The following is a 57,671-nucleotide window of genomic DNA, read 5'->3' on the forward strand; positions in this document are numbered from 1 at the left end:
ACTTTAAAGAAGTAATAGAGATGCAGCGTAAATCGGCACAGTCTCAAATTGATTTTTGGGATATGTTAATGATGAATATGCTGTATTTTACTGAAAATGAGCAAGTTTGGGAAAACGAATTTCTGAAGATGCTTGAAAAGAAAGAGTGGTTAAAGGCCACTGTACTTGAGGAAGAGCTATTGATGCATCAAATGCGTATTCGTCAGCAGGTCGCGGAACAAATGGATGCCGCTAAAGAATTGTTTCATAAACAATATGTGACAGACAATGTGACAGAGGAAGATATTGTTTACGATTATGCTTATAGCTCTGCTGGACATTCAATGCGCATAGATTTATTAACGGTACTTGCCTCAACTCCAGAGCAATCAAAAGTGCTATTTAACGCAGATCCACAAGAAACGATTCGTATAGTTAACGGCTATATTGCTTATCATACTGATGGTCTTATTAATAAGACAAAGTTAATATAGTTTGGCTCATTCCAAAAGTTGAGATAATATTTGTTTTATGTCATGTATATAAGTCGATTGCAGTGCTTAGAGCGAGTTGAGAGAGAAATGAAGGCTAAAAGCATACGTTCTATAATAACGCTTTCGTTTATAAAAACATCGTGTTCCAAGTGTCGTATCGTACGCACCAAAAACTATTTATGATAACGAAGCAATCCTGTTTTTGTCTAGATATTTTTTGCAGTATAATAAGGTGACACTAAGTTCACCTGAAAGGAATTTTTTAATGAATACACCATTTACATTTAAACATACACAACCAACGAATATGGATCCAAATAGAAAATATCCAGCGATTTTTTTATTGCATGGAATGGGAAGCAATGAAGATGATTTACCACAGTTAGTGCAGGACTTTAAAGAGCAATGTCATATCTTTAGTTTACGTGGACCTATTACGCAAAAGCCTGGCTATGCTTTTTTCACAATCCAAGACATCGGTAAACCAGACCGTGAAATTTTCGATAAAGTATTAGTGGCTCTACAACGATTTGTGCTAGAGGCAATTGATGAATATCAAGTTGATCCACATAAAGTGTACATGCTTGGATTTAGTCAAGGAGCAGTTTTGGCACAGTCACTTGCTTTTGCAATGGGTAATTTAATTACAGGAATAGTAGCTTTAAGTGGCTACACACCGAAATTCGTGACAGAGGAATATGCAATTCGCCCAATCGATCACTTACATGCATTTATTTCTCATGGTGATTATGATTATGTCATCCCGTCGCAATGGGGTACTGAAAGTAAAGAAATATTTGAGCAATTTGGAGCGACTGTGACATTTAAGCAGTATCCAGACGGTCATGGTGTTACACTAGAAAACCTACGTGACTTAACTGCATTTTTAGCACAGGAATTACAGGATAATATTCAATGAAATGAAAACCGAGACATGAAAGATGTCTCGGTTTTATTTTTATTCTTTAGTAGATCAATCAAGCTCTATTTTGATAAGCTTCGATCTTTGTCGGTCACTGCAGTAACTGCATCGTGAATCGTTGTTTCAAAATGATTACTTTGTAATGAGGATACACCTTGAATAGTTGTCCCTCCCGGTGAGCATACCTGATCTACAAGGGCCCAAGGATGTTCCTGAGATTGTATAATCATTTTTGCACTGCCGAGTACTGCATTTGCTGCAATATCAAGAGCCATGTTTTTTGGCATCCCTTCACGTACAGCAGCACGTGCCAAAGCGTCAATATACATATAGGTGAAGGCTGGTGAAGCACCACCAATCGTTGTAAATATGGAAAATAGGTGTTCAGGGACCTCGATTATTGTGCCAACTGTTTCGAACAGTGAAATGACATGCTGTAGCTGCACATCTGATACTTCTTCACTCGCTATATAGCAGCTTGTAGAGGCACCGATAAGCGCATTAATATTTGGCATTACACGAATAATAGGGGTAATTTCAGATAGATAACCTTGAAAATATGAAATGTTTTTACCTGCCGCGATAGAAACAATGACATGGTTGTCTTGTAAATGCTTTTTCACCTCTGGTAAAACATCTGGTAACATTTGGGGTTTGACACCGAGGATAATGACGTCACAATTCGACATAATATCTTCAATAGAGCTTGCGGCTTGAATACCGTAAGAGGTTGTTAATTTTGTTGTTTTTGCTTTGGTACGATTATAGCCATAAATAAAAGTAGGATCAAAATCTCCGCTTTTACACATTCCTTTAATAATGGCCGTTGTCATATTTCCAAGGCCGATAAATCCGTATTTCACGTGGTAGACACTCCTTTATATAGTTAAAACATACACCTTAGTATAGAGTAGTTTGTTTTACTTGAATAGTAATATGCAAAGAATCAAGCCAATTAGGTTCAAATTCACGTCAGTCGGTGGTATCATAGAAGATGTTGTGAATGAACGTGTATCTCTATTTTCGTTAGGTAGAATATAAAGAGTAAGAAAATGATGTACTTTATGTGAACATTGAGACAGACTCTATCTAAAAGAGGTAGAATAATAATTTGATATGACTAATGCAAAATTTGTCGCTTTCTAATGGTAAAGCGTGTAGAAATTAAGAGAGAAAAGGAATTAAGATGAATGGAACAAAATCTAAAAACGGAGCACAAACTACAATCTTCCAAGAAGTCCTTGGAGAAGTCCTCACGCTCTTCTATTTTAGCGCAGACAGTAAAAACAGGAATCATTAAATCCAATTTAATTCCTATGTGGGCTGGTTTAACGCTAGGTATGTACAAAAATAAAATGACTTTTGTAGAGAATATACCTGAAATTATTTTCGCAACGATTGGCTCAGCACTTGTTATTGGTGCTGCTGGAGCATTTAATAATGTGTATGACCGCGACATTGACGCAATAATGCCTCGTACGCAAAGTCGACCAACTGTAACTGGTGAAATGTCAGCTAAAACAGCGTTAACTTTAGCTTTTGCCATGCTCATTATCGGGGCAGCTGTGTTGGCCCTTGCTTCTCCATTAGCTGCGGGCTTTGGTCTTTTAGGGGTATTTTTATATGTAGTACCTTATACAATGTGGACAAAACGACATACGATTTATAATACGGAAATTGGGAGTGTAGGTGGGGCGATTCCAGCTTATATTGGTTGGGCCGCTGTTTCTTCTGATATTACACATCCTGCGATACTTGGTCTATTTTTAGTTATGGTTATTTGGCAGATGCCCCATTTCTATGCCATTGCCATTCGTAAGCATGCTGATTACGAAGCGGCCGGCGTTCCAATGCTTCCAGTTGTAAAAGGGATGCGTCGTACTTATTATCAAACGAACTTTTATTTAATCTTATTAATATTATCAAGTTTTTTATTTGGCACTTTAAGTGTTGGCATTATGCTTGTTGCTCTATTGCTAAGCATTGCATGGCTTGTGATGAGTATTTACGGTTATCATAGTAATAAAGATCAAATAAAGTGGGCGACAAAAATGTTTGTTTTCTCACTTATCCATATGACAATTTTATTTACAACGGTTATTGTGTACTCTTTAGTAGGTGTTATTTTTAAATTGTATTAAAACTATTATCTTCATTCAGCACGAAAAGCCAACAGGTTATTCTACACTTGTTGGCTTTTCCTTTTCCACCGATATTATTTGATGACTTGGCCATTCTAAAGCATGTAACTGACCTCCAAAAACAGCTCCACCATCTATACCAATGATATTATTTTCGCCAAAATAGACACTGTAATCTGTTGGATTTTGGTGAAGTCTATAGGTAGGTGTATGGCCAAAGATTACAGTTTTCTCGCCTTGATAACCTGCATGAAATTCTTCGCGAATCCATAAAAATTGCAAGGGATCTGTTTCTGCTAAAGTTACACCAGGAACAACACCGCCATGTACAAAAATGGCATCCTCTAATTCGATGTAAGTATCAAAGGTTTCGATAAGCTGTAAATGTTCTTCGAGCTTTGGTAAGGACTGAATAAAGCTAGGTAATGTCTCATCTTCAATGACTTCCTTAAAATCGTCTAACTGATAACCATAGCTTGCAAGTGTTGCCTCGCCACCGCAAAGTTCCACCCAATGATTCCACGGCTTAGGATGACCAGAGCGGCAGGCTTTTAGCATAATGGCTTCATGATTTCCTAATAGAACACGTGCACCTTTTGCCTGCAATTCTCCGACTAAGTTTAAAACGCCACAAGATGCAGGCCCACGATCAATATAATCACCAAGTAAAAATAACTGATCTTGCACAGTATCATAATTAGCTTTTAATAATAATTCTTCAAAAAGTTCTAATTCCCCATGTATATCACTAATTGCTAGTATTCGATCCATAAAAGAGCATCCTTTCCAGTATTAGAGAAGCTATTATTTAGTATAGAGAATAATTTTACAAATTTCGACTAATGTAACTTTTAACCAAAAGTTTGGTTGTAATGTTATTACTCCATACTATCGGTTTCTAGTTACACTTTATCATATGACGAAGTGATTTCATTTCTGTATTCATTCGTCTATAGTGTTGGAATAGAGGAAGAGTGAATTTGCTACAGCTATTTTAACGGAATTATGGAAAACACATCATTTATAGGGTTTAAATGAAATTTAAGACTCGTGGTGTAAATGAAAAGAGCAAGGAGAGGTGAAGTGGTACAACAAAAACAGGAGACCCAAATTACAATTAGTCCATTACTGGCGGTATCGTACAGCTTTTATAAAGGTTCTTTCTACTTGTGTATAACGTAGAAGTATTTGGATGCAATGCTTCTACGTTATGTGCAAGTACAGTACTTTAACTTCTTTCAGCGAATGTTTTTTGTAGCGAAAGCGAAGCGACAGCTACAATTATGTCGAGGCATAATTGATTATTCTTGAAAGTTTTCCCATGCTTGCTTAACTATTGACTCGTCGAATGTTGATAGTAGTCGATAGTTGTTTGTATCTAAAATTCGAAAATGCTGACTAATGACGTTTTGTTGTAGACGATAACCTTTGTACTCGCTAAGATTTTTCCACCATATGTATCCACCCATCGTCTTTTCCTTAGGATGTAATGTTCCGTTGTTAGCGATTAAGTCGACAACCTCAAGTGGATCCCCGCCAAGCTCATGCTGTAAAATTGTGCTTTCTCGACATAATGCACAAACTGCAACCGTTGTAGTCCAGCCAGTATAAATACGACCTTTTTCAATTTGAACAAGTGTTTTTTTAGAGAGTCCTAGTAAATCACTCATCTGATCCTGTGTTAAATCTTTTTCGGTACGGATTAATTTCAGTTTTTCCGAAATAAGTGTGATTAATTGTTCACGATTCATCCAAAACACCCTTTCTTTCAGATAATTAAATACCATTATACATGAAAGTAGTATGAGATGTTTGTTGTTTCGCGGGTAACTGTGGTTAATTAACGGGTAAAGTATTGAATATTGAAACGAAAAAACAGACTATCCCGCAATCTATTGATTGGACAGCCTGTTAGATATTTAAATCTCATATTTTTTTGTGTCAGAAATAACGCGGAAATGGATACCTTTAATTTGAGCACTTACTTTATGACGTAGTGTATCAATATCTACTAGTTCCTCATTTTCATTGACACATTCTGCAATCTCTTGTAATAGCTTCGTAAATGCCTCTTTGAAGAGTGAACGCATATTATCAAAATCTAGGCTACGGAAGTTTCCGTCAATATCAAATGCCTCCACAGAATTTAATTGCTTTGAAGCACCAGCAAAACGATCATCGTATACTGTGTAGTTTTCATCTGTTACGACGATAATATATAATACTTCACCTGTAATTGTTTTTAATTCAATGTTAGTTTTGTGTTTTTTGACGTCAGTAATGATATGAATACCGTCCGAATGATATAGTTTAAACAATTTCATATGTATTGCCCCCTGAAAATAGAATCATATCCATATATTTATTATATATGGATATGCCTAATAATGGAATGAGACAAAAGTATTTGGAAAAACTAGAATAGGCCCATTTAAATGATAGTAATGGAGTTAAAACTGTTATAAACTATTAAGAAAACCGTATTAGTCAGATTATGCTTCTAATACAGCAGGCAAAATGTTGCGAAGGGGACGAACTTCGATGTAATGAATACGATGGCCTTGCTGCTCATAGATACTAAATATATAAGGGGCCAACTCAATATTTTTAGTTGCTTTAATGCCGTTATTTACAGTTAAAAACCAACCGCCCAATGTTTCGACTTCTTCTGCTTCAAGTGTTACATTTAATAGTTTTTCAACATCTTCAATGAGAATTTTTGCGTTTAAAATATAGTGATTGTCACTTACTTTTCGGATTTCTGCAATTTCATCATCATCGAACTCATCTCGAATCTCACCTACTATTTCTTCTAAAATATCCTCGACTGTTACAAGCCCTGATGTCCCGCCGTATTCATCCATTAAAATAGCCATATGAATTCGCTCTTTTTGCATACGCACAAGTAATGCTTGAATAGGAATCGTTTCAATTACTCGTATAACAGGATTAATGAAATCTTCAAGGATTAATGAATCGTCTGTAAGTTGTTCAAGCAAACTGTGTGTAAACAATTCCTTAACGTTGATAAAGCCTAAAATATTATCACGATCACCATCATAAACAGGATAGCGAGTATATTTTTCATCGGCGATAAATTGAATCATATTTGTAAAAGATTCATTTTTTTCAATTCCAACAATCTCTGTTCGAGGAACCATAATTTCACGAGCAATACGTTCATCAAATTCAAAGACATTATTCACAAACTTTAGCTCTGTTTTATTAATTTCACCACTTTCAAAGCTTTCAGATAGCAGTAATCGTAATTCTTCCTCTGTATGTGATAACTCATGCTCTGAAGCAGGCTTCATACCAAATAGGCCAATTAATACTCGAGCTGAGCCGTTCAGGAACCAGATAAATGGATACATCACTTTATAGAACAACATAATAGGTTTGGCAAAATGGAGTGTAATCGTTTCAGCCTTTTGGATCGCAGCAGTTTTTGGTGCCAACTCCCCGGCAACAACATGTAAAAATGTTGCAATGGCAAAAGCACTACCAATTGTAAAGATCGTCATATATTTATCTGAAATGCCAATCAAGTTAAAAAGAGGGTGTAGCATAAATTCAAAGGTTTTTTCACCGACCATCCCGATACCAAGCGCTGTTACAGTAATACCAAGCTGACAGGCAGATAAGTACTCGTCTAAATGATCGACAACATACTTTGCAGAAATGGCTTTCTTGTTGCCCTCTGCAATTAATTGGTCAAGTCTTGAGGAACGTACTTTTACAATAGCAAATTCCGTTGCTACGAAAAAGCCAGTTAAAGCTAATAAAATGGTGAAAATCGATAAGTTGAGTATGGTCTCCAAATAGTCGTTCTGTATGAACAGAACGTCACCTCCTAATTATGAATAAGTAAAAATAAAGATTGCATGAGCGCAATACTTTCGGGTGAAACATTTTTTTTAATCTTTTCGATATATTTATTGTCTTGTTTGTTTATTTGTTCAAGTAGAGAAGTTACATCCTGCATTTTTACACGTAGTAATTGCACATCGATTTCTTCATGCGAAGTGTTTAGTTCATGTTGTATTTCTATGAGTGAAAGACCTTGTTGTTTGCGTTGCTCAATAATATGAAGTCGTTCAATCATTGTAGGGGCATAGTAGCGATAATTGGATGCAGAACGTTCGGCTTCTAATAAGCCAATGTTTGTATAATAATCGATTGTCCTTTTGGTAATGCCTGTTTTTTCTGCAAGCTCGCCAATTTTTAATCTCTCTGTCCCAATGCAAACACCTCCAAACCATCACGTGATACTTTGATTATAACTTGCTAGTTTAGTCAGTTTCAATTAGAAGAGCCCGATATTTCAAAATTGTAAGATTTCTTTCGGGGAGGGGCTTATTTATGGATGAACATAAAAATAGCTTTCTTAACAACTAAATGTTAGAAAAGCTGTATATCCTTGAAAAAATAAATTAGTCAATAAAATGTCATGTTAAACAGTCACAGATGAGACCCTGAAGCAAGTAGGGAACGAAGGCTAAAACCATCACGTCCTGTGATAACGCCTTCGTGGCCAACATCCAGCCGCTGCCGCTACGTTAGCACTACGCTTTCGCGCAAAAAAACATCCAGCCGCTACGTTACACTACGCTTTCGCACAAAAAACATCCTGTTGCTGCCGCTACGTTACACTACGCTTTCGCACAAAAAACATCTGTTGCCCCAAGCGGCTCATCTGACGCCCCTAGGAAGCTTTGCTCTGTGCGAAAGCGAAGCGTCAGCATTTAAGGATGCTTTCTCAAAGATTGTTGTTTCTTCACTTAATAGTGCAGGTTAGGTGAAGAAAAGTTGGAACATCACACCATTCCGTTCGTCTTACTATAAAGCTGATTGGATTATTAAGATTAAAAGGAGTTCCACAGACTAAATAATAGCAACGATCTTTTAGAAAAGCCTTAAAACAATCTCATATATTGAAATTTGCTACCGATAATTTATATAATGTCAATCGTTACAGTGTATAAGGAGGTTATTATGAAGAAGATATTCAAGCATATCACTATATTGCTCGCGGCAGTACTTGTTTTTTTCCTTTGCCTACACTTACTTATCGTATCTCAAGGCAAAGATACTGCGAAAGAAAATGCAGATTACCTCATTATTTTAGGTACTCGTTTATCGGGGGATCAACCGTCTAGTCTGCTGTTCGAGCGCATCTCAACCGCAGCTGCATACTTAAAAGAAAATCAAAATACAATTGCAATAGCTTCTGGTGGCCAAGGGCAGGACGAAATTGTGTCTGAAGCTTCTGTAATTAAAGAATCATTAATTCAATTAGGTATTAATGAACAACGAATCATCACCGAATCCAAATCTACTCGAACTCTTGAAAACTTTCAGTATTCAATGGATTACATAGACAAAGATTCCACAGTTGTAGTTGTAACAAACCGATTCCATCTATATCGAGCCGAATCCATTGCTGAAGATTTAGGACTTAACGTAACCGGCTTACCGGCTGCAACACCATCTGAATTTCGTATTAAGTATTACTCCAGAGAATATTTAGCTATCGTGAAGTATTATTTAGAAAAAATACATATCCTCACCTAGCATCACAGAATAACAGCCTAGAAGAAGCTGCCAGACAATAACACTAACAATTAAACAAAAACAGGCGGTTCAGCCGATATAGTCATTTATATAGCCCAATCGTAAACGTTTGAACTATTGCTATACGGAAGAACCGTCTTAGGGAACGGTTCTAACTTGATCTTAAAGGAATGAGGTATCCGTGGGGTTGTATTATTCCTTACGTACCTCACAGCCATTAGTTGAGAAGAGAACACTATTACCGAGCAATCCGCGTAGCTATTATTGACGTATCAGAATTCGCATAGACAAACTCTTTAACGGGCTTGAATTCGCTTATGGTATCCCTAGTTCAGTTGGCGGTACCATTTTTATGAACGCAGGGGCTTACAGTGGGGAAGTAAAAGATATTAATCTTGCCTACTGTTTGCTAATAAAAAGTCTTATCGTATGAATTAATAAACTTAAACAAACAGGGAGCTTTAGTTAAATTCCCGATTATATCAGAAAAAAAGGCAGAATTTATTCTACACGTTTTGTAGATAAAATCTGCCTTTTTTTACAGTAACAATCTTTGAGAAAACAACCTTGTTTAAAAGCTACGGAGTTTATTTTTGTAAATATGTATCATATAGGTGATGAAGTGCATCCTCACCAGTCATTTCTAGAATCGTTTCGTCATTAAAAATAAGTGTTACATTTGTGAGGGCGCTATCAATTTTATTGTTGTTAATAGTGCATGTAACCTTTACTACGCCTGTTTCTGCTAGTTGTTTTTTCATCGTATCATCCCACGGTTGCTCAGAAAATAGTGGTGCTTGCCATGTGCCTCTCACATGAAGCTCACTTTTTTCGGCGTCATAATCCCAGCGTACGTCACGTAAAATAGTTTTAAATAGGTCATTAACCGTAAAAGATGTATCTTTGTAGTTAATGGCAATTGCTCGTACAGCATGTACATCACGACTAACTGCACTGGCTGCAGTTTCTGCTGCTGAGTTTATGTCTGAAACCGCGTCTTTAATTTCTGATAATCGATTACCACAGCCAGTTAGCAACGCGCAAAGACATGTTATACAAGCTACCTTTGTCATCCATCTCACAAGTAGTCCCTCCAGTATTGCAAGTTGATACTACTATAGTAACGAAAAGAAAACTATGAAAAAAGGGCATGAAGGCGGCAGATTGTGACGGTTTTGCAACGATGCGACCTCCACTAGAATGTCGAGAAATTGGAGTTTTAAAAATCTGAAAATTTAGTAAATTTTTCGAAGAAAGGGAGCGGTTTGTGATGAAGATTAATGATGAATTACTTGAGCGATTAGGAACTTATTTCGTGTACCATGCTGTTTATGAAAATTATGGCATTACCTTTGAGAATTTTGTGGAGCGTTGGTTACGAGGGATACTTGATGTATAAAAGAAGAAGAGTCGTGTTCAATACATGAACACGACTCCAATTGATTTATTTAAAATAATTTGTGATAAAATGGTTGGCCTCTTGCCAGTTATAAACACGTACGACATTGTCTGGAACAGCAAGGCGATTATACGGAGTGTCAAATAATACAACCGGTATTTTTAATTCCTCCGCAAGCATAACCGCATTATCATGCTTATCTTCAAAAAATGCATCAACACCATGGTTTTTTGCTACGGAAATTTTATCGTGACTACCGATGAGCTCGATATGATCATACGGAATAGATTGTGATTTAAACCAATTTACCGTAACATCTGATACATTCCCACCACGAGCAGAGATGTAATAAAGTTCGTAGTTTTTTTTCCACGTATTTAAAATATCTTTCGCATCTTTAGCTGCTTCAGATACTTCATACATATATGGCTCATTTTCTTTAAACCATGTATTAAATGCTACACGATCAACAGGGTGGGGAAATGCTGATAAAAAATCATATTCGCACACATCGTCGAGTGTAATATTTATATTGTATTGTTTATTGATATGTGGAATGAGAGTACTAGGACATGTCACTGTTCCATCGATATCAATACCAAAGCGAGGCTTTTTCATACTAGCACCTCCTTAGGCGTTCGCTTTTTCTGCTTCTTCAGCAGCACGTTTTTCTGCCATTTCAGCTGCTAATTTATCGATTTCTTTTTTCAACTCTTCTACCATTGTTTCTTCAGGCACTTTACGAACAGTTTTGCCCTTCATAAATAGTAAACCTTCACCACGAGCACCAGCAATACCAATATCGGCTTCACGTGCTTCACCAGGACCGTTTACCGCACAACCAAGAACAGCTACTTTTAATGGTACATTAAGTTTAGAAATATATTCTTCTACTTCATTGGCAATTGAAATTAGATCAATTTCGATACGACCACATGTTGGGCAAGAAATAAGTGTTGCCATATTAGAAGCAAGACCGAATGATTTTAATAGTTCACGTGCTACTTTAACCTCTTCAACAGGGTCTGCAGATAGTGAAATACGTAATGTATTACCGATACCTTTTGAAAGGATTGCGCCAAGGCCAGCCGCTGATTTTACTGTACCAGCAAATAATGTACCTGATTCAGTAATTCCTAGATGTAGAGGATAATCAAAGGCTTTAGACGCTTTTTCATAGGCCTCAATCGCTAAATTTACGTCTGATGCCTTCATGGATACGATAATATCGTGGAAGTCCAAGTCTTCCAAAATTTTAATATGGTGAAGAGCAGATTCTACCATACCGTCTGCAGTAGGGTAACCATATTTTTCTAAAATATGACGCTCTAATGAACCAGCGTTTACCCCGATACGGATTGGAATACCTTTAGCCTTAGCTGCATTAACAACAGCTTCAACTTTTTCCTTACGCCCGATATTACCTGGGTTAATACGAACTTTATCGATACCATTTTCAATTGCTTTTAATGCTAATTTATAGTCAAAGTGAATATCAGCTACTAATGGAATATTGATACGTTTTTTAATTTCCGCTATCGCATCAGCTGCACGTTCATCTGGTACTGCTACGCGAACGATTTGACAGCCTGCTTCCTCAAGACGAAGAATTTCTGCTACTGTTGCTTCGACATCATGTGTTTTTGTTGTACACATACTTTGAATGAATAATTCATTACTACCACCAATTGTTAAATTACCGACACGCACGGGACGTGTATTTGTACGGTGACAAATTTCACTCATTAACTTTCTCTCCTTTTCGGGCCATACTTTCGACCGTCACTGACATTTATTTTAGCAGTGTAAGAAAATAAGGACAAGGAAGAAACGTTAACTTTTCATTTTCCGCATTTGTTTTCAAATTCAAATGACAGCGGAAGCTTAATATTTTCACCAGGAACAAGAGCCTGTAATTGTAAGTGTGGATTTAATTCATAAAATAGTTGTAAGCGTTCAGGGAAGGTCATTGGTACTTTGGCGGGATGAAGTGCAAATAAACTGTGAATAGTATCGCCTTGAATAGTCTGTATAGTTATATAATTTGGCTCTCGCTGCTTCTCACAAAGGGCGTTTTCAGTTTCTTTCGGAAAAATGGCAGCAAGGTGTAATGAACCTTCTGTTAAATCTACTTTTACAACAAAAGCAAAAATAATAATGATAGCTGTTAACACAAAAGCACGCAAAAAATCCCCTCCTTTTCTACACTATATTTAGAAGAGAGGGGATTCATGCACATTATTTTTTGATTGGTTGTTTTGGATATTTTGTGATGGCTACGATTAGTAGAGTCACAGTTAAAAATAAAGAAAAAACAGAGATAATTGTACTGTTAATCGGTAGATAATCTGCTAGCATACTTATTAGAATTGCCCAAGTCATGGCAAATGTCGTAGTACGCCAAATGTGACGGTATTCACCGCGACGCTTCATGACTTTTAAAATCAGTAGACCTGCTACGGCATAGAGCGCAATTTGTGCAAAAATAAGCATCGTAGTAAAAACAAAAAGCATAATGAATGTCACGGGATACAATACCCATTTAACGTCTTCTATGTATTCAGTAATACCATTTAAACTATTCATATCAAATGCATCAACAGACATTCCAGCCGTAAAACGACCAAAAGAGAAAACTGTAACAACAGTAATTAGAAGAAAGGTATATTGAATGACCTTTCCGATCGGTAATAAACGATAGGCAGCAAGTTTTTTTGGATGAATTAAGCTATCGATAAATAGTTGTGAGTGTTTCATAAGCATATCTCCTCCAATCGCTATTCTACCATGTTCAACTTTGACAAGATATGAAATAAGAAATAATAACTGAGAATACGATAATGAAATGTTAATATTGTGTAAAGAAGTTAAAGGTTTTCTTTACTTTTTCTATACTATCATTTAAAGATTAGGAATAGAGAAGTAGAGATGTAGGAATTGGAGCGAATACAATTGACAATAGATTGGCAAAGCATACTGTTTCAATTTTTAGGCGGTTTAGGAGTCTTTTTATTTTCCATTAAATTTATGGGGGATGGGCTTCAAAAATCAGCAGATGATCGACTGCGTGAATGGTTGAATCGTTTTACAACAAATCCTTTAATGGGCGTGTTAGTGGGCATAATTGTGACGGTTTGTATCCAGTCGAGCTCTGCAACGACGGTGATTACGGTTGGGCTAGTGAGTGCAGGTTTTTTAACATTACGTCAAGCAATCGGTGTCATTATGGGGGCGAATATTGGAACGACCATAACCGCTTTTATTATTGGTATTAATATTGGCATATATTTTTATCCGTTATTGGCAATAGGTGCAGGGTTGTTATTTTTCTTTAAGAAAGCGACGTATCAGTATATCGGGCAAATATTGTTTGGCTTCGGGGGTTTATTTTTAGGTTTAGAGTTAATGAGTGCAAGCATGCAGTCACTTCATCAATTAGCGGACTTTGCATCATTAACCCTTCTTCTAAAGGATCTGCCCGTTGTAGGGATTTTTCTAGGGGCAGTTTTTACATTGCTTGTCCAAAGCTCAACAGCAACTGTCGGTGTGCTACAGGGCTTATATGCTGAGCATTTGATTGGCTTAGATAGTGCTTTACCTATTTTATTTGGTGAAAATATAGGAACGACCATTACAGCAGTATTAGCTTCACTGGGTGCTTCTATATATGCTAAACGTGCAGCGGCGGCACATGTGCTATTTAATATTATAGGAACGATCATTTTCATGGTGTTCTTTACACCCTTTATGCATTACGTACAGTGGATTAGTGGGCTATTCCATTTAGAAGCGAAAATGCAAATAGCGATTGCGCATGGCTCTTTTAACATAATTAATATGATGATTCAGCTGCCATTTATCGGAGGGTTGGCTGCACTTGTCACAAAGCTAGTTCCTGGGCATGATGGAAATATTGATGTGACAACGAAGCATTTAGATCCATCATTCATTGATTCCTCTCCGGCGATTGCACTCGGGCAAGCGAAGGAGGAAGTGTTACGTATGGGGGAACATGCACTTCATGGTTTAGAAGAAACATTTTTATATATGAAAACAGGTGAAGCTGCTCATATTCCTACAGTTTTACAATTAGAAGTAGCGCTCAATCATTTAGACAAGGAAATCACGAATTATTTAGTGATGGTGTCTAAGCAGCCACTTTCTCGAGCAGACTCAGTAAGACACCATACACTTCTAACAAATGTACGAGACATAGAACGTATTGGTGATCATTTTGAAAATATTTTAGAGCTTTTACAATATAAAGATCATCATGAGGTAAGTTTAAGTAAGTCAGCGCGACAAGATTTAATAGGCATGTTTAGCTTGGCGATTGAAGCTGTACGAAAGAGCATAGCGGCTCTGGATACAGCAAGTTTGAGCTTAGCGCAGGAAGTAACTGAGCTCGAAAGCTTGATAGATGATATGGAAGATAAGCTAAGACAAAAGCATATTGCGCGCTTAAATACGTACGAATGTAATGGAGCGGCGGGAATCGTCTATACGGATATCATTAGCAATTTAGAGCGTATAGGAGACCATGCTGTAAATATAGCTGACTCTATTTTAGGAATTAGACATTAGATCAATTGCGCCTTGGGTAATTGTAGCTACTTTGCTTTCGCTACAGAAAACATTTGTTGCTGACGCTTCGCTTTCGCACAGAAAACAATTGTTGCTGACGTTTCTCTTTCGCGCAGAAGACATGTGTAACTGAAGTTGCACTTACGATACAAATACATCTGCTGAATGAAAATAAATGAAACCTACAGCTTTGTAAATCCGTATGAAAGGCAATGCACGATAAAAGGAGAGAATTTTCATGGAAGTTGTTGGCTGGATCTTAGTGATTGCCTGCTTTATCATTTCATTTATTGGATTGGTATACCCGATAATTCCAGGTGTAATTTTTTTAATCGGTGGTTTTTTAGTATATGGATTATTTTTTTCATTTGCGGAGCTAAGCTGGTTGTTCTGGGCGAGTGAAATTATATTTGTTGTCATTTTATTTGTTGCTGATTCTGTGGCCAATGCCTTTGGTATTAAAAAATTTGGTGGTTCAAATGCTGGTATGTGGGGTAGTACCATTGGTTTATTAATTGGTCCGTTCGTCATTCCGGTTGTAGGTATATTAGTTGGTCCATTTTTAGGAGCTGTGATTGGAGAATTAATCGTAGAGCGTCGTACATTTGGAGAGGCTGTAAAAAGCGGAGTTGGCTCACTTGTTGGCTTCTTAACATCAACACTGGCAAAAGCAGTTATTCAAATCGTTATGATTGTCGTGTTCTTTATAGCGATATAATTTCCTCCTGTAGTTTAGCCATTTGGAAAACAGGGTAGTATAGTAATCGTATTGGCTTTTCAGTCAAAAGGCTGAAAATCTTCAATTTGAAGTATTTTTCGTTGAATGGTTTGACCAATTTTGATAATCTAAGGATGTATTAATTATTTCTTTACTTTAGGGAGGAACTTAACAATGGCTTACGAATTACCACAATTAACTTACGCTTATGACGCATTAGAACCACATATCGATGCAAAAACAATGGAAATTCACCATTCTAAACACCACAATACTTATGTAACAAACTTAAACGCAGCAGTAGAAGGCACTGAATTTGCTGAAAAAGACATTAACGATCTTATCGCAAACATTGATGCTCTTCCAGCTGACAAACAAACTGCTGTACGTAACAACGGTGGCGGACATGCTAACCACTCATTATTCTGGGAATTAATCGCTCCAGGCGGTTCAAAAACTCCAGTTGGCGAAGTTGCAAAAGCAATCGATGCTAAATTCGGTTCTTTCGATGCATTCAAAGAAGAATTTGCAAAAGCTGCTACAACTCGCTTCGGTTCAGGTTGGGCTTGGTTAATCGTTGATGGTGACTCAGTTGCTGTTACATCTACTCCAAACCAAGACTCTCCAGTTATGGAAGGTAAAACTCCAGTCCTAGGCTTAGACGTTTGGGAGCATGCTTACTACTTAAACTACCAAAACCGTCGTCCAGATTACATCGGTGCATTCTGGAACGTAGTAAACTGGGATGTAGTAGAAGCTAAATTCCAAGCTGCAAAATAATTAATGTTTAATAGAAGGCTATGTCAAAGGTGATTACTCACCGAGGCATAGCCTTTTTTGCTGGTTCTATAATCTTTGAGGTATTCAATACAATGAAAGGTAGAGTGAATGCTCCAAACGCCAACTGAAAAAATTGGCAGTCGGTTGGGTTGAAAGGGATGCGGTCGCCGGAAGGTTTGGAGTGCTTCGAATGGCCGTCATCCCCCTCAATCTTTAATATAAAAACTATTTTTCTAGCAATCGATAAAAAACAGCAACTTTTCATCTTAAAGTGCCGTCAAATAAATGATGTTTTCAAAACATAAATTCGCAAGTGCATGCTTTCCTGTCGTACCTTCAAATGGTATACTAAATATCGTGTGTATTTAAATTGTAATTAGATGAGGAGGGGAATACATATGCGCAAAGCACCGGGAAAAAATCGCGCGACAAGTGTTAAAGCAAAACATCACTCTAATTTAACATTTCGTATGAATGTCCTTTTCTTTGCTATATTTCTCGTATTTTCAATGCTAATTTTTAGACTTGGCTATATGCAAATCGTAAAAGGGGAAGATTATGTACGTGATTTAGAGCGTAAAGAGGAGGTAGCTGTCAATACAAGTGTGCCAAGGGGACGTATGTATGATCGATACGGTCGTATTTTAGTGGATAACCAACCAGAAAATGCCATTACGTATACAAAAATGTCGACGACAACAACAAAGGATATGCTAGGCATAGCCGAAAAGCTGGCACAATTAATTGAGCAGCCAACGAACCGTGTTACATTACGTGACAAACAAGATTTTTGGATTATAAAAAATCATGACGCTGCCTATGCAAAAGTAACAGATAAAGAAAAAAAGAAAATTAGGGCACAAGAAGATGTAACGGAAAGTCAAATCAATGCACAGATAGATAAACTTGTTCGTGAACGAATCACAAACGAAGAATTATTGCAATTGACAGAAAAAGACTTAGAAGTACTAGCAATCTATCGAGAGATGGTATCAGGATACAATTTATCACCGCAAATTATTAAGAGTGAAAATGTATCTGCCGATGAATTTGCGCGTGTCTCTGAACGTTTAACTCAATTACCAGGCGTTAACACAACAACTGACTGGAAGCGTTTGAAATTATCATCACTCGCTATTTTAGGACGCACAACAGTACCAGCAAAAGGGATTCCGAAAGAAAAGCTGAATTATTATTTAGCTCGTGATTATTCACGAAATGACCGTGTTGGTGAAAGTTATATTGAAGCGCAATATGAAGATTTACTGCAAGGGCAAAAATCAGTTGTTAAAAATATTACGAATAAAAAAGGGCAAGTAGTCGATACCATTACGACCTATGAAGGTGAGCCTGGTAAAGATTTAAAACTGACACTTGATAGTGAGCTCCAATTAGAAACTGAAAAAATTGTTGAGCGTGAATTACTTAAGCTAAAATCACAAGGGGGTTCCCGTTTACTTGATCGTGCCTTTTTAGTAATGATGGACCCAAATACAGGCGATATTTTATCAATGGTTGGTAAGAAGATTGAGAAAAATCCTGAAACAGGGAAAAATGAAGTGGTCGATTATTCATATGGTACCTTTACAACAGCTTATGAGGCAGGGTCGGCAATTAAGGCAGCAACTCTCCTTACTGGTTATAATCAAGGGGTTGTTTCAATGGGTACTACAATGGGAGATGAACCTATTGTATTAGCTAGTACAAAAGCGAAAACTTCAATTTTTAACCGAAGTGGTTATATTCAAATGAATGACTTAATGGCTCTAGAGCGTTCGTCAAATGTTTATATGTTTAAAATTGCTATGCTTATTAATGGAACACCATATAGCTATGGGATGCCACTTCGTTTAAAAGAAGATACATTCCCTAAAATGCGTAATAATTATGCACAATTTGGCTTAGGTGTAAAAACAGGTATTGACTTGCCGAATGAATTTAGTGGTGTAGAGGGTCCATCTGGTCCAACGATGGGTGGTAAAACACTCGATTTAGCGATTGGACAATATGATACGTATACGCCATTACAATTAGCACAGTATATTTCAACTGTGGCAAATGGCGGCTATCGTATTCAGCCACATGTTGTGAAAGAGGTACGTGAGCCATCAAATGATGGGCAACAGTTAGGTCAATTAGTGACTGAAATAGGGCCAACAATTTTAAATCGTATCGATAATCCTATAGAAGAAATAAATTATGTAAAAAAAGGATTACGTCTAGTTTATACAGGTTCGAATGGTACTGCACGAGCTCAATTTGCAAATGCACCTTATACAGCGGCAGGGAAGACAGGAACAGCTGAGGTAGTGTATTTCGGACCGTTAAAAGAGTATTATGGTACGCAAACACTTACTTTTACACATGTTGGTTTTGCTCCTTATGAAAATCCTGAAATTGCTTATGCTGTTGTCATTCCATGGGCGACGACTAACACAGGTGCACATTTAACTAATAATAATGTTATTGCTCGAGAAGCTGTTGATAAATATTTTGAGTTAAAAGCAAAATATCAAGCTGAAAAAGTGACTGAAAGTAATGTAAAACAACCAATTTTACCGGCTATTACAAATGACAAAATTGGTGAAGATGAGCAAGAATAAGAGAAACCGCTAGTGCATTTACATGCCTAGCGGTTTTTTTCAGTTTTAGAGTATTATTGAATACCCGCGAAAAAACACGGTATGAAAGATCACCATTTTCATACCGTGTTTTATTTATTTTTATATAAAAGACCTATTATACAGATAATTGTTGAATAGCTATTTCAAATTGTTGTTTCGGTTTTAATCCATAAAGCTCTATATTATTACAGAAATAAGACTCTACCATAAAATCAACAGCTTCCTGTAGAGTATATTCACGATGTTCCATAATAAGTGTTAAATACGTTTTAAAGTAATCGGCATTTTGTACTTTTGCATGCTTTATCACAAAGTCAAACTCCTCATAGATTATTTCCTGACACAATTGCTTATTATAGCATCTTTCCAAAAGGAAGCAAGTTTTATCTTCATTCAGAAAAGGATTCGTACCTCTGAATGAGGAAGATGAATGTGATGTGGTCCAATTTCAATGGGTGTCCAAACACCTACTGAAATAGAGGAACTCAGGCATCTGTGCGAAAGCAAAGCGACAGCTACATTGTTTTTCTACTCGCAAGCGAAGCGGCAGCAACAAGTACGCCAAGACGAAATTGGTATTTGTAAATTCATCTTTACAATCATTTACAAAGCATTACATTCCTTTACATCTCTTTTACGAACTGTTTATACGACTTCAACATTCAATCATTATAGTAAAGATTGTAAGACAAATAACTATAAAAAATGTTAGTGACGGAGGCAAATGAGATGAAAAAGTGGAAGTACTTAACGATGACAGCGGTAATGGGGTCAGCATTAATGCTTGGGGCATGTGGTAGCGACTCTGCACAAAAAGGTAACAATGCAGAAACAAACGCACCATCTAGCACAGGACAAAACGCTGCTGACGAAAAACTGCAAGGGACTGTAACGGGAGATGGTTCGTCAACAGTTGCACCAATTATTGAAGCAGTTGTAGAAAAGTATGCTGGGACTCAACCAGATGTCAAAGTATCGGTAGGTATTTCTGGTACAGGTGGTGGTTTTGAAAAATTCATCGCAGGTGAGACAGATTTTTCGGACGCATCTCGTAGTATAAAAGATGAAGAGAAAGCGAAACTTGAAAAAGCAGGAATTGCTTATACAGAGCTTCCTTTAGCATATGACGGTATATCAGTAGTTGTGAATCCTGAAAATGATTGGGCGAAGGATTTAACAGTTGAGCAATTAAAGAAAATTTGGATGGAAGATGGTAAAGAAAAAAAATGGTCTGACATTGATCCATCATGGCCAAACGAAAAAATCGTGTATTACGCAAAACCTACAGTATCAGGGACGTTTGATTACTTTGATGAAGTTATTTTAGAGGGCGCTGATCTAGCAAAGTCAGCAACATTATCAGAGGATGATAATATCCTTGTGCAAGGTGTAGCAGCTGATAAAAATGCAATTGGTTTCTTTGGTTACGCTTATTATCTAGAAAATAAAGATAAATTAGGGGTTGTAAAAGTAGATGGCGTTGAGCCAAATAATAAAACAATTGAATCTGGTGAATACAAACCACTTTCCCGACCATTATTCGTATATGTAAAAAATAGTGTTATAAAAGAGAGCGAAGCGGCATATGATTTCATGAAATTTACACTTGAAAACGCAGGAGAAATGGCAGACGCAGTAGGTTATGTCAGTCTGCCTGAAGAAAAGTATAAAGAAGCTTTAAAAACTTTAGAAGGCTTAAAATAAGTAGACATGCATAGAGGGAAAGAGATGTATGCTCTTTCCCTCTCTTATTTGAAAGGAGTTCCCAATGGTTTCTCAAAAAGAAAACAAGACATCATCTGTGCAGCAATTAATTGCAAAATCGCGCAATCATAAAACTAAGAAAATAGTGGAAAAAGCCATGCCAGCTCTATTATTTTCTGCAGCTCTTATCTCCATATTGACGACATTTGGCATTGTTTTCACCCTTATTTTTGAAACGTTTGAATTCTTTAAACGTGTTTCGATTACGGATTTCCTATTTGGTACACAGTGGCTACCGTTTTCAGGAAAGGAACCGTTATTTGGGATTTTACCACTAATCGCTGGAACGATGAAAATCACGCTAATTGCTGCGGTAGTAGCGGTACCATTTGGAATTGGTTCAGCAATTTATTTAAGTGAGTATGCAAGTGAAAAAACAAGACGTATTGTTAAACCTGTTTTAGAGGTGTTAGCAGGGATACCAACTATCGTATATGGATTCTTCGCATTAACATTTGTGACACCATTATTACAGCAAATTATTCCAGGATTGAAACTTTTCAATGCGTTAAGTCCAGGGATTGTTGTTGGGATTATGATTTTACCGATGATTACGTCACTTTCAGAGGATGCGATGTCATCTGTTCCGAATAGTATGCGTGAAGGGGCTTTAGCTCTTGGGGCAACGAAGTTTGAAGTATCTATTAAAGTAGTTTTACCAGCTGCATTATCAGGTATTGTCGCTTCGGTTGTTCTCGCTATTTCCCGGGCAATTGGAGAAACAATGATTGTATCACTTGCTGGTGGATCTACACCTAAATTTGATTTCAATGTGTTAGACTCTGTTCAAACGATGACTGCCTATATTGTACAAGTTTCAACAGGTGATGCTGGTTATGGTACGACGATCTATTACTCTCTTTATGCAGTTGGATTCACATTATTTATCTTTACATTAGTGATGAATTTAGTCGCTCACTATATTTCGAAACGCTTCAGGGAGGTTTACTAACATGCGCTATATTGATGACACGGTCGTCATGAAACGAATGACAAAGCGTATTGCATTCAACAAAATCTGGAAAATTTTATTTTTCCTAGCAACTGCCTTTGCATTAGTGACATTAGCTATTTTGCTTTACCGTATTTTGACACAAGGCGTCGGCTCTTTATCGATGGATTTCTTAACAAATTTTGCTTCACGTTTTGCAGATAAAGCGGGTATAAAGACAGCATTAGTAGGCTCTCTTTGGCTGATGGCAGTTGTTGCTCCTGTGTCCATTATTTTAGGTGTAGGGACTGCAATTTATTTAGAGGAATATGCAAAGAAAAATAGATTAAATGACTTTATTCGTATGAATATCTCTAACCTATCAGGTGTACCTTCTATTGTTTTTGGTTTACTCGGGTTAACCATTTTCGTTCGAATGATGGGACTAGGGAAAAGTGTTTTAGCAGCCGGCTTAACAATGAGTTTGTTAATTTTACCAGTTATTATTGTTGCGGCACAGGAGGCGATTCGTGCAGTACCAAATGAGCAACGAGAAGCTTCATATGGTATGGGCGCAACGAAGTGGCAAACGATTATGCATGTTGTACTACCAGCAGCCATCCCTGGGATTGTAACAGGAAGCATATTAGCATTGTCTCGTGCTATTGGGGAAACAGCACCACTTGTTGTTATTGGGGTCCCTGTTATTTTACAGTTTTTACCGAATGGTTTATTGAGTCAATTCACCGCTTTACCAATGCAAATTTATGATTGGGCAAAGCGTCCGCAAGAGGCATTTCAAAGTGTAGCTGCGGCTGGTATTTTAGTGCTTATGATAGTACTTTTACTGATGAATTCTATTGCCATCTTTATTCGAAATAAATTCCAAAAACGTTATTAATGAGGTGACCTTATGGTACTGGGTATTAAAGAGGAAAAATCAATTGTCAAACCAATTCATACGGATACAAAGCTATCTCCTGATGTTGCCAAAAAAGTAGTATATGATACACGTAATTTAAATTTGTGGTACGGTGATCATCATGGATTAAAAGACATCAATTTAAGCATCTATGAAAATGAAGTGACAGCTATAATTGGCCCTTCAGGTTGTGGGAAATCTACTTATTTAAAAACTTTAAATAGAATGGTAGAGCTTGTGCCAGGTGTTCGAACATCAGGGGAAATAGTATATCGTGAGCGTAATATTTTAGATAAAAGCTATACTGTCGAGGAATTACGTACTCGAGTAGGGATGGTATTCCAGAAGCCAAACCCATTCCCAAAGTCTATTTACGATAATATTGCATATGGTCCACGTATCCATGGCATCAAAAATAAGAAGATTCTTGATGAGATTGTCGAAAAATCTTTACGCGGTGCGGCCATTTGGGATGAAGTAAAAGATCGCTTAAATCAAAATGCATATGGTTTATCAGGTGGTCAGCAACAACGAATCTGTATGGCGCGTTGTTTAGCGATTGAACCAGATGTTATTTTAATGGATGAACCAACATCTGCACTTGATCCGATTTCTACATTAAAAGTCGAGGAGCTTGTACAAGAGCTGAAAAAAGATTATTCAATTATTATCGTGACACATAATATGCAACAAGCAGCACGAATTTCAGATCGTACAGCATTTTTCCTAAGTGGAGAGGTTGTTGAATACGATAAAACAGACGTTATCTTCCAAACACCAGCAGATCAACGTACTGAAGATTATATTTCAGGCCGTTTCGGTTAAGGAGGAGCAGTAGATGGTAGTACGTGAACGTTTTGAACAGGAATTAAAAGAAGTCCAAGAACAATTTATCGAGATAGCCAATAGTAGTATCAACGCTCTTAAAATAGCTTTTGAAGCATTATTAAATCAGGATTTAGAGACATCCTTGAAGATTCTTGAGGACGATTTAATCATCAATCGTCTTGAAGAAGAAATCAATGATCGTGTTATTTTAATGATTGCTAAGCAGCAGCCTGTAGCTACTGATTTACGTCGTCTCATGGTGCTTGTCAAAGCAGCATCTGATATGGAGAGAGTTGGGGACTATGCAGTGAATATTGCCAAAGAGACAATTCGAATTGGCAAAGAACCACTTGTATTTCCTACAACAAATTTGCAAACGATGTGTAACAAGACTGTAGAAATGCTAGAGAGTATTATCAAAGCTTTTACAGAGGAAGATACTGTTCATGCCAAGGAAATTGCTGAACTAGATGATTACGTCGATGATTTATATGGAGCGACAATTACGCTATTGATGCGCGCAGGAGCTGAAAATCCAGCACATATTTCTCAAATTACACACTTAACCTTTGTTTGCCGATTTTTAGAGCGCTCAGCTGACCATGCAACAAATATTGCTGAACACTTATTTTACTTAGTCAAAGGTAAACATTATGAATTAAATAATTAGTAAGAGAAGAGCCGATTATAGGCTCTTTTTTATATTGTTAAAAACAAATGGTCAAAGAAATCTTTGTAAATGTGGTGGTACTTTAAATGAGGGTGTTTCCTTGCTACTCGATTTCCTGCAGGTGACGCCGAGCCGTTTCCCCCACTTATACTATTGCTGGGCCTCAACGTTTTCGCACAAAAAACATCTTGCTGAAGTTGTGTTTTATCACTATAAATTAGAATGACTGACATGCCAAAAGATACATACTATGCAGAGTGTTTGATTGGAGTGGAGGCTGGGCGACTCCTTCGTGACCAACATCGTGTTGGCCTGAGACCCTGGAGCGAGCGACGCGAGTGAAGCGGCTCATCGGACGCCCCTAGGAAGCTCTGCTCTGTGCGAAAGCGAAGTGTCAGCGGCAAATGTTTTATCTGTGCGAAAGCGAAGCGTCAGCAACAAAGCGCCCAGCCGGAACGGAAATCAAACACTCGTTTTACTTAAGTGCCATATTTTATTTAATAGGATACCTTAATTTCATAGGCATAATAGTTTTCAAGACATGATTAATTAACAGCAACATTATTAATAAAAATAGCGTCAAAATACTGCATACGTTATTGTATTGTCAAAAAATTATTTTGGTTATACTATAGACATTATCCGAAAAAATGTGCTGAGGAGGTGCTGCTTCGTGAAAGACACTGTAGAATCACTCTTAGAGAAATTTAATCTGGAATTTACGTCAGAACAATGTGACTTTTTACGTTTTCTTTATGAAAACTTACATCTTGAGGAATTAAGTAACAAGGAACAACATTTTTTTATAGATTTTTTTTACAAGAGTGAAACCTTACGAAATATGGCAGCATTTGCACTTGAATTGGCAGATATCATGCATGAAATTTATGAAAATATACCAGCTGTTGAGCAAGCTGAACGATTGGCTAATGGAAAAGAGCAGCGCTTGTATTATGAGCGAAAGCGACAGGTAGCTAGGCGTCGAAAGCTTAATCGTCAAACAATAAAAAAAGGAAATATCCTATATGTTCCGTTTGATGAATATAAAAAAGAAACAGGTCCAATTATAATCTGCCTTGAGCAAACAACTGGTATGGCGGCATATTCTGAGCTTTGTAAAAGCATAATTTTACCGTTATTTATGAGCGCGCACCGTGAACGTCGAGATTTATATATCGTTCCATATGACTGTCAAGTTCATGTACATTTTCGATTTGAAGACGGGCATTTAAATTTATCTGATTTTAAGGATTTTATTGATTATAAGGCAAAGGGAGAAGCTGCGGTCCTGCCTGTGCTCCATTTTGTAAAGGGCTTGCTTCAAGAAAATCAACATTGTACAGAAGCGGATATTATTATTTTTACTGAAGGCACTCCAATTGATGGACAGCATCTCGTTGGAAAGCAAGCGAAGGCTGTACTTGAGGAAATGAAGCGTAAGTACCATGCTGAATTTTCGGTGATCGCTATGCATGAACATAATTTTAATGAGCAGCAATTTTGGTTTGCTAATAAGGCTTTTTTTGCGGATGATGCAATTCAATAAAAACGGAGCTGATCGTCATTGTTGATCGGCTCCTTTTCTGTGAATATACATAGTAGTTAGAGGAGAATGAAATTTGAATTCATTGAAATGGATATTACCTAATATTTCAACCCCAACGTGGATGGAAATTATTATTGCCGTTGCACTTTGTGTAATTGGTTGGCTTTTTCAGCAGTTTGTTATAAAGAAAGTTATTAATCGTACTGTTACATTTCTGAAAAATCGTCAGCGTAACTTTCAGGCAACAGTACTCGCACAATTTAATAAAGCGATTCGCTATGCATTTATGTCTGCAGTGATTGTACTCAGCTTATCAATATTATTAGAAATCTTTTTATTTACACATGTAGCAACTAAAAATTTTGTATTGTCTATTATGGTCTTTTTTGCCTTCAAAGGCGTATACGATGTTTTAAATTATTATACAAAGCAGCCACTACCGTTGAATAACGATGAGGAACCAAATGTCCTGTTACCTTTTTTTCTTCGTATAGGAAAAGTGCTCATTATGATATTGGCGATGTTTACGATTGCTTCTTTCTGGGATTTTAATTTGAATGGCTTTTTAACCGGGATTGGCTTAACTGGTGTCGCGATTGCTTTTGGTATTCGAGATACACTAGCACATGTTTTTGGTGGGATGTCAGTCGCATTAGATAACCCATTTCAAATTGGCGATTGGATAGCAACGGAGGACCAAAAAATTGAAGGAACCATCGAAGATATTAATCTTCGAAGTACTTTAATTCAAACGGGGGATAAAGGACTTGTTTATGTACCTAACGCCTATTTGGTAAATCGACCGATCTATAATTTATCGAGACGAGAAAAACGAAAATGTGAGCAATTTTTATTTGTAGCTGCTGAAAATGAAGAGGAAAAACTACGAAGTGCTTTAAGTACCATTCAAAAAGAAATTTATTTGCATGCTCAAACAGAAAAAGAAATGATTCATGTATTTATAGATGAGTTTTATCCAACCTCTTATCGCGTCCTTGTGCGTTTCTATGTGACAACAAATGATACGGCAGAGATGCTAAATGTGCGACAAGATATTTTATTTGCTATCCGTCAAATTTTTCAAGAACTAAATATTATACTAGCAAATCCAGCTGAAGATGAATGGCTTCGTAATAAAAAATAAATTGAATTGTTAGTTTCTTTACTTTACAATGAATACATGTTATCAGCTTTGATGAAGAGTAGTAGCTATTATTATTTGTTATAGAGAGCTAGTGGTTGGTGGAAACTAGTACAGATAAATAGTGAATGGACTTCGGAGCTCTAATCCTGAATAAAGTAATAAAGTATGGATTAGCGTGCGCCTACGTTATAAGGTATAGAGAGGGTCTTTTAACTTTTTCAGTGGGTATCCAAACATCAGCTGAATGTAATTATGCCGGGGCATAATTGATGAAGACCAATGAAGGTGGCACCACGGCTTTTCCGTCCTTTTGTGATGGGAAGGCCTTTTTATATGCTTTGGCGAATGTTCAAAACCCGGACGCGATGTTTATGTAAGTGAAATGCTCACGAAGCGGTAGCGTCCATTAAGCCAATGCATAATTGATTAATTTTGGTGTAGAAGAGCAGAGCATAGAAAAGGAGAGAAAGAGTATGACAGTTGAGCTTAGAAAGTTTGCCATGAAGGCATTACAGGGTGATATGATGACGCCAATTTCCGTTTATCAATCACTTGAAGGGGAGCATAAGATGCTTTTCGAATCGTCTGCGAAGCATGAAGAAAGTGGGCGTTACTCGTTTATTGCCGTCAACCCAATTGCAGAACTTATTGGAGATAGGAATGGTTATTCTTTTTCCAAAGGTGGAGAAACAGAAAAATCGAGCACCAATGTATTAGTAAAATTACAGCAAGTAATGCCATTGCATAAGGCACAGTATCCGTTCGCCTTTTTTGGAGGAGCAATTGGATTCTTTGGTTATGAAACAGCATTTTATACAGAAAAAATAGGTGAATACTTGCAGGATGATTTAGAAATGCCGGATGTCCATATCTTTTTCTATGATACATTTATCGTTTTTGATCATTTAAAGCAAGAGATCACACTAGCGGCAATCGATTTATTTGATGAAGGACGTTCTCTTGAAGCGATGGAATTGGCTATTTCTATGATGAAGGAGCAGCTATATGCTGGAACAACGTTTGACGACACGACGTTTGGAGAGCTAGATTTCAGACCGATGATCGCCAAAGAAAATTTTGTAGCACTAGTTGAACGTGCAAAACAGCATATTCGGAAGGGTGATATTTTCCAAATTGTTTTATCACAACGCTTCACTTCACCATATACAGGAAATCCTTTCGCTTTATACCGTCAATTACGTACTTCTAATCCTTCACCTTATATGTTCTATATGGATTTCGGAACGTATACCATTTTAGGAACATCTCCTGAAAGTCTCGTTAAGGTGAAGGATCGAAAGGTAACGACTAATCCTATTGCTGGTACGAAGCCAAGAGGTAAAACAGTGGAGCAGGATAATGCGATCGCGGAAGGTTTATTAAATGATGACAAAGAAATTGCTGAACATCGTATGCTAGTGGATTTAGGGCGTAATGATCTTGGACGTATTGCCAAAGTGGGTTCAGTGAAGCTGATAAAATATATGAGTATTGAGCGATATAAACATGTTATGCATATTGTATCAGAGGTTATCGGCGAATTACGTGATGATGTACATGTCTTGGATGTTCTTCGAGCTTGCTTACCTGCTGGTACAGTATCAGGTGCGCCGAAAATCCGCGCTATGCAGCTAATCAATGAGTTCGAGCCTGTGAAACGTGGTGTCTATGCAGGTGCAGTGGGCTATATTTCTGCTACAGGGGATATGGATTTAGCTCTAGCCATTCGAACAATGATCATAAAGGATCATCGTGCCCATGTGCAAGCAGGTGCAGGTATTGTTTACGATTCGGTGCCTTTGTCTGAATACGAGGAAACGCTAAATAAAGCTCGCGCGCTATTGGAGGTAAAAAAATGATTTTACTGATCGATAACTATGATTCATTCACATATAATTTATTTCAGCAAATACGAATGCTTCGGAAAGATGTAAAAGTAGTACGTAATGATGAAATAACAATTGAAGACATTCAGAAAATGCAACCTGAAGCCATTATTTTATCGCCTGGCCCAGGTACGCCAATTGATGCAGGAATAACAGTGGATGTTGTCAAAGAGCTTTATACGAAGTTTCCGATTTTGGGCATTTGTCTTGGGCACCAATCGATAGGGCAAGCATTTGGAGGAAACATAGTTCAAGCTAAAAATATAATGCATGGAAAATTATCGACAATTCAATATGAAAAAACAGGCTTATTTGCTCAGTTAGACGGTAAAATCGAAGTAATGCGTTATCATTCTCTCATCATTGAGCAAAGCACGTTGCATGAGGATTTTAATATTTTAGCAAAGTCCAGTGATGATGGTGAAATTATGGCGATTCAACATAAAGAATACCCACTCTTTGGGCTGCAATTTCATCCAGAATCCATTGGAACAAAAGAGGGCAGTATAATGATGCGAGCTTTCTTAGAACAAATTTCTTAATTTCTTAAATTAAAAAGGCTGGCATCAAAAATCAGTAGTTGTGATTATTTGATGACAGCCATTTTTATATGAAATAGGATGGTAATATTATTGCTTTTTCCCTGTAATCAATTTTGCAATTTCCTCTAAAGACATCGAAGAATTGACTTCGTAAGAGCCAATTTGTAAGCTTCGCGCGTATTTAGGGTTAGCAAGGAGCAGTTCCATTTCAACACTATTTTCGATGACGCCACCATTTTCAAGCTTTTGTGCCACAATAAATGGTTCCATACCGCTGTATATTTGGAGTGTCATAGTTGTATCTTTTGCCGGTGCATCTGCCGATTTATGATTTTCTTTAGTCGTTGTTTTAGGTGTATCTGTCTTCTGATTAGTTTCCTTTGAAGCTTGCTTAGCTTGTTCCTTTAACAATGCAATTTCTTTATTTGCCTGTTCGAGCTTTTTTTGCAACTCCTCTACATTTTCTGTATTTGGGGAAGTTTTAGTTGGAAGACCGATATTAAGATCGAAACGCGCAGCTAAAGATAGCAAAGCTCCGATAAGAAAAAGCGCAATGCCAAATGCACGGATAGCGGACATATTCATGAATTACCGACCTCCGTTTGCAATTACTTGGCGGACTTGCTCTTCAGTTAAATTTGAACGAATACTGATATCTGCTACAGAAAGACCTTGCTTATTTAGTTCAAGCACCTGACTTACAATAATTTGATGTATAGGTTTCGTTTTTGGAGCAGCTTGTCCTGTTTTCGATGCCTGAGCAGCCTGTTGAACAGCTTGCATAACTTGTTGAACCTTTGGATCTGATATAGCGTTATTTTGCGCTGACGGTGATTTAACCTGAAACTCTGGCTCTAATAACAGCTCTTCCTCAACAATTTTCAGACGACGTTTTAAATTATTTGTTTCTTGAAAAATAGAGATGGATAGCTCCTCTACATCTTGTTCGACCTTTTTCGCGCTATTTTTGAAAAAGAACGAAGTAATAATTAGGAGAATCCCTACAATCATAAGTATGATGGATAAATCCAATAGTTTCACCTCATTAAGTATGTAATTATAAGGTATTTTACCATATGCAAACTTAATATGAAATGAAGGTAGATTTTTTTTTGTTTTATGTTATAATAGGTTAGTCGTATAAATCATGCTCAAAATTTAAATTCTTGATATAGAGTGGGAGGGTTAATAATGCGCGTAAACATTACTTTAGCTTGCACAGATTGCGGCGAACGTAACTACATTTCTAAAAAGAACAAGCGTAACAATCCAGAGCGTCTTGAACTTAAAAAATATTGCTCTCGCGAGAAGAAATACACTCTTCACCGTGAAACTAAGTAATCGCTCATTAAGCCAAAACCACTTGTGGTTTTGGCTTTCTACATTTTAGGAGGTAGCTTAGCATGGATAAAACAACTTTACGGAACGAGGTAAAGGAAGCTCTTGCGAAAATGAGCGAAGTAGCTTACCACGATCAATCAAATGCTGTAGTAAAAAAAGTGCTACAGGAACCATATATAATAGAAGCAACTACAATTGGCATTACCATTTCCAATAAGCCAGAAGTCGACACAATTCAATTAATAGAAGAACTATGGCAACTTGGTAAAAAAGTCGCTGTGCCTAAATGTAACTCAAAAACAAGAGAAATGTTATTTTACGCCATTGACTCGTTTGCCCAGCTAGAAACTGTTTATATGCATTTGCGTGAGCCAATTCCAGAGAAGTGTGAGTTTGTTGACGCAAATGAAATGGACGTCATACTTGTTCCAGGAGTTGTTTTTGATAAGTTCGGCTATCGAATAGGCTATGGCGGTGGTTATTATGATCGCTATGTATTAAACTATAAAAAGGGTAAGCTCATGTCTCTGCTATTTAATGAGCAGCTATATGAACGAGTACCTACAGAAGTGCACGATTGCCCAGTAGATATCATTGTGACACCGACAAAGCGTATTGACTGTGTAACACAACGAGGAGCGAACTAAAATGGACAAAATGTTAGATATTTATGAATTATTAAAAACATATGGCACTTATATTTACACACGAGATCCCATTGGTGATTTGATGTTAATGGAGGATGAAATTCGCGAGTTGTATAAAGCGAATGTACTAGATATTAAAGATTACCAAATGGCATTATTACTAATTCGACAAGAAACAACAAAGCTTCGCATGAAGGAAAATAATCAGTAATGTTTTAAATATAATTCATTTGTGGTATTGTAAAGATAATGTAACATGTATGTAATATTCTTAAAAAAACAGTGGTTTTCCACTGTTTTTATGATTTACGAAACTTTTTACAAACGAAAACGTATATATTACTATCCGGCCCATGTACGAACAAGGAGCACAGTTTTTCCAAAAATATATCTATTGATTATCTGTAAAAAATGGATTAAGATATATTTTGTTTCAGTAACAAATTGTTAAAAATATTATTTTTTTGTAAGAAAGTAGGGAGGATGTTAGGGATGAAATCAATAAAGTGGCCTAAACATTCATTTATGATACTAGCAATTGTAGCAACTTGGATAAAAACGGTCATTGTTTATCACACAAGCTTTGAGATGAAAATCGAAAATGCGATGCAACAATTTATTTTGTTTATTAATCCATTAAGCTTCGTACTATTTGCTTATGGTATATCATTATTCTTTAAATCGCCAAAAGTTAAAAGTCGGTATATAATAACTGTCAGTGTTATTATGTCAATCGTCTTATACGGGAATGTCGCGTTCTATCGTTTCTACAACGACTTTATTACATTACCGGTATTATTCCAAACAAATAACTTTGGTGATTTAGGAACTTCAGTAGCAGCGATTGTTAGCCCTTGGGATTTATTATATTTCGTTGACGTACTTATTCTAATTTTAGCTAATAAATATTTGCCTATGATGAAAAATGCAGTAAAAGTAAACGTGGAATTCCGTCGTGCGTACTTCGTATTAGCGATTGCTGTGTCGTTCTTAAACTTAGGATTAGCTGAAACAGAGCGTCCACAATTGTTAACACGTAGCTTTGATCGTGAATTACTTGTAAAAAACATCGGTACTTATAACTACCATTTATATGACATTTATATTCAATCAAAATCTTCTGCTCAACGTGCATTAGCGGATGGCAGTGAATTAGTAGAAGTGAACAACTATATTCGTTCTAATCAAGCAGCAGTTAACCCTCAAATGTTTGGTAAATACAAGGGTCGTAATTTGATTGTTGTATCAATGGAGTCTTTACAAAACTTTGTGATTAATAACCAAATGGATGGTCATGAAATTACACCATTCTTAAACTCTTTAACAAAAGATAAAGATACGTATTATTTCAGTAACTTCTATCACCAAACTGGATTAGGGAAAACTTCTGACTCAGAGTTTATTACAGAAAACTCATTGTTCGGCTTAGGTCGAGGTGCGGTATTCTTCACACATGGTGGAAATACGTATAACTCAATGGCTGAGCGTCTTGGTGATAATGGCTACTTTACAAATGTCATGCATCCGAATAATAAATCATTCTGGAACCGTGACATGATGTATCAATCATTACACATTAATAAATTCTATGACATAGATTCATATAAGATTGGTGAAGGGCAAGCTGTTAACTGGGGTATGAAAGATATCCCATTCGTAGAGCAATCTGCAGCATTAATGAAAGATATGCCACAGCCATTCTATTCTCGACTAATTACTTTAACGAACCATTATCCATTCACATTGGACCCGGAAGATGTAATGATTCCTGAATATACGTCAAACTCAGGTACATTAAATCGTTATTTCCAAACAGTTCGTTATATGGATGAAGCTCTTAAAGACTTCTTCCAAGGTTTAAAAGATCAAGGTGTATATGATAACTCTATTATTGTAATGTATGGTGACCATTACGGTATTTCAGAAAACCATAACAAAGCGATGGCTCAATATTTAGGAAAAGAAAGCATTACACCATTTGATAATGCACTGCTACAAGAAGTACCGTTATTCATCCATATCCCTGGATCAGGTGACGGTAAAGAAATGACAGAGGTTTCTGGACAAATGGATTTACGTCCAACAATTTTACACCTTCTTGGTGTTGAAACTTCAAAAGATATGCAGCTTGGTGCAGACCTATTCTCACCAGAGCATGAAGACTTCGTTATTTTCCGCGACGGTCGTTTTGTAACAGATAAATATGTATATGCTGGTGAAGCTTGTTATGACAAAGCAACTGGCGAAGAAATTGATGGTGAGCCATGTCAGCCATACGCTGATCGAGCTACGAAAGAACTTGAGAATTCGGATACCATCATTAACGGTGATTTACTCCGCTTCTATGACCAAAAGACAGGTAACTTGAAGCAAGGGGTAGCCAAGTAACAAAAAGTGAGATCTCATTTAATGGATGGCACTGAAAAAGTCCATATCTCTCACATTGCGAGGTATTCAACGATTAAATCGTTGAATACCTCGCTTTTTTCATTTGGCACTGTGACTCTACTGTTGTTTTCCGAAGCATTCCGCTCGCTTTCCGCGGGCGAGCGCCGAGCCTCCTCCTACGCTTCGCTTCGTGCGGGGTCTCGTCTGTCACGCTTTCCCGCAGGAGTCGAGCGATGCTTCTCCAAACAACGCAATGTATCATACTATTATTTTAGTCACGCTTCCCTTGTGAAGGATCAATTAGCTTACTGTAAGGGAGTCATTTCAGTCATTGAAAAGGAACCACAAATTGCACAAATACCGGCTGTCAAAGAGAAGTTGAATGTCTTAAAAGAAGTCGTAGAAGATTTTCAAGAACATCTAAATTACTTTTCTGATGCGGATGCTCGAAAAGGGCATAAGACGGTGGAATCTTCTTTCTTTGGGTACAAGACACATATCGCGATGAGTGATGAACGTATTATTACAGCGGCTGTCCATTACAACAGGTGAAAAAAGCGATGGAAATATCTTCAAGAATTAATTGAAAAAAGCACACAAGCAGGTATGAAAATTAATACAGTTATTGGAGACGCAGCTTACTCTGAAAAGGCAAATATCGAATATACTAAAGAAGAGAAAATCGCCCTTGTGGCAAAGTTGAATCCTATTCTTACACAAGGACCACGAAAAGAAGAAGACAAGTTTGAGTTTAATAAAGATGCTGGAATGTTTGTTTGTAAGGCCGGCCATCTCGCGACAAGAAAAGCATGTACGGGTAAAAAAGAACGAGTAAGAGTCAAAGTCAGACATATTATTTTGATATTGAAAAATGCAAAGCATGTTCTATGAGAGAGGGCTGCTATAAAGAAGGCGCAAAAAGTAAAACGTATTCTGTCACAATTAAGTCGGATACACGTGCCGAACAAGAGGCATTTCAAAATACAAAAGCTTTTAAGCAATTAGCCGCAAATCGCTACAAAGTAGAAGCGAAGAATAGTGAAATTAAAACGATAGAAAAAGAGCAGCCTCGAATGGAGGCTGCTCTTTTTTCTGTCTAAATTTTAGTGTAATTTTGGTGGATATCCGCTATTAATAACAGTCATAATTACGAACCAACCGAATACTGCAGCACTTAATAAGTTGAAAACAACGCTTAAAAGATTCTTTTCTTTAAGTGCTTGGAATGTACCAACTACAGCTAAAATAGCAACTAGACCAAAAATAACCATTAATAAGTTCATTAGAAATTGACACTCCTTTCGACATCAGAAAATGAATGTCGTAAACAATATTCCTCCTTAATTGTAAACGTTCTACCTGTTTTTGTCGAGAACTAATATAGACTAAACTATGAACATTTATCGTCAAATTGTGGCAAAGGCTGTATAATTGAAATAGAGGTGATAACAATGATAAACGTACGAAGTTATTCACTTGGACCCGTCCAAACGAATTGTTATATCGTATCGAATAAAAACAAGGAATGCTTAATATTTGATCCAGGAGAAGAAGCAGATCGCATCATCAAGGCTATTCGCAGTAACAATCTAAAACCACTAGCCATCTTTTTAACACATGCACATTTCGACCATATCGGTGCCGTGGATGCCGTCCGAGAGGCTTTTAATGTTCCAGTATGGATTCATGAAAAAGAAGTAAGCTGGTTAGGAGATCCAACAAAAAATGGCTCTAGTAAATACGCAGCATTACCAGATTATACTGTTGGTGCCCCAGCTGAAGATAATATTATTAAAAAAGAACAGCTATTTGAAATAAGTGATTTTTATTTTAAAGCTACTTTTACGCCAGGACATTCACCAGGTAGTATTTCATATATATTTGAAAATGATGGCTTCGCTATTGTTGGAGATACACTATTTGAACAAAGTGTAGGTCGTACAGATTTACTTGGAGGCTCGACAAAAACATTACTTACATCCATTCATGATAAGCTATTGACACTACCTGAGGATACTATTATCTACCCTGGGCATGGCAATTATACAACGGTCGGTGCAGAAATGGAGACAAATCCTTTCTTGAATGGTTTTTAAGGTTAGGCGATAGTTAAAAATGGCTCTTCGTCATAGCGTGGGTTGATTTCCGTTTTAAAGCCTCCGGACGCAATTATGCCGAGGCATAATTGATTAAATTAAAGCCTAAATTAACTTCATAAAATACAAAAATCCCCCTTGCAATTCGTTGGATAGATAAAATAACCAAAATCTAACCATGTAATTGCAAAGGGGGATTTTACTATGTCTTGATATATGATCATGCATTTGGTGAATAAGTTTACATAAAAAAAGCATGTCTCACTTTTGGTGAGACACGCGTTTTTCTTTGTATTAATGACCGCCACCAGGTACGTGAATAAATGTTGTATAGTACGTGAAGCCAGCAAAGAACACAGTTAAATATGCTCCGAAAATGTACATGTACATACGTTCTGAAAGGTTTAAGAAGCCTAATAATAAGAATAAACCTGTATTACCTACGAATAATAGCGATACTTCGTTCATACCACCAAGGTAGAACATGACTGCAAAAATACCTGTCCAGAATGCCATAACTTTATACATATTATCCATGAAGATTTCCCCTCCTTTTGCCCACGACACAATAATCTCTTACTCATTATAAATGATATGAAAGGTATCTGTAAACTGGAACTTCTTCTTCTTTGTGACAAACAATTGGATATTTAAAAATTAATTATCAATTTCTGTCACTTTTATTTCATACTTACATAAATCACAATTATGTATCATGCTATCAATTTGTACAAATTCATTGCTTGCATATAACGCATCAACCTGTCCCTTTAAATAGGATTCATGTAAAGAACAAACAATTTCTGAATGGGTAGAAAGCTGTTCCTGGAATGGACAATTATAAATAGAGAAAGTCACACTTTTACCATGCTCTGTTTGTTGTACATGCGGAATATAGCCAATTAATGCTGCATTGTCAGTTAATAGTTGGAGCTTTTGTTCGAAGGAAAGGGTATTATTTAATTGTAACTCAGCATTTACATAATTCTTCATTTGTTGGTAGCCGTCTTGGTAGCTTATATCCTTGCATTTTTCTAATGCAGATGGTCCGAACTCTTGAATTAATTGGATTGTCCATTTTAATAGTCGATCTTCATCACGTCTCGGGAACGTTAATGATACACCTTTATCTGAGGCCTTATAAACACGCCCGGGTCTACCACCTTTCCCAGTTTTGGCAAAATCAGCTGTAATTATATTTATTTCTGAGAGTTTTGTTAAATGTAGACGTGCAACATTTGGATGGATGCCGAATCTATCAGCGATATTTTGGACCGTTACAGTTTTCTTCTCTTGCAGAATGTACTCATAAATAGAGTATCTAGTTTCATCGGCCAATGTACTAGTAATTTTTAATGGATTGATCATTTGCTTCACCTCTATGTATTTTTTGAATTTTTAGCTGTTCTACCAAGTGTAGGAAAAAAATCATGTTAATTCTATTATATTGCATTATTGAAAAAGATACAGTTCCTTTAGTCATAAATATTAATTTTTTCATATGATTATGTTTATATTTAGTGGAAATTTGCATGTTATCCACATTTTTATAGCAAAAAACATGTTTGGCAGGAAATTTTATAGCAAATTTTTATTTTAAGAAAAGGGCTTTTCTCGTGATCGTTTCCTATCTATACTAGGAAATAACGAATAGAGCGGTCATATTCGAATGAACCAGAAGAGGGGTGCGAATATGCAAAATTTTGAAACAGTTGTTGAGCAAAAATGTGAGCAACTTTTACTAAAAGCCTACCATTTCGGTGCATCAGATTTATTATTAGTTCCAGAACGTGAACAATATCGTATTTATTTTCGAAAATATGATAAGCTACTCCAAGCAGGTGAATTACCAAACGGGCTTGCGGAACGAATGATTTCCTTTTATAAATTTTTAGCGGCATTAGATATTAGCGAGCGACGCAAACCCCAAAGCGGCTCCTTCCAAAAAGCTATGGAACAAGATCAATATGCCTTTCGTGTTTCTACACTTCCCTCAGTATTTTTAAAAGAAAGCCTAATTATCCGGCTACTTTTACAAAATCATGCATTCCCACTTACTTCCTTATCCTATTCCAAATATGTAGCAGAGTTGTTAATGGAACTAGTGAAACATCAACAAGGACTTTTATGTTTCACAGGTGCAACAGGCTCTGGTAAGTCAACATCCTTATATTCTCTAATCCATTACTGTTCGACAGAGCTAAATCGACATGTCATTTCATTGGAGGACCCTGTAGAAAATAATCAAGCTAACCTTTTGCAGATTCAAGTAAACGAACGAGCTGGCGTTACATACGCTACAGGATTAAAGGCTATTTTGCGCCACTCACCTGACGTCATTATGATTGGTGAAATACGTGATAAAGAGACTGCAAAAATCGCAATCGAGGCAGCTTTAACAGGTCATTTAGTAGTTTCGACTATTCATGCGAAAGATTCGATAAACTGCCTTTATCGATTTATTGACTTAGGCGTTTCAGTTGAAGAACTTCGTCAAACTGTGGTCGGTATTGTTGCTCAAACACTTTTCCAATCACCAATAGTTCAAGAAGAACGCCGGGCATTGTTTGAAATATTAAGCGATGTTCATCTTCAAATGGCCATCAAAGCAATTATGCAAAAAACTAGCTTTGAATTACCACATGATTTAACGCTTACAGGTCAAAAAGAATTGATGGAGAGTCAGATCTATGCGAATACGAAAGTTTATTGAAAGAGTTCGATTAGATTACAAAAAGACAACAAAATGGCGAGTAAGGGAGCAAGCTCATTTTTTTAATCGATTAAGCGTGTTAATGCAGGAAGGCTACTTATTCCCACAAGCTATTTCTATTCTATTACCCCATCATATTGAAGCGCATGAAGAAATACAAAAGCTAGTCAATGAAAGACTGAGGCAGGGTGTCGGTGTTTTAGGAGTTTTTGAAGCGTTGCAAATTCCAAAGCAGCATTTAGTAGCTATTGCAGTTGCCGAAAATAATGGACATATGATTGAGACCTTAAAAGGTGTGGCAAAGCAAATGGCTTTAAGTGAATCGACGAAGAAAAAATTAATGAAGCTACTCTTATATCCAGTAGTGCTCATTATATTTTTGATGCTGTTGTTTTTAGTGTTTCGCACCATTTTCTTTCCTAATATAGAAAAAATGGTGGCAAGTCGAACTGCTGGCACAGAGGAGACAAGCATTGCTTTGTCAAAAGTATTATTGCATTTTCCTGATGCTTTAATTGTCGTAAGCCTAGCCGTAATTTGTAGTATTTTCTTTTTTTACCTTTATCTCAAACGCCGTCCGATTGCTCACCGGCTAAATATTATTTTAAAAACGCCATTGATTCGAATTTATATACGAATGTCTTTGACGAGACAATTTGCTGCTTATTTAGGAAGTCTACTCCTAAGTGGCTTTTCTTTACAGGCAAGTCTACAAATTTTAGAGGAACAGCGACTTCAACCGTTCTTACAATATCTGGCACGATGTATAAAGGAGCGTGTTGTTTTTGGTGATACGCTGACACAAGCTGTTCATTTGATGACGGTTTGGCAGATGGATTTTTCAACATTTGTTGAACATGGAGAGCAAAGTGGTTATCTAGGAAAAGAGCTGGTACTGTACAGCGAATTATTGACAGAAAAGCAAGAGCAACTATTGCATAGATTCCTTGCGTTTGTGCAACCAACCTTTTTTATCATTATTGCAATGTGCATAGTTGCTGCATATGTAAGTTTATTATTACCGATATATCACATGATTGAACTAGTATAGGAGGATAATAATGAAACGTCTAAAGCAGCAAGCTGGATTTACATTGATCGAAATGCTCATCGTTTTGCTAATTATTTCGGTATTAATTTTAATAACAATCCCAAATGTTACGAAACATTTTGCCACCGTCGATGAGAAGGGCTGCAAAGCGTATATCTCTATGGTGCAGGGGCAGGTAGAGGCCTATCGAGTAGATTTTATGGCTTATCCAACAATTGAAGATTTGGTAGCAAAAGGCTATTTAAAGAAAAATGTAACGACTTGTCCTAATAAAGAAGAGATAATGATTACTAATGATGGAGAGGTACGTTTGGCGAAGACTTCTTCCAATAATGGCTCTTAACTAATGGATACTATAAAAAGTGAGCGTGGCTTTACGTTTGTTGAAATGATCATTGTTTTGTTTATCGTTATGTGTTTGTCAGCGGTTGTCGTAAAGTATTCGGTTAAAGCAGAGGAAACTAGGGAGCTTGAGCGATTTTTTACACAAATTCAATTAGATCTGCAATATATACAAACGTATAGCATGCACCAAAGGGAATACATTTCGATGAAGTTTGAGAGTTCATCAAAAAGGTATATCATTAAAAAGGATTTTTATACAGAATTATATGAACGTCCTTTTCCTAAAGGGGTTGAAGTCATTCTTTCTTCAAGTTCAATTACCACGATTATTTACAATTACAATGGAAACGTTATGACCCCAGGGACAGTTTATTTTAAAACGCCTCAAGGCACTAAAAAGGTTGTGATTACGTTAGGGCGAGGGAGATCGAGAGTTGAATGAATCTGGTTATTCATTTGTAGAAACAATTTTATCAATCGTCATTGTCATGGTATTATGCACGACATTAATACCGATCAGCTATATGATGAAATCGACTCTTTATAACAAGAAGTTAGAAGTTATCGCAGCTGAAACGGCCTATGAAGGCTTAAAGCGTTATCGCTATTTACAGCAAACGGAAGGCACTACCACCATTGAAAATGTAGATTTTCAATGGTCTATGAATGGACAGGGGATATGTGTAAGTTTTCAAAATACACGAGAATTACGTAAAAAATGTATACAACTGACAGGTGAAGTCAATGAATGAACGAGGCTATACATTATTAGAAGCGTTATTTCAATTAGTTGTTTTTGTGCTTATTGCACACCTTGTTGTGTTTATTATGCTCTGGTTTGCAGAAATGAAAACAACAGTACTATCTGATGAACAATCAAAGTGGGAGCTTTTTGTTTATGATTTGAATATGTATTTAAATGATATTTCTTCATTTACGATTCGACAAGACCAAAAGAGAATAACCTTCCAGGAAGGAGATACTATTCATTCTATTGATTGTTATAGCAATTTAATTCGTGATCAAGTAAAAGGTGGTCATGTACCAATGCTAATTGGTATTAATAAATGTAGGTTCCAATTTGAAAAAGATATGTTAACAGTAGCTGTTGAACTTCCAAGTGGTATCAAAAAGGAGCGAACTTTCTATGTTCCAGTTATTGAAAAATGACAGAGGGGCTATTTTTTTAATCGCAATTGCATTATTATTTTTTGTAACTACTTTTGTTCTTACGTATTGTACGTCTTATGAGATTCAGTTTCGAACATATAATGACCTAGAAAAGCTGAATATTCGAGCTACGATAAATTTATTAGGACAAATTTTGTCAGACAGTGTAGAATCGTAGTTATAAGAAGGTGATTCGAATGCGAAAAATATATTTAGTTGGTTTTATGGGCTCCGGAAAAAGTGCGTTAGGAAGACGTTTAAGCTATTTGTTAAAGATGCCATATTATGATATGGATCATGAGATTGTTCGGCAGCAGGGAATGACAATTCCACAGATATTTGAAAAATATGGAGAAGCACGTTTTCGGGAAATAGAAACAGAATTTTTGAAAAATTTCCGAGACGAAGCTTGTATTATTTCAACAGGTGGTGGGGTAGCGATCAATGCTGAAAATCGAAAAATAATGAGACGCAGTGGGCTCGTGTTTTTTTTAGATGCGACATTCGAAGATATATACAAACGAATACAGCATGATCCGAACAGACCAATAGTACAGAGTTCAACGAAAGAGGAGCTAGAGAAGCTGTATCATTATAGAAGAAGATTCTATCGTGAAACAGGACATATACAAGTGTTAACAGAGGGCAGAACACTCCGCCAAATTCTTGAGTATTTAGTATTCCAAGTCAAAAGGTTAAAAGGCGAACATTGATAAAAATGAATGAGTTGAATGTTCGTGTTTTGATATAAATTAAAAAATGATTGCCTTTTCAATGCAATTAATGTTAGGATATAGACAAATAAGTAACTAAATGTTCATTGAATACTAAATAGTACCAAGATGAATCTTGGGCGGATGATTGTGCGGGGAGAGCACGTGTAGACGTCACCGAAGGAGCAAATAACAAAATGTTATGAATCTCTCAGGTAAAAGGACTCGTACAAGACGCAACTCTGGAGAGAGCTGTAGTACTACAGCCACCAAAGGGGAAAGCCGGCTGATTGGCATTGTAGTAATGCGAGCCAGTCTGGTGTAACTTTCAGGTTTAAGGACAGAGAATCCCGAAAAGGGGTTCGTCTGTCTTTTTTTATGTCTAAATGTTTTGCTAATGATGTTAGTTCCTATTTCTTAATTGAATGAACAAACAGGGGAAGCATGATGCATTAATAAAAGCAGACGAACTACTACCAGTAAAAAATGTAACTACCATTAAGGGGGCAAAAATAATGACGAATGAATTAAAGCGTACACCTCTATTTGAAGAATATGCAAAGTATGGTGGTAAAACAATCGACTTCGGTGGATGGGAATTACCAGTGCAATTCTCTTCTATTAAAGAAGAGCATGATGCAGTACGTAATCGTGCTGGCTTATTTGATGTATCACATATGGGTGAAATTTTAGTAACTGGACCTAATTCACTAGATTTTTTACAAAATCTTTTGACAAATGATATTTCAAAAATTGCAGTAGGTCAAGCGCAATATAATGCAATGTGCTATGAAGATGGTGGCGTTGTTGATGATTTATTAACGTATAAATTAGCAGACAATCATTATTTATTGTGCGTAAATGCGTCAAATATTGAAAAAGATTATGATTGGATGATGGAAAATCAACATCAATATGATGTGACGATTGACAATCAATCAGATGCTTATGCACAAATTGCCTTGCAAGGACCATTAGCAGAAGAGGTTCTTCAAACATTAACAGACACTGATTTAAAAACAATTAAATACTTCCGTTTCCAAGCAGACGTTGAAGTTGCTGGTCATAAAGCATTAGTATCTCGTAGCGGTTACACAGGAGAAGATGGTTTTGAATTATACGGCTCTCCAGAAGATATTAAAGCTTTATGGAATGAAATTTTAGAGGCTGGAAAAGACAAAGGCGTTGTTCCAGCAGGTTTAGGCTGCCGTGATACACTTCGTTTTGAAGCAGGTCTTCCATTATATGGGCAAGAGCTATCAGCAACAATTTCACCTCTAGAAGCTGGTATTGGTTTTGCTGTGAAATTAAATAAAGAGGATTTTCTTGGTCATGATGCATTAGCTGAACAAAAAGAAAATGGACTTTCACGTAAAATTGTAGGTATTGAAATGATCGATAAAGGAATTCCTCGTCATGGCTACAAAGTGTTTAAGGATGGTAAGGAAATCGGTGAAGTAACAACTGGTACACAGCTTCCTTCTTCTAAACGTAATGTTGGTCACGCGTTAATTGACAGCCAATTCGCAACTATCGGAACTGAATTAGAAATCGAAATTCGTGGTAAGCACTTAAAGGTAGTAACAGTTGAAACACCGTTTTACAAACGTTCAAAATAAAAGTTGAAAAGAGGGACCTACATTTATGAAACATCGTTATTTACCAATGACGGAGCAAGATAAACAAGAAATGTTAGACGTAATTGGCGTATCCTCAGTTGATGAGTTATTTGGGGATATTCCAGAAAAAGTACGTTTTAAAGGCCTATATGATATTAAAGAAGCAAAATCTGAATCAGCTTTATTAAAAGAATTAACGGCACTTGCTGCGAAAAATAAAGATACAAATGCTAACGTATCGTTTTTAGGAGCAGGCGTATACAACCACTATAAACCAATTATCGTGGACCATGTTATTTCTCGTTCAGAGTTTTACACAGCGTATACTCCATATCAACCAGAAATTTCACAAGGGGAATTACAAGCAATTTTTGAATTCCAAACGATGATTGCAGAGCTTACAGGTATGGATCTTGCAAACTCTTCTATGTATGACGGAGGAACAGCATTAGCGGAAGCGGGTATGCTGGCAGCTGGACATACACGCCGTAAGAAAATTTTAGTATCTGAGGCGGTTCATCCTGAGTATCGTGATGTCGTTGCTACATATGCATACGGTCAATCCATTGAAATTGTTACTGTTCCACAAAAAGATGGTGTGACAGATGTAGAAGCTTTAAAAGAACTAATTGATGACAATACGGCAGCTGTTATTACACAGTATCCTAACTTCTTTGGTCAAATAGAGGACTTACAAGTAATTGGCGATATTGCACATGAAGCAAAAAGTTTATTTGTCGTATCTTCAAATCCACTTTCACTAGGAGTCTTAACACCTCCTGGTAAGCTAGGTGCTGATATTTGTGTAGGGGACGCACAGGTCTTCGGTATTTCTGAAGCATTCGGTGGTCCGCACTGTGGTTTCTTTGCCGTAACAACGAAGCTAATGCGTAAAGTTCCAGGTCGTCTTGTTGGTGAAACAGTAGACGGTGAAGGTCGTCGTGGTTATGTTTTAACATTACAAGCGCGTGAACAACATATCCGTCGTGATAAAGCAACATCTAATATTTGTTCGAACCAAGCACTTCTTGCACTTGCTGCTTCTGTAGCAATGACTGCTCTAGGTAAGCAAGGCGTTCGTGAAATGGCTATGCAGAATATCGCGAAAACTCGTTATGCTAAAAATGCCTTTGAAGCTGCTGGCTTCACAGTAGCATTCCAAGGTGCACACTTTAACGAAATCGTCGTAAAGACAAATAAATGTGTGAAAGAAATTAATAAAGGCTTAATTGATAAAGGGATCATTGGTGGTTATCCTTTAGGTCAAACATATGACTCTCTTAAAAATCACGTGCTAATCGCAGTAACAGAATTACGCACGAAGGAAGAAATTGATGCACTTGTTGCGGAAATGGGGGCTCTTAATGCATAACGAAAATCAATCACTCATTTTTGAAATTTCCAAAGAAGGTCGCGTAGGCTACAGCTTAGAAGCACTTGATGTACCAGAGGTTGATCTTGCAGATTTACTGCCAGCAAACTTATTACGCTCGGAAGCAGCGGAATTACCAGAGGTATCTGAGCTTGATATTATGCGTCACTATACAGCACTTTCTCGTCGCAACCACGGTGTAGACTCTGGCTTCTACCCACTTGGTTCTTGTACGATGAAATATAATCCTAAAATTAACGAGGCTGTTGCACGAATTTCTGGTTTTGCAAATGTTCACCCATTACAGGATGAATCAACAGCTCAAGGTGCGATGGAACTTCTTTACGATCTACAAACTTCATTAGTTGAAATTACAGGTATGGATGAAGTGACATTACAACCAGCGGCAGGTGCTCACGGTGAATGGACAGCGTTAATGATGATTCGTGCCTACCATGAAGCAAACGGTGAAGGCCATCGTAATAAAGTTATCGTTCCTGACTCTGCTCACGGTACAAACCCAGCATCGGCAACTGTTGCAGGCTTTGAAACTATCACTGTTAAATCAGATGATAATGGTTTAGTAGATATTGAAGATTTACGCAAAGTAGTTGGTTCTGATACAGCTGCATTAATGCTAACAAATCCAAATACACTTGGTCTATTTGAAGAAAACATTATCGAAATGGCAGAGCTTATCCACTCTGTTGGCGGTAAAGTATACTATGACGGTGCAAACTTAAACGCAGTTATGAGTAAAGCACGTCCTGGTGATATGGGCTTTGACTGCGTACACTTAAATTTACACAAAACATTTACTGGTCCTCACGGTGGCGGTGGCCCAGGTTCAGGTCCAGTAGGTGTAAAAGCAGATTTAATTCCATTCCTTCCAAAACCAGTTTTAGTAAGAACAGAGGAAGGAACATATCACTTCGATTACGACCGTCCACAATCAATCGGACGTGTTAAACCTTACTACGGTAACTTTGGTATCAACGTACGTGCATACACTTATATTCGTACAATGGGTCCAGATGGCTTAAAAGCTGTAACAGAATACGCTGTACTAAACGCGAACTATATGATGCGTCGCTTAGAGCCATTCTATGATCTACCATATAACCGTCATTGTAAACATGAGTTTGTACTATCAGGTCGTCGTCAAAAGAAACTTGGCGTTCGTACTTTAGATATCGCAAAACGTCTGTTAGACTTTGGCTACCATCCACCAACAACTTACTTCCCATTAAATGTGGAAGAGGCACTAATGATCGAGCCAACAGAAACAGAATCAAAAGAAACATTAGATGCATTCTGCGATATTATGATCCAAATTGCAAAAGAAGCAGAAGAAAATCCATCAATCGTACAAGAAGCACCACATACAACAGTCGTAACTCGTCTTGACGAAACACGCGCTGCTCGTACACCAGTGCTACGTTACCAAAAAGCATAATTCACTGTATAAGGCGTCCAATGAGTATTTTCGTACTTGTTGGACGCTTTTTTATTTATTTTTGCTAGCCATTTTAAAGGCAAAAATAGGCGGTTCAATAAAGCCGAATTTAGAATAGAACTTGCATAGTGATGGATGGAAGTGTCAAAGTGACGGACAAAACCAGCGAATCGACGGATGGGAAGTCGAGAGCGACGGATAGGAGAGGGGAAATGTCGGTTAAACGTCCAAAATGGAGGGGCGTCACCGGAACGGTCGAGACACTTTGGAGCTGCTGCACCCAGGTCAGTACGTTCCAAAAGAAGTATTCATAGACAAAACTCGAGGACATTTTGAAATAGAGCGAGCGTCCAAATTTCACCAATTTGCTCGCTACTTTGATCAGACGTGTGCGAATAGTTTGGATTTGAATCCCTTTATATTTTTTCTGGAAACTGAGTAAGCGTACTCAGTTCGTGAAATTATAGGCAAGTAGGCTAATCATCATACGTGCTTCATTGATGAAATTTTCCAAATTGTCGGATGTGATGAACTCAATCAAGTAACGCCTGATTCGCCATTTGAAATTGATGAGTTGCTTGCATGTCAAAGCGCTTGAAGAATCTTGATAACGACGGTTGAGAAGTGAGTGCAGGTGTATCAAGCAATTGTGTAAAAATCAGATCATGTGTTAAACAGTCTGCCGTATCATCCTCATGAAAACCTGCAATCAGCTGATAAATTTGTTAACGAAGTAGCTGTTAACCTTTTATAAAAGGCTATTACCTTATATTGACAAGGGAAAATTTGTTGTGTATTATGAGTTATAGATACCGACGGTCGGTATTAAAGAGGGGGAAGAAATATGGCAAGAAATAAATATCCAGAACAAACTTTAGAACAAATACTATCTGTATCAACAGTACTCTTTAAAGAAAAAGGTTATGAAAAGACTAGTATACAAGATATTATTGACAAGTTAGGTATGTCGAAGGGAGCGATTTATCACCACTTCAGATCAAAAGAAGAAATATTACTTGCAGTGATGGAGAAACAATTTAGTTATGCTACACAAATGTTTGATAATTTGATTAATAATACTCAAGCAGCTAATTCTAAAGAAAAACTTACGAAGATTTTAGAACACATTGTAGCAGATCCCAAAGCACATTCCATAGACAGTATCTTGATCACGCAGATAAAAAATCCCCAATTTGTCGTGACAGGAATTAAAAATGGTGTGAATAAGGATGCACCTAGTATTGCGAAAATCATGTTAGAGGGAAAAGAGGATGGGTCAATTAATACGGATTTTCCAACTGAATGTGCAGAAATTTTTATGCTGTTAGTAAATATTTGGATTAATCCTATTCTATTTGAACGAGAACATGATGATACAGTTAATCGTTTAAGGTTTTTGCAACAGATGATGAAGGGATTGGGGGCGGATATTGTCAGTGATCAACTGATAAATAAACTATCTGAACATTATTCTGATATTGGAGGATACATTCAAAATGAATAACAATAAAATTGTAGTAAAAACAGAAAATCTGGTAAAAGTACTTTCTAATGTAGAAGTAATAAAAGGATGCAATATGACAGTTCGACAGGGGTCTATTTATGGTTTTTTGGGAGCGAACGGTGCGGGTAAAACAACCATTTTTAAAATTTTAACGGGTCTACTTACACCGACAGCTGGAAAAGTAGAAGTGCTTGGTATGGATGTTACTGTCAATAGGGATAAGATTTTAAGAAACATCGGCAGTATTATCGAAGTGCCTATTTTTTATGAACATCTTTCAGCAGAAGAAAACTTAAGTTTGCATCTTTCTTATTTGAACAGAGAAGAGGTTGATATTTCTAAAGCTTTAGAAAAGGTAGGGCTTGTTAACACAGGTTCACAGCCAGTCTCCAAGTTTTCATTAGGGATGCGACAACGATTAGGAATTGCAAGAGCATTAGTCCATCAACCCAAATTGTTGATATTAGATGAACCGATAAACGGACTAGATCCTTCTGGGATTCGCGATATGAGAAAATTGTTTTTGGATCTTGTGGATAATTATGGAATGACTATTCTGATTTCCAGTCATATTCTCAGTGAAATTGAGCAAATTGCTGATACAGTAAGCATCATTGTTGACGGAGTTATTAAAGGAGAAGCAACGTTGTCCGATATCAAAAAGCAGTATCCTGGTGGAATAGAGGAATTCTACTTTGAAATGATGAATAGGGGTGTCAAAATTGTTTAAATTAATGAAACTGGAGCTAAGACGAAATAATCTTAATACTTACATGAGGTTAAGTATGATTGGATGTATGTTTCTTATTGGATTTATCTATTTTGTAGCTATTGTAGCAAAAGTAGAAAATGAGCCGGATTTTCAAAATTATTCGAATATCTTTTTGTTCACTAGTATCATGAGTATGTTTTTTTTTTCCATCCTCTCCGCAACTATGTTTTCACGGTTTGTAATAGAAGAATATAAGGGGAAAAAGATGATACTTTTATTTTCTTATCCTGTCAATCGAAAAAAAATATTACTTTCTAAAATCGCGGTAGTTGTTGTGTTTTCAACTGCTTCAATGATTATCAGTAATATTCCTCCAATCGTTATTTTTAGTATTACTGAATCTTTCTCACCAATTGTTAATGATACGCTATCCTCAGAATTACTGTTTTCAGTCATTAAAACAATCATTATTTTGTCTATAGGTATGAATGGAATTACCTTAATTGCCATGAGAATAGGTTTTATCAATAAATCAATTCCTAGCACCATTGTGTCAGCTCTCTTGTTATGTGCTCTCTTTGGAAATGCTGTTATAGGCAGTTTTGAGAAAAGTACTTTAAGCCTGATTATATTAGCGATTTCTACAGCTGCAGGAATCATTGCCACAATGAATTTGATGGGGAAAATTAATAGAATCGAAGTGGAATGACTTTGCAAAAAATGACATTTTGATTATTACGTGTTGAAGATTGTTTTTGAATAGCTAAAATATGAAAAAAATAAATGAAAAGGAGAAAACGAAATGATTGGATATAGTGAATTAATTGATAGAAAAAAAGTGTGTTTAAATCATACGATATCAGATATTGCACTAGATTGGATCACAGGTGATATTCATATTTTTGAAAATGAGCATGATGAAATAAAAGTTGTTCAAGTCACCGATGCAAAGTTTCCAGAACATAAACTTTTTCATCATACAGTAAAAAACGGAAAGCTTTCCATTACAGATGGTAGGAAAAAGAAGATAAAAATTGGATTCAATCTTCATAAAACAAATTTAGAAATATATCTCCCTAAAAAACAATTTCAATCTATTTCTATTGACTGTACTGGAGTTAATTTGTTTGTCGATCATCTTGATACAATAAAATGCAAGTGTCATTTAACATCTGGCACTGCTAAACTTTCAGGGAAAATGGAGGAATTTACTTTCCATGCCATCGGATCTAATGTAGAGGGAGATTTTTTGGAAATTCAGAAATTACACTTACAGACGACAGCAACTAAAATAGATTTTTCGGGAAAATTTTCGGATCTAAATGTCAATGCAACTGGTAGAACTATTACAGTGAGTTCCTCAACTATGTTACAGAAAATCAAATCGATTTCTACAGGAGCAAATTTGAAAGTAGAGATCCCAGAAAATGACGGTTTTTCGTGTCATTTAAAAAAACTTTCAGGAAACTTTAAAAGCGATTTTTCTTTAATGCACTCTGGAGATTCTTATATATACAAAAATGGAAAAAATATATTTAGTGCAGAAATTAGAGGCGGTTCTTTTTCAATATCAAAAATTTAAAATACAACTAGTGATAACTGAAGTAGAATGCTACTTCAGTAAGTATCAAGAGAAGAAAGGTCTAGTGAGTTTTTACTTGATTTGACATATTATAATTCATCTTTATAAAGGAGAAAAAAACATGGAAATCCCATTTTTAGTAGGAACAGGAGTAGCTGTATTGGTGTTGTTAGTAGGGATTTTTGGATTAGTCAGTAAGAAGAACGGGAAACCCAACAAGTGGGCCTGGTGGTTGATAATAATTGCATGCTGTGCGTTTGTTAGTGCAATTATTAATTATGGCTTAATTTAAACAAATAATTATTGGGAGGCATTCTTGGAATTGGCTACTTTAAATAGAAACTTTGGAGTATTAGTTATTTGTCAGGTTATTACTTTATTTGGAAGCTCCATCCTAAGATTTGCATTATCATTATATATCCTTGATCTAACTGGGTCAGCAACAATATTTGGCTTAATATTAGCAATTTCAACAATTCCTACTATATTTTTAGCGCCTATTGGTGGTGCTATCGCCGATCGCACCAACCGAAGAAATTTGTTGGTAATACTTGATGTTATTAGTAGTGTCATAGTTGGCGGATTGGCAATATTTTTATTTACTAGTGAAACATCGATTATTCCGATGATTGGGATTGTTATGACTTTAATGATGATAGTTAGTGCTTTTTACCAACCTACTGTACAGGCAAGTATTCCTGTATTAGTGGAACAAGAAAAACTACTAGGGGCAAATGGTGTTGTGTCAGGAGTTTCTTCTATAACTAATTTTGCAGGTCCAGTTTTGGGAGGTCTTTTATATAGTATCTCAGGCATTGAAATGATCGTCATTATAACTTGTATCAGTTTTTTCCTCTCAGCTGTATTAGAGCTGTTCATAAAAATCCCATTTGAAAAGAGAGATCAACCTTATGGGGCAGTGAAGACAACTCTTCTGGATATTAAGGATGGAGTGTCATACATCGTAAAGGATAATCCATTTATATCCAAAGTAATATTAATAGCTGCAGCATTAAATTTATTTATTACACCACTATTTTTAGTAGGGATTCCGTATATTATCAAGATCACTTTAGGTATGAGCGATAGTTTATTTGGAATAACCCAAGGTGGTATTTCTTTGAGTATGATATTTGCGGCTATTGCAATTGGTATTATTTCAAAAAAACTTAAAGTAAATAATCTGTATCTCTGGTTTGTTGCAAGTGGATTTCTATTTATTCCAATGGCACTTACCATTTATCCTGAATTTGTAAATAATAATGGGGGAATAACCCTACAATACCTTATTTTCTTGTTAAGTTCAATGCTAATTATGTTCGCTATTACCATTATTAATATATTTATCATTACATTACTGCAACAACAAACTCCAAATTTATTGCTAGGAAAGGTAATGGCAATTTTAACAGCGGTTTCGACTTGTTCGGTACCTGTTGGTCAAGTATTATTTGGTACATTAATTGATAGATTTGCAGACTATGTATACACATTAGTATTTGCAGTAGCAGTTATAACAATCTTATTGGCATTAGGGACAAAAAGATTGTTTAGCACGGTTGAACAAGTGGATATCAATTCAGAAAGTATCAGTGAGTAAATAAAAGTAGTAAATGTATACAAAGCAAAAGGTAGAGTAGAATCGAGGAATGAATGGTGAAAGATATTAAATTGTTTTGCTTACCGTATGCTGGTTGATCTACTGTAATGTACAACTCACTTGAAAAATACATCAATGAAGTAATTGAAATTATTCCACTTGAGTATTAGGGACATGGAGAAAGAATTTTATTGTAATTTCAAAGAAATGGTCAGTGATATAGCAATAACTATTATAGAAAAATTAACTGATGCACCATTTGCCCTTCTTGGATATAGTATGGGAAGTTTAGTAGCATATGAAGTATACTATTTAAACCTTTTGATGAGCATAGTTGGATAGATGTGGGGATTGGTGGGTCTATTAGCCAGTCAAATACTTGAGCACCACTTAAACTAGGATATTCTTGAAGCCAGTTCACAATCCAATCGCGCTAAAGATCTAACTTTTTCTTTCGTTCAATTGAACCAAATTCTTCAACTGCTTCTTCAAATGTCATAGCCATATATTTATAAACTGTTTTTCGTGCTATTTCAACTGTTTAGCAATCTGTGATATTCGAAGTTTTTGTTCCCGTAACCGATGTATTTCTAGGTATAACATAAGCTTTTCCTATATTGGTTCAGCCCCTGTAAATGGGTAATTCTAGTTTGCTTGAATTGGCTTTATCGGTGAAAAAGTGTTCAAATGAAATGAGCAAAATCTGTTGATTTTATTTTAGCGATTATAATAGAACTATCAAAAAGATGGTTAGAATCGGCGAAGTGACTTATAGCACCAGCAAAGTGCCGGGAAAAAACAAAGCAACAGCTTCACATTGTGCCTAACCCCACCATACGATGTAGAAACTACTATAAGAGAACTATTTAATATAAGGGTGTACGTTGATATACTTACATTAATTTATATTTTAGTTAAAATAATGGACGCAACCAAAAATTGCGGGTGACAGTTGTTAAAACGTATGCCATTTATCTTTCACTAGTAGAAGACTCCTATCTCTAAGGTGGTGAAGTGTGCGGATGCGATCCCCTATCAGTGGGTGTCCTAACACCTACTAAATGACAGGCGAAATCAACCACACGTTATGGTGATGATGTAACAAATTGTTCGTAATTCATGTGTTGAAAGGGATGATCGATCGAAAATGCAAGCGACTGAAGTTGAATTGGGCTTACCGGCAAACAGCGTTCTGAATGATACATATAAAATAAAAGAAGTTATTGCTACTAGTAAATTGTCCTTTGTTTATATTGCAGAAAATACTCAAGAAGGGAATCAGCTAATTATTAAGGAGTTCTTTCCGAATGACATTGCTTTACGGGATTTGGATAATAAAACAGTCATTAATCGTTTGCCTTCAACAAAGCAGAAATTCGAGGATTTAAAAGCTATTTTTCTAAATGAAGCGTTAATTATGCAGCAAATAAATCATCGTAATATGGTCAAATATATTGACCACTTTGAAGAAAATGAGTCGATTTATATCATCATGGAGTATTATGAAGGAACGTTATTGGATCAATATTTAAAGGATTATCCTATTAATGATAGAGTTCATTTATACACTAATATTTTTCTCCCTCTTATTGATGCTTTATGCTATTTACATAAGAAAGGCATACTCCATCGTGACATTAAACCAAATAATATTTTGATTGATTCTGAAGGTAATCCATATTTACTAGATTTCGGTTCAGCGACTTTTTACAAAATAGATGAAAATTATCAAATATTTACTAGTCCAGGATATTCTCCTCTTGAGCAATATTCGACTATATCTGAGCAAGGTGTATATACAGATGTTTATAGTTTAGCAGCAACATTTTATTATTCTTTGACTGATGTTATTCCACCTGATATATCGCAGCGGTTGATAGAGGATAATATTAAGAATGTAAGAATATACAATAATAAGGTGAGTACTCTTTTATCTCAAACTATAATGTGGGGGCTGGCCGTGCAAGCGAAGAAGAGGTGCTCTTCATTAAAATATATGAAATTGGTCATTACTATTGAAGATATTGTCAATAGGATAATGAACCATTTTAAGGAAAATAATTCAAACTGACCAATAATTTAGGTAATGTGATTCTATGTTATCATTTTACAATTAAAGGTAGGTGCTTACGAAGCAGCTTATGGTGTAAAAAAAATACGCTATAAGCTGTTTTTTGATAAAAAAAAATGAATACATACACTTTATTCGTTAAAATATCATAAATTTCTCAATGCTTATTTTTTACCATGCACCCAATTAAATACATTTATTTTACAAAATATTCAAATGTAAATATTGACAATATAATTAGATGTTGTATAGTTACTTTGTGATACATATTGTCATCAGTGATGTAGAAGTAGGTGGTTAAGAATACAATTCTAACTGTATATTCTTTATCTTGCGTTACCATTTTATTACTTAATAGTAAATTTTTATTTAGTGCTCACTGATGATTATGCTTACTCGAAATTCGTTACAAAAGGGAGGGATGGCTGTATAATCATACGGCCGACTGAATGGAGATTATTAGTCAAACAAACAGAACCATGCTCTTTGAGGAAATTAATCCGGAAAAAATGGATTTAATTACGCTTGTTGGAGATGTAAAAGGAATTGACAGCCTTAGTGATGAAAAGATCAAAGAAATGAATGAATACCTTCTTGTCAAAAGCTTCGATGAATTTTTAGACAAGTTTTCTCCAACGGTTTATTCATTCTACAATGCTGCTAACCAAAAGGTTATGTATACATTAAAGAAACCAGAAGGAATTCAAGATGACTGTATTTCTGAAATAGCAATTGACCAAAATAATGATTTTTTGAAAATGCTCTTTACTCTAATTGATACGAAAAGAAGTCAGGGTATTGCGAATGTTGATTTTAAATTTGAAAATTTGCTAGATATGATCTCTCCTAAAAAGGTTATGGACGACATTCGACAAGTCAGAAAAGAAATCCATTACCTATACGGTGAATATGACAAATTAGATGACGGTGATCCAAAAAAATTGGATACAGGGGACAAGCTAAACTTGATGTTTGAAGTAGCAAGTAGAAATTACAACAATGTCATGGCGATGCTTCCTTTAGCAATTGAGGATATTAAAACAAGACTATTGTTAGGTGTTAATCAGGATGAAGATGAATCCGAAAAATTACAAATTGGGACACTTTCTATCGGTGATAATGGTGAATTAAAAATCATAGAGGCACCGCAAAATAATAGCTCAGAACTGATGGTTATTGAAGAAAATAGTAACTATGGTTTAAGCACAGTTTTTGAAGAGGATTATGAGGCGATTACAGAATCACCATCCTCCTATGTCAAAGATTTAGTCGTTAGAACTTTCTCTCCGTTACCAGCTGTGAAGGCAGAATTTGATGTAGAGACTGAAGTACAAAATTACAATACATACTTAGAATTCTATAAGGATGCTAAGGATGAATTTGTAAAAACTGTAAAGCCATTAATGGAAAAGCTATTGGGCGTAAAAATGTACTTCGACCAGTATGCAACTAAAAACAAAGGTATGCAGCCTTCGTTACTTGTAACGAACACAAAGTTAGATATGCTCGTTAAAAGTAATAATCTACCACGATTACGCACGTATTTAAATACAGTTAACTCGAAAAATGACTTTACAGATACGGTGTGGTATGGAATTGTTCCTGCTCTGGAACTAGAGGCATCTGGAAAAATGAAAGTAAGCAGAGCTAGATTTAAAGGGAACGATAAGGTTGCCAAGCAAGAAGGCAATACAATGGAATCGTTATCTATTCTTTTAGATACTGTGAAAGATTATAAAGTACAGATCTTCTTCAACTTCATGGCGGAAGAAGAAACGACTTTCAGTGGAATTGCTACTGCAGGTATTGATCGCCTAATCGATAAATGCTCAGTGCTTGTTCGAAAAGATTATAGTGAGTTTGCGATACCATGTTTACCGAACTTCACTATTATTCCTAAAGATAAATCAGGTGTAATCATTGATACAAGAATGCAGACAACAGAAAATGGAGCACGATTATCTAAAGAGAAAGAGGATATTTTAAAACTTTGGATAGAGGGCGTCTATGTTGGTGCTAGCTATGTAGCAGCAGGTATCGTTTCAGCTTATCAATGTCCAGAATATTTGAAAGACTCATTCAGAAGTGTTCAGAGAAATTATCCTGGTGTACGATTCGATATCGAAGCGGGTGATAACTCACTTAAAGCCGTTACAACAATGGCAAAAGAAATCTCAGGATTTACTAATAATATTAAAGATGCTATTAACAGCAGAAGCTTTGGCTTTGTATTCTCTTCGGAAAATGCGCAGCTGCAAGATAAAGATATTAAACGTATTACTGTGTATAAAGCTAGAAGTCTAGCGATGGAAGAAGATGGATTTGATTCAATCTACAAAACACAAGTTAGTACGTATATTGAGAGAATTTTACGATTCCAATCAGGCGACTTTAAGCACGAAAATATCGTTCGATTCTTTAGTAATAATCCGAGTAGCCAAAAAAGCAAATGGCTTCAAGAAAAAGGCTATGTAAACTCCATTATTCACGATGGAGATGACATCGGCTACATTATCGATGAAAAAACAAGCACATGTCAGATTGACCTAGTGTTTAACGGTAATGTGAAGAATCTTGAAGTCATGATTACAAAGGCAAGTAGTGCTGTTAAGGCCTAACAAGTTTACACAGACAATCAAAAACTTTTTAACTTCTTTCAGCATATCTCTTTTGTACCGAAAGCGAAGCGGCAGGTACAGAAGTCTCCCACCTCTATAGGTGGTGAGATGAATGCGAATTTAAGCTACTTTTCAGCGAGTATCCAAACACCCGCTGAAAGAAGTTAAAGCCTCCGGCGGATGTCACGGAATCGGAAAGGAATTCTTTGTGCAAGCACAAAGCCGATTCCGGACGCAATTATGCCGAGGCATAATTGATGTAGTATGTTTAAGATTTACTCATAAATCTTTTAACATAAATAGAATCTTCCATAAATTTGCAAGGTGAAAACATTACATATTTCTTCATGTTTAATGTGTTTGCATTAGGCGTGGAGAAATGCATACAGCTAGTTATAAATTCACCTAAAGCAATTTATTGAGACGATTCAACAAATACTAGGAGGTACTAAAAATGGGTTTTGTATTAAAAGTAGAAGGATCAGAAGCAATTGAACTAGGGTTAGATAGCATTATGTCTGTTCAGTATGAAACAGACACTCCAGATGACTCTAACGCACGTTCTACAGATGTAGGAGCAACTTTAAAAATAAGAGGTAAAATCCTTACTGCAACTGATGGTGACAATTCTGATGATACGATGAAATTAGGATTGTGGTCATTAGTACCAGCTGAAAAAGCTGACTGTTACCGTAAAGTAACATTAGAAGTTATTTCTGCTGATCAAGTAGTAAGAAAAATTAATTTCCCAAATGCTTTTGTCGTTGACTATTCAGAAAAATATGGTGACACAGAAGGTATTGGTGAATTTTTCTTATTCATTAAGCAAAAGAAAGACAAAACAGACTTGGCGAAAATCGAAGGCGGCTACGCTGTCTAAGATTGTTGCTTGATAGACACTCCACATTATCTAAGGGACTTTCATAGTTCCTTAGATAATTTTGAATAATCCTAATACTGGGGATGAAAAACATGAAAACGCATTATGAAACTTTAGGTGTCAGTAGAGATGCTACACCAGAACAAATAAAACTCGCTTATCGAAAACTATCAAAAAAACATCATCCAGACGTGAGCGGTGGAAACAAAGAATCTGAAAAGATTTTTTTAGCAGTGACAGAGGCATACAAAGTACTGAAGGATCAAACGTCAAGAGAAGCATATGATGCTCAACTAGATGGGGCTGGTCAAAGTTGGAGTAATGGACAAACTTATGAAAAACAGT

Annotated in this window: 63 protein-coding genes, 2 pseudogenes, 1 riboswitch and 1 other annotated feature (2 of these 67 cut by a window edge); of the genes and pseudogenes, 46 read left to right on the forward strand and 19 right to left on the reverse strand. The window is 36.4% G+C overall.

Annotated features, from left to right (window positions below):
• Positions 1 to 473: the 3' portion of a hypothetical protein gene (locus ACMZ42_RS10610; RefSeq protein ID WP_370081569.1), read on the forward strand. Its footprint begins 85 nt before the window's first position; 473 of the gene's 558 nt are visible here — the last part of the coding sequence; its start codon lies beyond the left edge, outside the window; it ends in the stop codon at positions 471 to 473.
• 265 nt (positions 474 to 738) lie between these two features.
• Positions 739 to 1,392: an alpha/beta hydrolase gene (locus ACMZ42_RS10615; RefSeq protein WP_415731426.1), complete on the forward strand. Its 654-nt coding sequence runs from the start codon at positions 739 to 741 to the stop codon at positions 1,390 to 1,392.
• A 65-nt stretch (positions 1,393 to 1,457) separates the two neighbouring features.
• On the opposite strand, the gene proC is transcribed toward ACMZ42_RS10615, so the two are convergent.
• The gene (gene proC, locus ACMZ42_RS10620; RefSeq protein ID WP_370081573.1) at positions 1,458 to 2,258 is read right to left on the reverse strand and encodes a pyrroline-5-carboxylate reductase; all 801 of its coding nucleotides are present in this window, start codon (positions 2,256 to 2,258) and stop codon (positions 1,458 to 1,460) included.
• A 327-nt stretch (positions 2,259 to 2,585) separates the two neighbouring features.
• Between proC and cyoE the strand changes: the two genes are divergently transcribed.
• A complete protein-coding gene (gene cyoE / locus ACMZ42_RS10625) occupies positions 2,586 to 3,536 on the forward strand; it encodes a heme o synthase (RefSeq protein WP_402869599.1) in 951 nt (316 codons plus the stop codon).
• Positions 3,537 to 3,572: 36 nt separating this feature from the next.
• Here cyoE and ACMZ42_RS10630 read toward each other — a convergent pair whose 3' ends face one another.
• From ACMZ42_RS10630 to ACMZ42_RS10650, 5 genes are all read right to left on the reverse strand, one after another.
• On the reverse strand, positions 3,573 to 4,307 hold the full coding sequence (locus ACMZ42_RS10630) for a metallophosphoesterase (RefSeq protein ID WP_415731427.1): 735 nt from the start codon (positions 4,305 to 4,307) through the stop codon (positions 3,573 to 3,575).
• A gap of 530 nt (positions 4,308 to 4,837) precedes the next feature.
• Positions 4,838 to 5,287 (reverse strand): helix-turn-helix transcriptional regulator, encoded by a 450-nt coding sequence (locus ACMZ42_RS10635; RefSeq protein ID WP_370081579.1) that lies wholly within the window; start codon positions 5,285 to 5,287, stop codon positions 4,838 to 4,840.
• Between the two features lie 168 nt (positions 5,288 to 5,455).
• Entirely contained in the window at positions 5,456 to 5,860 is a 405-nt protein-coding gene (locus ACMZ42_RS10640) for a hypothetical protein (RefSeq protein ID WP_370081581.1), read from the reverse strand.
• Positions 5,861 to 6,028: 168 nt separating this feature from the next.
• The gene (locus ACMZ42_RS10645) at positions 6,029 to 7,357 is read right to left on the reverse strand and encodes a hemolysin family protein (protein ID WP_415731428.1); all 1,329 of its coding nucleotides are present in this window, start codon (positions 7,355 to 7,357) and stop codon (positions 6,029 to 6,031) included.
• A 32-nt stretch (positions 7,358 to 7,389) separates the two neighbouring features.
• Entirely contained in the window at positions 7,390 to 7,779 is a 390-nt protein-coding gene (locus tag ACMZ42_RS10650) for a MerR family transcriptional regulator (RefSeq protein ID WP_370081624.1), read from the reverse strand.
• Between the two features lie 752 nt (positions 7,780 to 8,531).
• On the opposite strand from ACMZ42_RS10650, the gene ACMZ42_RS10655 reads away from it, so the two are divergent.
• Positions 8,532 to 9,110, forward strand: coding sequence for a YdcF family protein (locus tag ACMZ42_RS10655; RefSeq protein ID WP_370081585.1), 579 nt, complete (start codon positions 8,532 to 8,534; stop codon positions 9,108 to 9,110).
• A 587-nt stretch (positions 9,111 to 9,697) separates the two neighbouring features.
• Here the strand turns inward: ACMZ42_RS10655 and ACMZ42_RS10660 are convergent.
• Positions 9,698 to 10,183: a hypothetical protein gene (locus ACMZ42_RS10660; RefSeq protein ID WP_370081626.1), complete on the reverse strand. Its 486-nt coding sequence runs from the start codon at positions 10,181 to 10,183 to the stop codon at positions 9,698 to 9,700.
• Between the two features lie 197 nt (positions 10,184 to 10,380).
• Here ACMZ42_RS10660 and ACMZ42_RS10665 point away from each other — a divergent pair, with 197 nt between their 5' ends.
• Complete coding sequence (locus tag ACMZ42_RS10665) at positions 10,381 to 10,509, forward strand: hypothetical protein (protein WP_256469430.1); 129 nt, start codon at positions 10,381 to 10,383, stop codon at positions 10,507 to 10,509.
• A gap of 45 nt (positions 10,510 to 10,554) precedes the next feature.
• Here ACMZ42_RS10665 and ACMZ42_RS10670 read toward each other — a convergent pair whose 3' ends face one another.
• The 4 genes from ACMZ42_RS10670 to ACMZ42_RS10685 form a co-directional block, all read right to left on the reverse strand.
• Positions 10,555 to 11,127 (reverse strand): 5' nucleotidase, NT5C type, encoded by a 573-nt coding sequence (locus ACMZ42_RS10670; protein WP_415731429.1) that lies wholly within the window; start codon positions 11,125 to 11,127, stop codon positions 10,555 to 10,557.
• 12 nt (positions 11,128 to 11,139) lie between these two features.
• Entirely contained in the window at positions 11,140 to 12,255 is a 1,116-nt protein-coding gene (gene ispG / locus ACMZ42_RS10675; RefSeq protein ID WP_415731430.1) for a flavodoxin-dependent (E)-4-hydroxy-3-methylbut-2-enyl-diphosphate synthase, read from the reverse strand.
• Between the two features lie 95 nt (positions 12,256 to 12,350).
• Complete coding sequence (locus ACMZ42_RS10680; protein WP_370081591.1) at positions 12,351 to 12,695, reverse strand: hypothetical protein; 345 nt, start codon at positions 12,693 to 12,695, stop codon at positions 12,351 to 12,353.
• Positions 12,696 to 12,747: 52 nt separating this feature from the next.
• Entirely contained in the window at positions 12,748 to 13,266 is a 519-nt protein-coding gene (locus ACMZ42_RS10685) for a DUF1189 family protein (protein WP_370081593.1), read from the reverse strand.
• A gap of 195 nt (positions 13,267 to 13,461) precedes the next feature.
• Between ACMZ42_RS10685 and ACMZ42_RS10690 the strand changes: the two genes are divergently transcribed.
• The 4 genes from ACMZ42_RS10690 (at position 13,462) to ACMZ42_RS10705 (ending at position 19,194) form a co-directional block, all read left to right on the forward strand.
• Entirely contained in the window at positions 13,462 to 15,093 is a 1,632-nt protein-coding gene (locus ACMZ42_RS10690; RefSeq protein ID WP_415731431.1) for a Na/Pi cotransporter family protein, read from the forward strand.
• 238 nt (positions 15,094 to 15,331) lie between these two features.
• Positions 15,332 to 15,811: a DUF456 domain-containing protein gene (locus ACMZ42_RS10695; protein ID WP_415731432.1), complete on the forward strand. Its 480-nt coding sequence runs from the start codon at positions 15,332 to 15,334 to the stop codon at positions 15,809 to 15,811.
• Positions 15,812 to 15,985: 174 nt separating this feature from the next.
• On the forward strand, positions 15,986 to 16,591 hold the full coding sequence (locus ACMZ42_RS10700) for a superoxide dismutase (protein ID WP_402869611.1): 606 nt from the start codon (positions 15,986 to 15,988) through the stop codon (positions 16,589 to 16,591).
• Between the two features lie 398 nt (positions 16,592 to 16,989).
• Positions 16,990 to 19,194: a peptidoglycan D,D-transpeptidase FtsI family protein gene (locus ACMZ42_RS10705; RefSeq protein ID WP_415731433.1), complete on the forward strand. Its 2,205-nt coding sequence runs from the start codon at positions 16,990 to 16,992 to the stop codon at positions 19,192 to 19,194.
• A 136-nt stretch (positions 19,195 to 19,330) separates the two neighbouring features.
• Here the strand turns inward: ACMZ42_RS10705 and ACMZ42_RS10710 are convergent, their stop codons facing one another.
• A complete protein-coding gene (locus ACMZ42_RS10710; RefSeq protein ID WP_415731434.1) occupies positions 19,331 to 19,525 on the reverse strand; it encodes a hypothetical protein in 195 nt (64 codons plus the stop codon).
• A gap of 141 nt (positions 19,526 to 19,666) precedes the next feature.
• Here ACMZ42_RS10710 and ACMZ42_RS10715 point away from each other — a divergent pair, with 141 nt between their 5' ends.
• The 10 genes from ACMZ42_RS10715 to ACMZ42_RS10760 all read left to right on the forward strand — a co-directional run bounded on the left by ACMZ42_RS10715 (position 19,667) and on the right by ACMZ42_RS10760 (position 29,448).
• On the forward strand, positions 19,667 to 19,927 hold the full coding sequence (locus ACMZ42_RS10715; RefSeq protein ID WP_415731435.1) for a hypothetical protein: 261 nt from the start codon (positions 19,667 to 19,669) through the stop codon (positions 19,925 to 19,927).
• Positions 19,928 to 19,944: 17 nt separating this feature from the next.
• Positions 19,945 to 20,919 carry a PstS family phosphate ABC transporter substrate-binding protein gene (locus tag ACMZ42_RS10720; protein WP_415731436.1) on the forward strand — a complete coding sequence of 325 codons (975 nt, stop codon included), beginning with the start codon at positions 19,945 to 19,947 and terminating at the stop codon, positions 20,917 to 20,919.
• Between the two features lie 64 nt (positions 20,920 to 20,983).
• Positions 20,984 to 21,931, forward strand: coding sequence for a phosphate ABC transporter permease subunit PstC (gene pstC, locus ACMZ42_RS10725; RefSeq protein ID WP_415731437.1), 948 nt, complete (start codon positions 20,984 to 20,986; stop codon positions 21,929 to 21,931).
• 1 nt (position 21,932) lies between these two features.
• Positions 21,933 to 22,811 carry a phosphate ABC transporter permease PstA gene (gene pstA, locus ACMZ42_RS10730; protein WP_415731438.1) on the forward strand — a complete coding sequence of 293 codons (879 nt, stop codon included), beginning with the start codon at positions 21,933 to 21,935 and terminating at the stop codon, positions 22,809 to 22,811.
• 12 nt (positions 22,812 to 22,823) lie between these two features.
• Entirely contained in the window at positions 22,824 to 23,657 is an 834-nt protein-coding gene (gene pstB / locus ACMZ42_RS10735; RefSeq protein ID WP_415731439.1) for a phosphate ABC transporter ATP-binding protein PstB, read from the forward strand.
• A gap of 13 nt (positions 23,658 to 23,670) precedes the next feature.
• On the forward strand, positions 23,671 to 24,330 hold the full coding sequence (gene phoU / locus ACMZ42_RS10740) for a phosphate signaling complex protein PhoU (protein ID WP_415731441.1): 660 nt from the start codon (positions 23,671 to 23,673) through the stop codon (positions 24,328 to 24,330).
• 673 nt (positions 24,331 to 25,003) lie between these two features.
• Complete coding sequence (locus ACMZ42_RS10745) at positions 25,004 to 25,876, forward strand: hypothetical protein (RefSeq protein ID WP_370081610.1); 873 nt, start codon at positions 25,004 to 25,006, stop codon at positions 25,874 to 25,876.
• Positions 25,877 to 25,949: 73 nt separating this feature from the next.
• Positions 25,950 to 27,020: a mechanosensitive ion channel family protein gene (locus tag ACMZ42_RS10750; protein ID WP_415731442.1), complete on the forward strand. Its 1,071-nt coding sequence runs from the start codon at positions 25,950 to 25,952 to the stop codon at positions 27,018 to 27,020.
• A 39-nt stretch (positions 27,021 to 27,059) separates the two neighbouring features.
• Positions 27,060 to 27,333: a binding site (T-box leader), on the forward strand.
• 160 nt (positions 27,334 to 27,493) lie between these two features.
• The gene (trpE, locus tag ACMZ42_RS10755; protein ID WP_415731443.1) at positions 27,494 to 28,879 is read left to right on the forward strand and encodes an anthranilate synthase component I; all 1,386 of its coding nucleotides are present in this window, start codon (positions 27,494 to 27,496) and stop codon (positions 28,877 to 28,879) included.
• Positions 28,876 to 29,448 carry an anthranilate synthase component II gene (locus tag ACMZ42_RS10760; RefSeq protein WP_415731444.1) on the forward strand — a complete coding sequence of 191 codons (573 nt, stop codon included), beginning with the start codon at positions 28,876 to 28,878 and terminating at the stop codon, positions 29,446 to 29,448. Before trpE ends, ACMZ42_RS10760 begins: the two co-directional genes overlap by 4 nt.
• 87 nt (positions 29,449 to 29,535) lie before the next feature.
• Here ACMZ42_RS10760 and ACMZ42_RS10765 read toward each other — a convergent pair whose 3' ends face one another.
• Both ACMZ42_RS10765 and ACMZ42_RS10770 read right to left on the reverse strand, forming a co-directional pair.
• Positions 29,536 to 30,033, reverse strand: a complete 498-nt coding sequence (locus ACMZ42_RS10765; protein WP_415731445.1) for a hypothetical protein — start codon at positions 30,031 to 30,033, stop codon at positions 29,536 to 29,538.
• A 3-nt stretch (positions 30,034 to 30,036) separates the two neighbouring features.
• A complete protein-coding gene (locus ACMZ42_RS10770) occupies positions 30,037 to 30,489 on the reverse strand; it encodes a hypothetical protein (protein ID WP_370081616.1) in 453 nt (150 codons plus the stop codon).
• A 150-nt stretch (positions 30,490 to 30,639) separates the two neighbouring features.
• On the opposite strand from ACMZ42_RS10770, the gene rpmG reads away from it, so the two are divergent.
• From rpmG to ACMZ42_RS10795, 5 genes and pseudogenes are all read left to right on the forward strand, one after another.
• Positions 30,640 to 30,789, forward strand: coding sequence for a 50S ribosomal protein L33 (gene rpmG / locus ACMZ42_RS10775; protein WP_008408521.1), 150 nt, complete (start codon positions 30,640 to 30,642; stop codon positions 30,787 to 30,789).
• Between the two features lie 62 nt (positions 30,790 to 30,851).
• Positions 30,852 to 31,436, forward strand: a complete 585-nt coding sequence (locus ACMZ42_RS10780) for a 5-formyltetrahydrofolate cyclo-ligase (protein WP_370081618.1) — start codon at positions 30,852 to 30,854, stop codon at positions 31,434 to 31,436.
• A gap of 1 nt (position 31,437) precedes the next feature.
• Entirely contained in the window at positions 31,438 to 31,647 is a 210-nt protein-coding gene (locus tag ACMZ42_RS10785; RefSeq protein WP_049663926.1) for a YqgQ family protein, read from the forward strand.
• Between the two features lie 281 nt (positions 31,648 to 31,928).
• Positions 31,929 to 33,824: an LTA synthase family protein gene (locus ACMZ42_RS10790; protein ID WP_415731447.1), complete on the forward strand. Its 1,896-nt coding sequence runs from the start codon at positions 31,929 to 31,931 to the stop codon at positions 33,822 to 33,824.
• 288 nt (positions 33,825 to 34,112) lie between these two features.
• Positions 34,113 to 34,873: pseudogene (locus tag ACMZ42_RS10795) on the forward strand (transposase); the annotation flags it as partial.
• A gap of 54 nt (positions 34,874 to 34,927) precedes the next feature.
• On the opposite strand, the gene ACMZ42_RS10800 reads toward ACMZ42_RS10795, so the two are convergent.
• Complete coding sequence (locus ACMZ42_RS10800) at positions 34,928 to 35,107, reverse strand: DUF2759 domain-containing protein (RefSeq protein WP_132356740.1); 180 nt, start codon at positions 35,105 to 35,107, stop codon at positions 34,928 to 34,930.
• A gap of 168 nt (positions 35,108 to 35,275) precedes the next feature.
• Between ACMZ42_RS10800 and ACMZ42_RS10805 the strand changes: the two genes are divergently transcribed.
• Positions 35,276 to 35,920: an MBL fold metallo-hydrolase gene (locus ACMZ42_RS10805; protein WP_370080493.1), complete on the forward strand. Its 645-nt coding sequence runs from the start codon at positions 35,276 to 35,278 to the stop codon at positions 35,918 to 35,920.
• Positions 35,921 to 36,214: 294 nt separating this feature from the next.
• Here ACMZ42_RS10805 and ACMZ42_RS10810 read toward each other — a convergent pair whose 3' ends face one another.
• Entirely contained in the window at positions 36,215 to 36,457 is a 243-nt protein-coding gene (locus tag ACMZ42_RS10810; protein ID WP_024361272.1) for a DUF2626 family protein, read from the reverse strand.
• 120 nt (positions 36,458 to 36,577) lie between these two features.
• Entirely contained in the window at positions 36,578 to 37,288 is a 711-nt protein-coding gene (locus ACMZ42_RS10815; protein ID WP_415731448.1) for a helix-turn-helix transcriptional regulator, read from the reverse strand.
• Positions 37,289 to 37,613: 325 nt separating this feature from the next.
• On the opposite strand from ACMZ42_RS10815, the gene comGA reads away from it, so the two are divergent.
• The 10 genes from comGA to gcvPB all read left to right on the forward strand — a co-directional run bounded on the left by comGA (position 37,614) and on the right by gcvPB (position 46,359).
• Positions 37,614 to 38,633 (forward strand): competence type IV pilus ATPase ComGA, encoded by a 1,020-nt coding sequence (comGA, locus tag ACMZ42_RS10820; RefSeq protein ID WP_415731449.1) that lies wholly within the window; start codon positions 37,614 to 37,616, stop codon positions 38,631 to 38,633.
• Entirely contained in the window at positions 38,611 to 39,684 is a 1,074-nt protein-coding gene (comGB, locus tag ACMZ42_RS10825) for a competence type IV pilus assembly protein ComGB (RefSeq protein WP_415731450.1), read from the forward strand. Before comGA ends, comGB begins: the two co-directional genes overlap by 23 nt.
• 10 nt (positions 39,685 to 39,694) lie before the next feature.
• Positions 39,695 to 40,027, forward strand: coding sequence for a competence type IV pilus major pilin ComGC (comGC, locus tag ACMZ42_RS10830; protein WP_402869756.1), 333 nt, complete (start codon positions 39,695 to 39,697; stop codon positions 40,025 to 40,027).
• 3 nt (positions 40,028 to 40,030) lie between these two features.
• On the forward strand, positions 40,031 to 40,471 hold the full coding sequence (gene comGD, locus ACMZ42_RS10835; protein WP_370080614.1) for a competence type IV pilus minor pilin ComGD: 441 nt from the start codon (positions 40,031 to 40,033) through the stop codon (positions 40,469 to 40,471).
• On the forward strand, positions 40,464 to 40,781 hold the full coding sequence (locus tag ACMZ42_RS10840) for a hypothetical protein (protein WP_415731451.1): 318 nt from the start codon (positions 40,464 to 40,466) through the stop codon (positions 40,779 to 40,781). The genes comGD and ACMZ42_RS10840 overlap by 8 nt, the downstream gene beginning before the upstream one ends.
• Positions 40,774 to 41,199: a competence type IV pilus minor pilin ComGF gene (comGF, locus tag ACMZ42_RS10845; protein WP_415731452.1), complete on the forward strand. Its 426-nt coding sequence runs from the start codon at positions 40,774 to 40,776 to the stop codon at positions 41,197 to 41,199. The genes ACMZ42_RS10840 and comGF overlap by 8 nt, the downstream gene beginning before the upstream one ends.
• A gap of 197 nt (positions 41,200 to 41,396) precedes the next feature.
• Positions 41,397 to 41,912 (forward strand): shikimate kinase, encoded by a 516-nt coding sequence (locus ACMZ42_RS10850; protein ID WP_402869759.1) that lies wholly within the window; start codon positions 41,397 to 41,399, stop codon positions 41,910 to 41,912.
• Positions 41,913 to 42,056: 144 nt separating this feature from the next.
• A riboswitch (glycine riboswitch) is annotated at positions 42,057 to 42,149 on the forward strand.
• Positions 42,150 to 42,427: 278 nt separating this feature from the next.
• Positions 42,428 to 43,531 (forward strand): glycine cleavage system aminomethyltransferase GcvT, encoded by a 1,104-nt coding sequence (gcvT, locus tag ACMZ42_RS10855; protein WP_415731453.1) that lies wholly within the window; start codon positions 42,428 to 42,430, stop codon positions 43,529 to 43,531.
• 25 nt (positions 43,532 to 43,556) lie between these two features.
• On the forward strand, positions 43,557 to 44,903 hold the full coding sequence (gcvPA, locus tag ACMZ42_RS10860) for an aminomethyl-transferring glycine dehydrogenase subunit GcvPA (protein ID WP_415731454.1): 1,347 nt from the start codon (positions 43,557 to 43,559) through the stop codon (positions 44,901 to 44,903).
• Positions 44,896 to 46,359, forward strand: coding sequence for an aminomethyl-transferring glycine dehydrogenase subunit GcvPB (gene gcvPB / locus ACMZ42_RS10865; RefSeq protein ID WP_415731455.1), 1,464 nt, complete (start codon positions 44,896 to 44,898; stop codon positions 46,357 to 46,359). Before gcvPA ends, gcvPB begins: the two co-directional genes overlap by 8 nt.
• Before the next feature lie 265 nt (positions 46,360 to 46,624).
• On the opposite strand, the pseudogene ACMZ42_RS10870 reads toward gcvPB, so the two are convergent.
• Positions 46,625 to 46,861 (reverse strand): annotated as a pseudogene (locus ACMZ42_RS10870) (transposase); the annotation flags it as partial.
• A gap of 31 nt (positions 46,862 to 46,892) precedes the next feature.
• Entirely contained in the window at positions 46,893 to 47,081 is a 189-nt protein-coding gene (locus tag ACMZ42_RS10875) for a transposase (RefSeq protein ID WP_415731474.1), read from the reverse strand.
• A 122-nt stretch (positions 47,082 to 47,203) separates the two neighbouring features.
• Here ACMZ42_RS10875 and ACMZ42_RS10880 point away from each other — a divergent pair, with 122 nt between their 5' ends.
• The 11 genes from ACMZ42_RS10880 to ACMZ42_RS10930 form a co-directional block, all read left to right on the forward strand.
• Positions 47,204 to 47,863: a TetR/AcrR family transcriptional regulator gene (locus ACMZ42_RS10880; protein WP_415731456.1), complete on the forward strand. Its 660-nt coding sequence runs from the start codon at positions 47,204 to 47,206 to the stop codon at positions 47,861 to 47,863.
• Entirely contained in the window at positions 47,856 to 48,593 is a 738-nt protein-coding gene (locus ACMZ42_RS10885; RefSeq protein ID WP_415731457.1) for an ABC transporter ATP-binding protein, read from the forward strand. Before ACMZ42_RS10880 ends, ACMZ42_RS10885 begins: the two co-directional genes overlap by 8 nt.
• Positions 48,577 to 49,284 carry an ABC transporter permease gene (locus ACMZ42_RS10890; protein ID WP_415731458.1) on the forward strand — a complete coding sequence of 236 codons (708 nt, stop codon included), beginning with the start codon at positions 48,577 to 48,579 and terminating at the stop codon, positions 49,282 to 49,284. Before ACMZ42_RS10885 ends, ACMZ42_RS10890 begins: the two co-directional genes overlap by 17 nt.
• 93 nt (positions 49,285 to 49,377) lie before the next feature.
• On the forward strand, positions 49,378 to 50,157 hold the full coding sequence (locus ACMZ42_RS10895) for a DUF4097 family beta strand repeat-containing protein (RefSeq protein ID WP_415731459.1): 780 nt from the start codon (positions 49,378 to 49,380) through the stop codon (positions 50,155 to 50,157).
• A gap of 121 nt (positions 50,158 to 50,278) precedes the next feature.
• Complete coding sequence (locus tag ACMZ42_RS10900; protein ID WP_370080635.1) at positions 50,279 to 50,449, forward strand: hypothetical protein; 171 nt, start codon at positions 50,279 to 50,281, stop codon at positions 50,447 to 50,449.
• Positions 50,450 to 50,479: 30 nt separating this feature from the next.
• Positions 50,480 to 51,757: an MFS transporter gene (locus ACMZ42_RS10905; protein WP_415731460.1), complete on the forward strand. Its 1,278-nt coding sequence runs from the start codon at positions 50,480 to 50,482 to the stop codon at positions 51,755 to 51,757.
• Positions 51,758 to 51,931: 174 nt separating this feature from the next.
• On the forward strand, positions 51,932 to 52,099 hold the full coding sequence (locus ACMZ42_RS10910) for a thioesterase domain-containing protein (protein ID WP_370080641.1): 168 nt from the start codon (positions 51,932 to 51,934) through the stop codon (positions 52,097 to 52,099).
• 805 nt (positions 52,100 to 52,904) lie between these two features.
• On the forward strand, positions 52,905 to 53,828 hold the full coding sequence (locus tag ACMZ42_RS10915) for a serine/threonine-protein kinase (protein ID WP_370080643.1): 924 nt from the start codon (positions 52,905 to 52,907) through the stop codon (positions 53,826 to 53,828).
• 449 nt (positions 53,829 to 54,277) lie between these two features.
• Positions 54,278 to 56,446 carry a transcriptional regulator gene (locus tag ACMZ42_RS10920; protein WP_415731461.1) on the forward strand — a complete coding sequence of 723 codons (2,169 nt, stop codon included), beginning with the start codon at positions 54,278 to 54,280 and terminating at the stop codon, positions 56,444 to 56,446.
• A gap of 454 nt (positions 56,447 to 56,900) precedes the next feature.
• Positions 56,901 to 57,326, forward strand: a complete 426-nt coding sequence (locus ACMZ42_RS10925; RefSeq protein ID WP_370080647.1) for a membrane-associated protease 1 — start codon at positions 56,901 to 56,903, stop codon at positions 57,324 to 57,326.
• 92 nt (positions 57,327 to 57,418) lie between these two features.
• Positions 57,419 to 57,671 carry the 5' portion of a J domain-containing protein gene (locus ACMZ42_RS10930; protein WP_415731462.1) on the forward strand. 182 nt of this gene lie beyond the right edge of the window, so 253 of the gene's 435 nt are visible here — the first part of the coding sequence; its start codon is at positions 57,419 to 57,421; its stop codon lies beyond the right edge, outside the window.

This window comes from Lysinibacillus sp. NPDC056185 (assembly GCF_047737915.1).
Lineage (GTDB): Bacteria > Bacillota > Bacilli > Bacillales_A > Planococcaceae > Lysinibacillus.

Excerpts from the sequence above, each read along its gene's own strand:
- ACMZ42_RS10615 (WP_415731426.1), top strand. The coding sequence starts at position 739 with ATGAATACACCATTTACATTTAAACATACACAACCAACGAATATGGAT.
- cyoE (WP_402869599.1), top strand. The coding sequence starts at position 2,586 with ATGGAACAAAATCTAAAAACGGAGCACAAACTACAATCTTCCAAGAAG.
- ACMZ42_RS10630 (WP_415731427.1), bottom strand. The coding sequence starts at position 4,307 with ATGGATCGAATACTAGCAATTAGTGATATACATGGGGAATTAGAACTT.
- ACMZ42_RS10635 (WP_370081579.1), bottom strand. The coding sequence starts at position 5,287 with ATGAATCGTGAACAATTAATCACACTTATTTCGGAAAAACTGAAATTA.
- ACMZ42_RS10640 (WP_370081581.1), bottom strand. The coding sequence starts at position 5,860 with ATGAAATTGTTTAAACTATATCATTCGGACGGTATTCATATCATTACT.
- ACMZ42_RS10655 (WP_370081585.1), top strand. The coding sequence starts at position 8,532 with ATGAAGAAGATATTCAAGCATATCACTATATTGCTCGCGGCAGTACTT.
- ACMZ42_RS10660 (WP_370081626.1), bottom strand. The coding sequence starts at position 10,183 with ATGACAAAGGTAGCTTGTATAACATGTCTTTGCGCGTTGCTAACTGGC.
- ACMZ42_RS10665 (WP_256469430.1), top strand. The coding sequence starts at position 10,381 with ATGAAGATTAATGATGAATTACTTGAGCGATTAGGAACTTATTTCGTG.
- ACMZ42_RS10670 (WP_415731429.1), bottom strand. The coding sequence starts at position 11,127 with ATGAAAAAGCCTCGCTTTGGTATTGATATCGATGGAACAGTGACATGT.
- ispG (WP_415731430.1), bottom strand. The coding sequence starts at position 12,255 with ATGAGTGAAATTTGTCACCGTACAAATACACGTCCCGTGCGTGTCGGT.
- ACMZ42_RS10685 (WP_370081593.1), bottom strand. The coding sequence starts at position 13,266 with ATGAAACACTCACAACTATTTATCGATAGCTTAATTCATCCAAAAAAA.
- ACMZ42_RS10695 (WP_415731432.1), top strand. The coding sequence starts at position 15,332 with ATGGAAGTTGTTGGCTGGATCTTAGTGATTGCCTGCTTTATCATTTCA.
- ACMZ42_RS10700 (WP_402869611.1), top strand. The coding sequence starts at position 15,986 with ATGGCTTACGAATTACCACAATTAACTTACGCTTATGACGCATTAGAA.
- ACMZ42_RS10705 (WP_415731433.1), top strand. The coding sequence starts at position 16,990 with ATGCGCAAAGCACCGGGAAAAAATCGCGCGACAAGTGTTAAAGCAAAA.
- ACMZ42_RS10715 (WP_415731435.1), top strand. The coding sequence starts at position 19,667 with ATGGGTGTCCAAACACCTACTGAAATAGAGGAACTCAGGCATCTGTGC.
- ACMZ42_RS10720 (WP_415731436.1), top strand. The coding sequence starts at position 19,945 with ATGAAAAAGTGGAAGTACTTAACGATGACAGCGGTAATGGGGTCAGCA.
- pstC (WP_415731437.1), top strand. The coding sequence starts at position 20,984 with ATGGTTTCTCAAAAAGAAAACAAGACATCATCTGTGCAGCAATTAATT.
- pstA (WP_415731438.1), top strand. The coding sequence starts at position 21,933 with ATGCGCTATATTGATGACACGGTCGTCATGAAACGAATGACAAAGCGT.
- pstB (WP_415731439.1), top strand. The coding sequence starts at position 22,824 with ATGGTACTGGGTATTAAAGAGGAAAAATCAATTGTCAAACCAATTCAT.
- phoU (WP_415731441.1), top strand. The coding sequence starts at position 23,671 with ATGGTAGTACGTGAACGTTTTGAACAGGAATTAAAAGAAGTCCAAGAA.
- trpE (WP_415731443.1), top strand. The coding sequence starts at position 27,494 with ATGACAGTTGAGCTTAGAAAGTTTGCCATGAAGGCATTACAGGGTGAT.
- ACMZ42_RS10760 (WP_415731444.1), top strand. The coding sequence starts at position 28,876 with ATGATTTTACTGATCGATAACTATGATTCATTCACATATAATTTATTT.
- ACMZ42_RS10765 (WP_415731445.1), bottom strand. The coding sequence starts at position 30,033 with ATGAATATGTCCGCTATCCGTGCATTTGGCATTGCGCTTTTTCTTATC.
- rpmG (WP_008408521.1), top strand. The coding sequence starts at position 30,640 with ATGCGCGTAAACATTACTTTAGCTTGCACAGATTGCGGCGAACGTAAC.
- ACMZ42_RS10780 (WP_370081618.1), top strand. The coding sequence starts at position 30,852 with ATGGATAAAACAACTTTACGGAACGAGGTAAAGGAAGCTCTTGCGAAA.
- ACMZ42_RS10785 (WP_049663926.1), top strand. The coding sequence starts at position 31,438 with ATGGACAAAATGTTAGATATTTATGAATTATTAAAAACATATGGCACT.
- ACMZ42_RS10790 (WP_415731447.1), top strand. The coding sequence starts at position 31,929 with ATGAAATCAATAAAGTGGCCTAAACATTCATTTATGATACTAGCAATT.
- ACMZ42_RS10800 (WP_132356740.1), bottom strand. The coding sequence starts at position 35,107 with ATGAACTTATTAATGGTTATTTTTGGTCTAGTTGCTATTTTAGCTGTA.
- ACMZ42_RS10805 (WP_370080493.1), top strand. The coding sequence starts at position 35,276 with ATGATAAACGTACGAAGTTATTCACTTGGACCCGTCCAAACGAATTGT.
- ACMZ42_RS10810 (WP_024361272.1), bottom strand. The coding sequence starts at position 36,457 with ATGGATAATATGTATAAAGTTATGGCATTCTGGACAGGTATTTTTGCA.
- ACMZ42_RS10815 (WP_415731448.1), bottom strand. The coding sequence starts at position 37,288 with ATGATCAATCCATTAAAAATTACTAGTACATTGGCCGATGAAACTAGA.
- comGA (WP_415731449.1), top strand. The coding sequence starts at position 37,614 with ATGCAAAATTTTGAAACAGTTGTTGAGCAAAAATGTGAGCAACTTTTA.
- comGB (WP_415731450.1), top strand. The coding sequence starts at position 38,611 with ATGCGAATACGAAAGTTTATTGAAAGAGTTCGATTAGATTACAAAAAG.
- comGC (WP_402869756.1), top strand. The coding sequence starts at position 39,695 with ATGAAACGTCTAAAGCAGCAAGCTGGATTTACATTGATCGAAATGCTC.
- comGD (WP_370080614.1), top strand. The coding sequence starts at position 40,031 with ATGGATACTATAAAAAGTGAGCGTGGCTTTACGTTTGTTGAAATGATC.
- comGF (WP_415731452.1), top strand. The coding sequence starts at position 40,774 with ATGAATGAACGAGGCTATACATTATTAGAAGCGTTATTTCAATTAGTT.
- ACMZ42_RS10850 (WP_402869759.1), top strand. The coding sequence starts at position 41,397 with ATGCGAAAAATATATTTAGTTGGTTTTATGGGCTCCGGAAAAAGTGCG.
- gcvT (WP_415731453.1), top strand. The coding sequence starts at position 42,428 with ATGACGAATGAATTAAAGCGTACACCTCTATTTGAAGAATATGCAAAG.
- gcvPA (WP_415731454.1), top strand. The coding sequence starts at position 43,557 with ATGAAACATCGTTATTTACCAATGACGGAGCAAGATAAACAAGAAATG.
- gcvPB (WP_415731455.1), top strand. The coding sequence starts at position 44,896 with ATGCATAACGAAAATCAATCACTCATTTTTGAAATTTCCAAAGAAGGT.
- ACMZ42_RS10880 (WP_415731456.1), top strand. The coding sequence starts at position 47,204 with ATGGCAAGAAATAAATATCCAGAACAAACTTTAGAACAAATACTATCT.
- ACMZ42_RS10885 (WP_415731457.1), top strand. The coding sequence starts at position 47,856 with ATGAATAACAATAAAATTGTAGTAAAAACAGAAAATCTGGTAAAAGTA.
- ACMZ42_RS10895 (WP_415731459.1), top strand. The coding sequence starts at position 49,378 with ATGATTGGATATAGTGAATTAATTGATAGAAAAAAAGTGTGTTTAAAT.
- ACMZ42_RS10900 (WP_370080635.1), top strand. The coding sequence starts at position 50,279 with ATGGAAATCCCATTTTTAGTAGGAACAGGAGTAGCTGTATTGGTGTTG.
- ACMZ42_RS10910 (WP_370080641.1), top strand. The coding sequence starts at position 51,932 with ATGGAGAAAGAATTTTATTGTAATTTCAAAGAAATGGTCAGTGATATA.
- ACMZ42_RS10915 (WP_370080643.1), top strand. The coding sequence starts at position 52,905 with ATGCAAGCGACTGAAGTTGAATTGGGCTTACCGGCAAACAGCGTTCTG.
- ACMZ42_RS10920 (WP_415731461.1), top strand. The coding sequence starts at position 54,278 with ATGGAGATTATTAGTCAAACAAACAGAACCATGCTCTTTGAGGAAATT.
- ACMZ42_RS10925 (WP_370080647.1), top strand. The coding sequence starts at position 56,901 with ATGGGTTTTGTATTAAAAGTAGAAGGATCAGAAGCAATTGAACTAGGG.